Raw genomic sequence first — 56,403 nt, 5'->3', positions numbered from 1 at the left:
TACGTTATTCGATCACCTCATCCGCGCCTGCAACCAACACGGGGGGTGGCTCTAACCCGAGCGCCTTGGTCGTTTTCAGATTTATCAGGAGTTCCAATCGTGTTGAAAGCTGCACAGCGAGATTGGCCGGCTTCTGTCCGTTCAGTATTCGCCCGGCGTAGACGCCCGCACGATAATAGGAATCCTTAATGTCGCCGCCGTAGCTCATTGTGCCGCCAGCTGCCACGAAGTCTCGATACTGATAGATGGCCGGAAGCTTGTATTCGAGGGACTTTGCACCCAACGCCGTGGCGCGGCTCGTAAACAGCGGGTCCGTACCGATAACCATTCCCGCGATTGAGCCGGCAGCGTTCTTGAACGTCGCCTCGATCTCCCTGTCGGTGCTCGCGTGAAAGATAGTCAGCTTGAGACCCAGGACTTCGGCCGCCGCTGTCACTCCGCTCTCAACTGAAGGCGTTAGGGGATTCGTCGGATTCGTCAGTAGCCCAAGCGAGGTACTGCTCGGCAAAAGCTCGTGCAGCAGTTCTAACCGTCGGCGCTGTATCGACGTTAATATGTGCCGCGCCCGTGACATTTCCGCCCGGGCTATTGAGGCTGGTCACCAGCCCGGTCCTGACAGGGTCGCCGCCGATTGCAAACACGATGGGAATGGTCGAAGTCGCCGACTTTGCCGCCAACGCAGATGGTGTTGCTGCCGCCAAGATCAGGCTAACTCTTCGCTCAGTTAGCTTGGTCGCCAGCGCAGGGAGCCGATCATAATGATCATCTGCCCATGCGTATTCGAAGCCAACATTCCTCCCTTCGAAATAGCCCGTTTCGCCCAGCCCTTTCCGGAAGGCGGCTATCATTGGACCATAGTCACCAGCCGTTGAGCTTCCTAAGACACCGATAACCGGGAAGGCCTGCTGTGCGCGGGCGTTCATCTGCGGCAACGTGGCGGCGCTCCACAATACAAGCCTGATGAACTCTCGCCGCCGCATGTGTCCACCCTTCCAAGGACAGGCCTATTGATCGCGAGACTAGCACTCTGCGGCAGGCTAGTCGGGGCAATTAAGGAACCCCGGCGTTCAGTGCATCTCCGCCTGGCCAAGCGCATGAACGGCAAAGCATGCGCTGACTCGGGAAGTCCGAATTGGGTCAGAATGCGCCGTTCGAGCATTCGATGTCGATCCAATTTCGGCTGCAGTCGTCCGAAAGCTGACTCCAGTTCCGGAGGATCACCGGGGTGAAACTGGCTGGCCTCACTAATTGAGGAGGTCGCCATGACCGAAGTCTTGAGTACCATCGAGGACATCTCCAGGCGCGTCCCATGGAATAAGGGAAAGGTCGTCGGTGCAAAGCCGCCACTTCGACCAAAGCACGTCTGGTCCATCCGGACGAAACTGCAAGTCGAAGGTCGGGTCCGGGATCTTGCTCTCTTCAATCTCGCCATCGATAGCAAGCTCCGCGGCTGCGATGTCGTAGCACTCAAGGTCGATGACGTAGCGCCCGGCGGCTATGCTGCAGACCGAGCCACCGTCCGCCAAAAGAAGACTCGTCGACCGGTCAAGTTCGAACTGACCGAGACGACACGACAAGCGATCGACGACTACATGAAGGCGGCGGGCAAGAGGCCGGGAGACTATCTGTTCGTGGGCCGGCGGGGAGCCGGTTCTAGTTTAACCACTCGGCAGTACGCGCGGTTGTTGTCCGATTGGGTTGCCAGTATTGGGCTCGATCCGCACCCGTTCGGGACCCACTCACTGCGCCGAACGAAGGCGACTCTGATCTACCGGAGGACCGGCAACTTGCGGGCCGTGCAGCTCTTGTTGGGCCATACAAAAATCGAGAGCACCGTTAGATATCTGGGCATTGAGGTTGACGACGCGCTCGCCATAGCGGAACAGATTGACGTCTGAAATAAACGGGCAGAGCGGACATGCTCTGCCCGTTCCATTTTGGCGCCTTCGGGCCACTTCCGGACTCATGCGCAAAAAAGACCTGGCCTTGGTGACTATCGAACGGTCCTAGTTAGCAATAGCAGCCATCGTGATTAAGCGGTTCAAAGCGTCCGGAGAATCTGCTTTCCACCCTAAGCTCCTCTGCCTTCCTGTTTGCCGAGCGGCGCAACTTGAACGTACCACGTTTCATCGACCCAATTGCTCCCAGTCTCCTTCGAGCCTCTGCTCAAACACTTGCGCCGGCACCCCTTGGTGAACCTTGGCAAACTCCGTAAGAGGAAGCGAGGTGGTCACACCCACGACATTGGAATTAACGGCCTCCAAAGCCAGCATCTGGCCTGTCTCCAAGTCATGAATGAAGCTGGCATTCGCCACGCTTCCGGCTACGCAACCATTAGTGAGACAAATGACATAGGGTATTTGCATGGGCGATCTCTGGTCGACAGTCAATTTGATGCCGGGTTGCAGGAATGATCCGGGGGGCACGAAAATCTGCAGACGTCCAACAGGATCGCCCTCTCGTTCGATCAGATCGACTCTGAGCGCGATCTGACCCGTGTCCCATCTACCGTTGATGGTCGTGCGACAAACCATTTTCGACCCGGCCTCTTGGGTGGCCTTGAAACACACCTTGCGCCACGGCGCGTACGTTAGCGGGCGATCTGGCTGTCGTCCCCGAGTAGCGATCTCAGCCTCAGAAAAATTCTCGGTCGCCGGGACGTCACCAAACGGCACCAGTTGTTGCGCGTCGACCCCCATCACTGTGGTCGTCATGAACACCACAAATGATCCAGTAGCCAGGAATCGATACCGGGTTGATCGTTCCGATGAGTGCAGAACCCGAATGTCCATAAAGCAATTCCTTTTCATGGATGCTTGGCCAGGAATTCGCTGACAATGGGCGCCCAGAGTTGAACGGCATCGGCCGAGTCTATCAAAAAATGGCCGTCCCCTCCGAAATCGGATAACAGACGATATTCGACATTGCCGCCTGCGGCTCGAAACGCTTCCGCCATCCGCTTTGACAGATCAGGTCCAAAATAACTGTCGTTACGGGCGTAGATCCACAACATTGGAACGCGCGCCGTGCGGCCGAATTCGGCAACGGCATCGACCAGCTTATCAGGGGCACAGTTGTTGTTTGGTTTGCCATTGAAGTGGCCGCCGCGGCCGGCTGCGAACCCAATGATCGCCCGCACAGATTTCGGATTTTGACTGCCAAGCGCAATCGCCCCCCAACCACCCCCCGATTGGCCGACAATGATGACCTCATTGCGCTTGATAAATGACTGAGTTGACATGTAGTCGATGACCCACTTGTCAATCGACGCGACGGCCAGCCCCGCTTCACGAAACTCAGCATCCGAACATTTTCCCACGCCCGAGAAAAAAACCCCGAACAGACCGCGCTCGGGGATTTCGATCGCCGTAGCGCCATATCCAGGGCGTACCGGTGCGACCACCACGTGGCCCTGTCGCGCAAACCAAAGTGCGGCGTCACGGAATTCGATCATGGGAAAGTAGCTTCGCCCCGTCGCGTCAAGCGAAACTCCATGGTTCATCACGACAAGTGGAAATGGACCGCCCCCAATGGGTCGGATCAAATAGGCGAGCATCGGGACAGGCGAGGAGGGAATCGCCCACATCTCCTCGTGAACCTGCGGCGCGATCGAGGGAGCAGCCTGCTGCGCGAGCGCCGCGAGCGGCAAAACCGCAATGCCAGCAATTAGTGCAATGAGGTACCGCCGCCGCATTGGTACGTGCCCCTGCTGTCTATCACTACAGCGTAGAACCTTTAAGGGAGACATCCAAGCATCGAATGTCCGCGTTGGGTCACAAGCCGACGATGGCGGTCCGCTTGAGCTTGGTCGTCTTGCCTCCGGAAAGCAGACAGCGCGGCCTTCTGAGCAAAGGTCGCCTACGGGCCGATTTTGTTGCAAAGGTCGGTTGAGACAGGCGGGCAAGCGTGATTCCGTTGTGTTGACGCGAATCGCGACGAGGTCGATCCATGATGGGCCGTCTGAAGAGTGACCAAGGTCAACTGTTCTACGAGCTTCATCTCAGCGACGCGGTCCCCGAAGATCATCTGCTGCGGAAGATCGACACTGCTCTCGATCTGTCTTGGCTTCGCAGCGAACTTGCTCCTCATTATTCGTCCACGGGTCGCCCGTCGATCGATCCGGAGCTGATGATCCGGATGCTGATCGTGGGGTATGTCTTCGCGATCCGCTCGGAGCGGCTGATCCGTCGTGAAGTGCAGGTGAACCTCGCCTATCGCTGGTTCTGCAAACTCGGTATCGAGGATGCTGTGCCGGATCATTCGGCGTTCTCGCGTGCCCGCAATGAGCGTTTTCGCGCGGGGGATGTTTTTCGTCGCGTGTTTGAACGTGTCGTCGAGGCGTGCATTGCAGCCGGTCTGGTTGGTGGCGAAGGCTTTGCCGTTGATGCGAGCCTGATTGCGGCCGACGCCAACAAGCAGCGCTCGATTGCGGGTCAGGATTGGCGCAGGGTTCGTGTTCCGGCGAGGTCAAGCCGCGCGGTGAAGGAGTATCTAGCGACCTCGACGATACGGCGTGGGGCGCTGCCAGCGATGTTATTCCGAAGTTCGTTTCGCTCTCCGACCCCGCGGCCCAGTGGACCGGCGCTCACAAGGGGCCGGCATTCTTCGCTTACTCCGACAATTATCTCATCGACGTGAAGTTCGGCGTCATCCTCGATGTCGAAGCCTCCCGTGCCATTCGCCAGGCCGAGGTCGGCGCAGCAAGGGCCATGATCGAGCGAACAGAGGAGCGCTTCGGGCTCAAACCGGAAAGGCTTGTCGGGGATACCGCTTACGGGGCAGCTCCGATGCTGAACTGGTTGGTCGAGGAGAAAGGCATCGCGCCGCATATTCCTGCTTTCGACAAATCGAAGCGAGATGATGGCACCTTCTCGCGCAGCGACTTTCGATATGATCCGACCGCCGACGTCTACCACTGTCCGGGCACAAAGCAGCTCGGAACAAGTGGCACCGTGCACGAGGGAAAGACGCTTCTATATCGTGCAAGCAAGCTCGACTGCGATGTATGCCCCCTCAAGCCGCAGTGCTGCCCAAAGGAGCCGTCACGCAAGATCCCGCGCGATATCCATGAGCATGCCCGAGACGTCGCCCGATCGTTCGCTGGCACCGAGGGCTTTGAGCGGTCCCGCCGCGAGCGCAAGAAGGTCGAGATGCGGTTCGCGCACTTGAAGCGCATTCTGAGGCTTGGTCGGCTTCGCCTTCGTGGCCCACAAGGCGCCCAGGATGAGTTTGTTCTGGCTGCCATCGCTCAGAATCTGAGGCGTCTCGCTTCGCTGGTTGCGCGACCACCACCTGCTCAGACCCCGTGTATTGCGTAGCGTAGGAGTTGCGTTGAGAGCGTCAGGGTCGGCGGGCCAAAGCCGCTCGGCCCTTAGCGAATGGCCGACCGACATCCATCGGTTACAACCGACTTTTGCAAACAAAATCTGCCACAAGCGGAAGTACTCCATTTGAGTAGTAGGACTTCGTTTCTGAAACGATCCGACGACGGCTGGCGGCGTTGGGACAGGGTGGCTGTCGGATAACTCCCCGCTTGCTCTAATACAACTTTGCGCATTAAATACCGCGATAATACGCTGCTGCCGTGAAACCTTCTAATTCAACGATGCAGCGTTCGAGCAATCAATTCTGCTCTGATCTCGCGTGAAGCAAATCTCTATACGCGATAAGGATATTGATCGTCGGCTTCGGGTCCACGACCCGTAATACTCGTGGCCAGCAAATCGCGTCGGCTCTGCCCCCGAAACGAACTCCGAGAAAGGCCTGCTGAACTCGTCGCGATGGGCCCCAATTGGACATGCGCACTCGTTATCGATGAACGGTCGATCATCCAGTTCGCTCAACGGGCTTGCAAGATTCGCGCGCGCTATCTCGAAATATTTGAGCGACTGAGGGCAGAGTCCTCCTTGATCAGCCTGGGTCATTGTCTTCGCACTTTGTGAACGCGTCCAGTCTGAGGTAAACTAAGCCTTGGCATCGTCGAACGAGGCCCATAGTCGCTGATGGCCCGCAGTCGGACGGATCACTATGCCGGAGAAACAGCCGAGCGCGGATATGGAGGCTGCTCTCAAGCACTGGCTCGAAACCGTTAACCTCGGCCAGTACAGCGAGCTCTTTGTGCAGCATCGTATCGGTTTGGACGTCCTGCCCGATCTGACCGAACAGGATCTGGTCGAACTTGGGCTTCCGCTCGGAGATCGCAAGCGCTTGCAACGCGCGGTCGCTTCCCTGACCCGTTCGGCACAAGGTGCGGCCGGCGGTAGGAGCGTCGCAGAAAGCGTAGCGGCGAGCGCCGAGCGGCGCCAGCTGACCGTGATGTTCTGCGACATGGTCGGATCGACCTCGCTGTCCGAACAGTTCGATCCCGAAGACGTCCGCGACATGATCGCGAGCTTCAGGGAAAAGTGCGTCAGCGTGGTCAAGCGGTACGAAGGCTTCGCTGCCCGTTACCTCGGGGACGGCATTCTAGTCTATTTCGGCTATCCGAACGCGCATGAGGATGACGCCGAGCGGTCGGTGCGCGCGGCGCTCGAAATTGTACGGAGCCTGTCGTCTGCGAGAGCGAGTGACGCTCGCGGAGTCACCAGTCATGGGCCCAGTGTGCGCATCGGAATTGCGACCGGCCTTGTTGTCGTCGGAGATCTGGTTGGACAGGACACCGAGGAGCGCGATTCCGCAGTCGGCGAGACGCCAAATCTGGCTGCCCGTCTGCAGACCCTGGCGCCTCCAGACGGCGTCGTCATAGCGTCTTCGACGCAATCCCTGCTGAAAGGAAAGTTCGACTACCAGGACCTCGGATTTTACGCGCTAAAGGGGATATCCGCGAAGGCTCGGGCCTGGCTTGTGGTTCGGACCTCCCGCGCGGAAACGCGATTTGCCGCAGCCATGGGCTCCAGATTGACGCCGCTGGTCAACCGCACCGATGAGGTGGCGTTGCTGCTCACGCGCTGGCAGCAAGCGAAAGCCCGTGAGGGCCAGGTTGTGCTGCTGACGGGCGAGCCGGGAATTGGAAAGTCCCGGATCGTCCAGGAACTGCGGGAGCGGATCGCAAGCGATCAGCACGGACGGGTTTCGTTCCAGTGCTCTCCGTATTACAGCAGCACCGCGTTCCATCCCTTCATCGCGCAGCTCAAATTCGCACTCGGCCTTGACGGCGAAAGCGCGTCTGCGCGGTGGTTAACCAGCCTTGAAGCTGGTGTTGCCGCCTCGAATGGCGAGGCGGAAACAGTGGTGCCGATCCTTGCGGCGTTGCTTTCAATTCCCACCGGGAACCGCTACACGGTCCTGGATCTCTCGCCGCAACAGCAGAAGGATGCGACCATTGCCACGCTCGTCAACCATCTGCTCGCGCAAGCGCGCGAGCAACCGCTTCTGATCGATTTTGAGGACGCACATTGGATCGATCCCACCTCGCGGGACGTACTCGATCTCCTGGTGGAGAACGCTCGCAACACGTCGATCCTCATCGTAATCACCGGTCGTCCAGAGTTTCAGCCCGACTGGAAGGAGCGCGCGCATGCCGTGACTGCGAACCTGAAGCGTCTCGGTCGACAAGTCCGCACGACATTGGTCGAACGCGTGGCGGGAGACAGGCAGCTTCCCCGGGAGGTGGTTGAGGACATCATCGTCAAGACCGATGGCGTGCCACTCTTCCTTGAAGAGCTGACTAAGGCCGTTCTTGAGTCCGACGTCCTGACCGAGCAGCATGGACACTACGTCTTGTCCGGTCCATGGCATCAGCTCGCGATTCCGGCGACACTGAACGATTCCCTCATGGCCCGCCTTGATCGGATGGGGTCGTTCAAGAGAATCGCGCAGATCGGCGCCACCATCGGCCGCGAGTTCTCCTACGAGATCCTCCGCGAGGTTGCCGATGCGGCGGCGGGCCAGATCGAAGCCGCCCTGAACCATCTGGAGGCAGCCGGATTGATTGTCCGCTTCGGTTTCCTGCCGGAGGCGCTGTACTCATTCAGGCATGTGATGATCCAGAATGCGGCGCATGAAAGTCTGTTGCACAGGGAAAGACGAACGCTGCATGCGAAGATCGCGCGTGTGCTGGCCGAAAAATATCCGGAAAAGACCGAACGCGAGCCGGAACTTCTCGCCTACCACCTGACCGAATCAGGCCAGAGCGAGCCGGCCGCGAGTTTCTGGCTCAAGGCAGGCAAGCAGGCCGCCATGAAGGGCGCCACTCTGGAGGCGATCGGCCATCTGCGTCGTGGGCTCGCCGTTCTGCAAGGCTCACCCGGCATGCAGGGCCGAAACGAGTCCGAGCTGGAGCTTCGCATCGCCCTGGGGACCGCCCTGATCGCGGCCAAGGGATATGCCGTGCAGGAGGTCGAGGAAAATTATGTTCGAGCGCTCGAGCTCGGCCGGCATCTCGACGACAGGGCGAAGGTCTTTGCGGCGACGCGCGGACTTTGGGTGTGCCACTTCATCCGCGGCGATCTCGCGCGGGCGCATGAACTGAGCGCGGAGCTTCTGAAGTTCGCAAGGCGCGAGGCATTGGACCAAAAAACATCCGTGGCGCAACAGACCGGATATCTCATCGAGGCGCATCGGGCGATTGCGATGACCATGCTGTACCGGGGACGATTTGTGGCCGCCGAACATCATCTTCGGCGCTTTAGGAGCCTGTACAGTCCGGAGCCGCACGGCGCGCTGACGGCCACGCACGGCATCCATCCTGGCGTCGTCTCGCTGTCGTACCTCGGATATCTCTTGTGGTTTCTCGGCCGTCCTGACGCGGCGCGCCAGTATAGCCAGCAGGCCATTTCGGAGGCTGAAAACCTTCGCCACCCCTTCACGCTGTCGTTTGCTTTGACCTTCGGCGCTTACGTTTGCCAGCATCTTCGCGATGTCGAAGCAACCCGGGATTACGCCAACAGGGCGCTGATGCTCTCATCTGAACACGGCTTCCTGCATTGGAAGTATCAGACAACCATCCTGCGCGGATGGGCGATGACCGAGCTTGGGGATGTCGATGAGGGATTGAACCAGATGCGAACAGGCATCGACGGCTACGAGGCCATGAACGCCTGGCTCGCCAGTTGCTGGTTCAGGAGCCTGCTCGCGAAGGCTTTTGCAAGTGCCGGCTTGCCGGATGCTGCCTTGCGCGAGCTCGACAGCGCAGCGGCGATCGGCGGAAGAACGGGAGAGCATTTTTACGAAGCCGAGATCTATCGTCTGCAAGGTGAGATGACGCTCAATTACGCGAAATCATCGTCCGTCGAATCCGCCGAGCGATTATTTCTCGCCTCGATCGAGCTGGCGCGCAGGCAAAGCGCGCGGTCCTTCGAATTGCGGTCAGCTGTCAGCCTGGCGCGCCTATGGCGACATTCTGGCGAACCCGCGCGAGCGGCTGAGCTGCTGCTATCCGTCGTCCGAACGTTCACGGAAGGTCTGCTTACGTCTGATGTCAAGGAAGCGCTCGAGCTGGCGAATGAACTGGGGGCGGAAATGCCCGGAGACCATCAATGGAGCAGGCGTGTCTGAGGAAACCGAGGCGCCCCCGGCCGCCATCCGCGCGCTTACGCCTGACCGCCGTCACCACGCATCGCAAATGAATTGCAGCGTTCGCTTCGGCCCAAGTTTGGACATCCCGACTTTACTGAGTCAAGTCCGGCATGCCCTTAACAGGTGATCTGCTCGCGGCGACCAAGCCGTTCTGCTCCGGGTCAAAAGCGCCAGTCGAGGTTCGCGAGGGGACGGGTCCGATCTACCCCTAGCAGCGGACCCGGCACGGTATTCCCGGCTTCTTCGCCTTGGGGGCCACAAGCAGACATTTGAAGTGCGTCAACGTTAGCGCAGCCTCGCTGTCACAGCTTTGCTCGTGATCGCGGGTAAAAGCCATGAGCTTTATCGGTCAGGCGTGGCGGACATACCTGCGCCTGATGTTCTCGAAGGGCCCCGAGTGCAAGTGTCGGGGCCTTCTGCTTTAAGCCATGCCTCGATACCTCCACGCGAAGGGCCCGGCTTAGTCCACGCAAGAAGAACGTTATCCGCCGCTGAAGCCAGGCCGAGCGGAGCGCTTTACCTAAAAATACCTCGCCATTGCCCTGTCTAGACAAGCCAGGAACCAGAGAAGCCAGTTAGTGACGTTAAGATCGCCCCTTTGCGCGCGCTCCAAAGCGTCGTAGTACGCCTGTCTTCGGCTTTCCGGATTTCAGTGTGAACTTCCGACGCAGTTCACGCTTTTCCGAACTGACTTGCATCCGTGGGCCTAGTCCCCAAGCTTGGACGCCGATAGGCAATAAGGAGCGGCATTCGCGCTCGGGAGAACTCCGGGAAGCTATTTTTCCCCAAGAGTGAGTCTCAAGGCTTTCAGATGCTATGTTTGGTCACTGATTGAATGGCGGCGGACAGAGTTTCTGTCGCCGATTCGGGATCGAACTCTGGATCGAGAAGGTCATCCAGCGAAAACGGACAGGTCGACGGCAATTGAGGGACGACAACCCCACGCTTCTCCAAGGTACGAGTAGCTCCGTTGCATGCGACACGCCAGATTTTTTCGAGATCGATTCGTTGCCTCAGTCTGGGTGAAAACGCCAGGACAGCGTCGCCTTGGAACGTGACGATTTCATCGAACCAATGTGTTATGGCCTGACTGTCAGGCTCGATGGCTGATTTCAACAGGTGGATGAGGGTTTGTCGAAGTAAGCTGGGCATCGCCAGGATTTCGGCACGTCCCATGTCTTCAATCTCTTCGGCCAGATTTTCGGTGTCCAGACGTGCGTCTTCCGGCGGAGTTGCCCGCAGTAAGCCGGCTTGCTCCTGGGTCCAACCGAAGAAATCGGTGTCGTATTTACTGGCCTGTTTCGTGAGCATGGAAGCCTCTGAACACCCTCAAGATAACGACGGGCTTAGCATAATCCAAGGGGGCGGAAGCGTCGGCCATCAATGCTGCCGCACGTTGTTCGGGACCGCAATAGGCTTTCCGGCAATCTTGTGGAACCCAGCAATTAGCGGTCGGTCGCCTTTATTGGCCCCCTTGTAGACACCAAGTTGCTACTTCCATGCCGTAAACATTTGCCTTTCCCATCACCATCACATTAAACCCAGAAGCGCCCTTCTTCCGGGGAGGCTCCTCTTCGGCGCCCCGGGCCAAAAGACCATCGCGTGGGCGGCATTGCGGTGTGACGGGCACATCAGTTCGGGAAAACGTGAATCCAACCGCGGATGCACACTGAAATCCGAATAGCCAGAAATTCGAGGCCATCGTATCGCTTGGCACCGGCACCTCGCGCTTCAAGGACTTCTACAACGTCCGCGAACTATCGCGAAAGGTTCCGTTCGTAGGCGCGGCTGTAGCCGAAGCCTTCAGGGCCACGTTCAGCCAGCGCGGCACCGAACTGCCGACCGTCGTGCCCGAGTCCTTCCTATCTGCGTTCGCACAGATCGGAGAGACCGGCAGCCAAAAGGCCCATCAAAGCAACGGCTACGACTATCGTCAAAAGCGAGATCGGACGCCGCAATGCAAACGACACCAAGTTCATCGTAACGCCTCAGCCGGCTCTACCGCACCGGGACAACCAAGCGCGCCTCGACGGAACCAATGGAAACTAGCGGGACATTTCGGAGAAATGCGGCTCATATTCCGTCCATATGCTCAGCCCCCGAGACTCAACACCTCGAGCGGTGAGCAGAACTTGGACGGCGAGCCGTCTTGGAATGGCCGGGGGTCTGCGGGCCCCGACGCCAAACCACATAGTTCAGCGAGTCCTTCGAAGAAAGTGCGTAGGACTGATTCCACGTATTTGTGACGCTTAGGCCGTAAGGTCTTTCGAAAGCGTGATCTTTGTGTGCTGAAAGCACCACGCCGCGCTGAAACCGGGAGCAATGCGGTCGATCGCCGCTGATCGTGTGGCACAAATCGTCCTCTCTCGCGTAGAGCGATCGCTCTACAACGGACGACAGTGCAAATGACAGACACACTAACGCCCGGGATAGAGTTTTTTGACTTGTCCTATCGCTGCTGGGTCTGCGGGAATGACCCGCCGCCCAGGGGAGCGGCGGGTCTTCTTCTTGCGTTCCTAGCTTGCGCCTTTCAGCCCTCGGACTCGGCGGTTGTCCGACGGCTTACATTTCGGACGCGGCCTTTACGCGGCGCGCGCGGCGCGAAGGGTGCTTAATGTGCCATTCCAAAGCTCGATCCGCGCCTGGATGCTGTTGCACGCGGCGCGCTGAGCGCGTTCGTTCCTTTGCGGCGAGTCCGCGACCAGATTGTCCAGTAGTTCCCTCCCCATTGGACCATGACTGTCACCATCGAGCTCGATATGCCGCTCGATGTAGTAGATGAAATGACGCAAGCGATCCTTGTTGTCCTTCGTGCCAGGCAGCGTTTTCTGAAGCCTGCTGAACATCTCCGGAATGATATCCTCGCGGCCGTAAAAAAATGCCGATACGACCTCTTCCGTCGACCCCGATTGGGCCAGCGTCATCGTATGCGCGACAAAGGCTCGGACATGAGGCGGAACGCCGGCGCGCACCATACCCGCTTCGACCGAAGTACCGACTCGCGCCAACGAGCGAAATGTTTCGAATTGGCGGGTGCTGGCACCGACGTCCGCCATGGCGCGAAGGTAGAGATCGAGGTGGCTGACATAAGAGCCGTTCGGATCGACATCTGTCTCCTCGCCAATCACGATGTCATTGATCAAGCGCGCAGCCCGTGCATTGTCCGCAGGAAACCACGGCACTTTTGTGCATGTCAGGTCTTGCTGGAGCCGTTTCAGCAGCGACATGAAATCCCAGACGGCGAAGACATGATCTTCCATGAATCGCCTCAGATCCTCGACAGAAGCGACCTCCGCGTAAATTGGGTGGTCCAGCAGCCCCGCGCGAAGAGTAGCTAGGTGGTCACGAACCTGTTTCGACATGTTTGACCTCTATTCGGCATGTTTGACCTTGGCTCTGGGTTGAAGGGTGAGCCAGGTTTAGACGCGCTATTTCTTTTTGTGTCGTGCGAGAAACAAGAGTTTCACGAGTCAGTCGTGCGTGACACGGATTTCACTATCAGTGGTGCGTGATACGGATTTACTATGAGATGTTAGTGAGCGTCGTCCATGCGGCGGGAGATAAGACATCATGAAAACTGCTCAGCCGCATCGCTGCTTCTCAGTTTTGTTCGGGTTCGATTTTCTTGGACCGCAGCTTCTTGTTGGATGAGTCGAAATCAAGCTACATCTGTAACAGCAGCATCACTTGAACACGCAGTGCGAGACCGCGCACAACTTCTCCCTCACTTTGAATTTAATCAGGCGCGTGAGTCGCGCGGAGTTGAGCAGCGCGCTCGTCGACGTGATTGGCGAGTCTCCAAAGCGATTGCCACCTGCAAGGAGCGTCGTGGTTGGGAGCGATCTCTCTGACGGAGGATGGTTATGTTGCGTAAGACGGTTATCGCGTTACTGACAGTTGCGTCCGTCAGCCTGGTTTCGCCAGGCATCGCGTTGGCGCGTGGCGGAGGAGGAGGAGGTGGTGGTGGTGGTGGCCATGGAGGCGGCTTTGGTGGTGGCGGTTTCCACGGAGGCGGCAGCTTCGGAGGCGGCGGCTTCCATAATGGCGGCTACGGCGGCAGTGGATTCCGTGGCGGCGGCTTCGGAGGAAGTGCCTTCCATGGAGGCATAGCCGGCGGTTTCCGTGATGGCGGCTTCCGCGGCGGTGAATTTCATGGTCATGAATTCCGCGATCGCGATCGCGACTTCGGGCACCGCTTCGTATTTGGCGGAGGGTTCTACGGACCGTACGATTACTATGACAACTACAACTACGACTATCCCTATGCTTCCAGCGGTTCATACAACGACAACGGCAGTTGCTATGTGGTTCCGCGACGCGTGCACACTGCTCATGGTTGGCGCCAGCACCCCGTTCAGGTGTGCGGTTGAATGAGTGTCCACGCCAATGTGGTGTGAGCAGGGCCGGCATGGGCACCTTGCCGACGCCAGTCGGCCGTGATCTTTGATCCGAAGCCAAAGTGATCAAGGTCGAAGGAAAGCGAAATGAATTCAAGGTGTCGTCGAATGTCAAAAAGCTGACAGCAACCAAGAGCGGCCGAGTGTGACGACCGCTCTTGGATAGCCGATATTGAGCCGTTTGCCCTGATGCATCCAGCAACTCTCGCACGCCGGCCGATCCGTATTGAGGTTCCTGCATCGCTAGGCCGATAAGATCGTATTCGTGCGGATTGACCTCGTTAGCTCCTGAGGAGGACACTTGGCTTGGCAGCTTTCGTGAATCGATCTCGACGGGGTCGGCGCGGCCGCGGATGGGCAAGCGAACCCGAAACCCCTTTGTATTGATGAGGCCCGCCTCCAGAGCGGAGACCACTGCCAGGATGGTCGCCACCGCTACGGCGGCAACAAACCCGAGCATGAGTTGTTCAAAGCTCTCCGGATGCAAATGGATGAACTGGATCTCACCTCGGACTATACGATCAACGGCCTTTCGGGACTCACTGCAAATTGCGTCGGCCGACTAGCTCCGTGCGCTGAGCGTTGATCGTGTCGTCTGTGCGTGCGCCCGGTGTCGCCTTCTTTGCAAAATAAGCGCATGGAAAATTGAGACGCCGGCGAGTTCATCGACGCGCCCACGCACGCTGGCGCTCGGTGCCGCATCACGACGGTTGCCTTGGGACCCCGTCTCACTAGAGTAATAGTGCTGTTCGATGGCGTCAGGCAACCCTGATTGCAGCCCCCAGATCTCCATTCGATCCATTACGATTGATTAAACACCGGAATCAGCACTGCAGCTGGCTGTGACGACGTCGTGTCTCACCAATTCGTGTGTCGCGGGTTGTAACAACCTCAACCCGGCTGCGAACTCTAGGAGCCACAAACCTGGAGAGTCCCATGACATCGCGCATCCTTGTGCTCGGCGCTTTTATCCTTGGCTTCGTGCCTGCTGTAGCGGCGGCGGCGGAACGGCCCGTTGTCGTTGAGCTGTTTACCTCGCAAGGGTGCTCTTCCTGCCCGCCAGCGAATGCGTTTCTCAACGAAATGACCAAGAACCGTTCGGATGTTTTGCCGCTGGCCTTCCACGTCACCTATTGGGATCGGCTCGGTTGGAAAGATCCGTTCTCGATGGAGGCCGCCACTTTGCGCCAGAATCGATACGGTCATCGATTCGGCGACGGTTCCTATACGCCCGAAATGGTGGTGGATGGAGCGGTTGGCCTCGTAGGGTCGCGCCGCGATGACGTTAACGCGGCGATAGAACAGGCCAAACGCGAGCAGACGACAGCCACCGATGTCGTCATCAGCAAAGACGCCGGAAACATCATGATTAAGGTGGGCTCCGGCAGCGGAAGCGGCAAGATCTTGCTCATTGGCTTTGATCACGAACACACCACGAGGATCGGACGCGGCGAAAACGGAGGCAGGACGCTTGCCGAAGCAAACGTTGTCCGGTCCATCCGACGCGTGGCCGATTGGTCGGGCAGCCCCCTCCATTTCCGCGAACGCTTTCCGGAAGGTGAGGATGTCGCCGTCGTCATCGAAACTGCGGACGGTCGCATTGTGGGCGCAGCCCGATTGACAGGAGCCTCGACCTGAGCAGATGCGCGAGGAAAAAAACCTTTTATGCCGGTAACAACGGCAAGAAGGAAACGTATGGGAAGCGAGCGGCGTCCGCCGCTTTCCACTCACGCCGTTAAAGGATGACGCTCCATGACCACTCGTTCTCGTCTCGCATTCAGTCTTTCAGCTGCCGCCCTGTCCCTCAACCTTGCCTTTGCGCCGGCCGCTTTCGCCCAGGACAAGATGGGCAAGGACGACGACATGAAGAAGGAATCGATGCCCCACGACAGCATGAAGAAGGACTCGATGTCGAAGGACAGCATGTCCAAGGACAACATGTCAAAAGACAGCATGTCGAAAGACGCAATGAAGAAAGACGATGGGATGAAAAAGCATTAACCCCCTGTCCTTCGTTTTCAGAAGGTCGTGGCCGCTCCTGCTGGCCGCGACTTTCTCTCGCCTGTCGCGTTTGTTAAAGCCGATGAATGTACTATTCTCCGCAGTCATTTGTGGCGGACGCGTTTACCGTCTTTGGCCGCTCCACAACATTGTGCGGGACAAAATGGAAAGATGCGGCTTGCGCGTCGAGGCGAAGTGGTACGCACCTTGGGAACATAATCTGTTCTCTCCTTCGCTTGACGGGCACGCAACTAAAGCTCATTCTAAATCAATCGATCTAGAATGTTCGCCAAAAGCCAGCCGCGCTGCCCGGCTGTTGTGGAGGAACTCGATTGACGTCGGTTGACCCGCCGCTGCTCCGTTCGCTGACGGGCACTGCCGTCAGGTTACCGATGAAGCGTGCGCTCGGGACCAGCGCCAAAAGCATTGATGAAGCCTGCTTGGTGCTTGTCGATTTGCTGACCGTGGATGGCGTTGTAGGCCACGCTTACCGGCATCTCGCGCGCATTGCGCAAGCCGTATCTACACCGATCCAGATCGGCGAAAACTTCACGGGACTTCCGCCGTGGCCGCCGCGCTCGAGGCCGATGCTTCCGATTTCGTGATGCTCGATCTCGATCGGATTGGCGGAGTCACGGGCTGGCAACGTGCTGCGGGGCTCGCAGCCGCCTATGGCCGGGAAGTCTCTTCGCACCTTTTCCCGGAAGTGAGCGCGCACCTCATGGCGGCGACGCCAGGGCGGCATTGGCTTGAATATGTCGACTGGGCCAATCCCATTCTACAAGTGCCGCTCGTGGTGAAGGATGGCATGGCGGTCATCCCCGATCGTCCCGGCAACGGGCTCGCATGGGATAACGAAGCCGTGGCCAAATATCGGCTCGCGTAGCTATGGACCGTGAGACCGCGACAGATCCGGATAGGTGGCTAAAGGGCCTGGCTGAGCGCCAGTGGCGCGACTACCAGCGCATTGAGCCCGGGACCTTTTTTGGCGAACCAGGAGCATCCGTCACGCTCGCAGAGGCTTATGACATCCAAGCCGAGGTGGCGACCCTGCGTTGCGCAGAAGGAGATGCTGTCGCGGGCTATAAAATCGGGTGCATTGGACCCGGCGTGGTCAAGGAATTTGGCATGAGCGGACCGATCCATGCCCGCGTGTTCAGGAGTGAACTCCGTCATTTCGGAGTCACGCTTTCGCACCGCGCTTTTGCCAATCTTGCGATCGAAGGCGAGATGGCGATTCGCGTCGGTGCAAATGGCGCTATTGTCGCAGCCTTTCCCGTCATTGAACTTCATCACTTGGTGTTTCGCGGGTCCCGCAGAACGCTCGCCGAGCTCGTCGCGAACAACGGAATTAGCGCCGGTGCGGTTATCCCGCATCACCACGCCGGAACGCCTCTCTCGCGCTGGGCGGATGCGCGTACGCTGTCGGTCGCAGTCAATGGCGACGTGATGGATTCCGGCGCTTTGTGGGCGATGGAAGGCGGCCCCGACGAAGCCCTCGAGTGGCTGCAGAAAAACCTCGGCCGGTGGCAGGAAGCCGTCGGGCCAGGCGACCTCATACTCGCAGGCACCCCTCTTGGCCTTTACCCCGTCAAGCCGGGCGACCATGTCACCGTTGCAGTCGACGGCACGACACATGTCGAATGCTTCATCAGCTGAGGGGGGTCATCACAACCTTCTGGAAGTATTTCCGCTGGCGCATTAGGCCGTACCAGCGGCGCAAATGTGGAAGCTCGGGGTGAGGCGTGTCCAGTTCGTACCAACGATGGACGGCCACCGCAGCGGGAATATCTCCCATGGTGAAGCTATCACCCGCCAGGTAGGCGCGACCGGAAAGCAGCCTTTCCAGAATCTCAACGGCGGCTAGTGAAAGCCCCTCCGCTCGTGCGATGACCACCGGGTCACGCTTCTCCGTCGGCGTCCGGATGAGCTGGATAAAAAGGGGGCGCAAGGCAGGCCAAAAGATTGTCCCCTGCCAATCCATCCATCGTTCTGCATCGAAGCGCGTTTTAAGATCGTCCGGACAGAGATGCCCCTCCGTGTCTTTATGTGCGAGATACCGGACGATGACGTTGGATTCCCAAAGGTGGAAACCGTCGTCCTCGATCGTGGGCACGAGCCCGTTGGGGTTGAGAGATCGATAGCTCGAGCCGCCAACCACACCAAATTCGTTGCCCGCATCGATTCGTTCGAACGCAATGCCCAGCTCTTCGCAGCACCAGAGCACCTTCTGAACATTGATCGAGTTGGCGCGTCCCCAAATCTTCAGCATACGGTTTCCCAGGAAAGGCTAGCTGGGCAGCTTGTCCGCCAGCACCGACGGTTGCCGGATTTCGGGTGCCTTGGCCAAAAGTTCGGAGGCGTTCGCCATGAGCGCGGCTGCGACCGCTCCGTTGAGATGCGCCGCGCGACCTGCTTCTTCGTTGAAGGCATCAAAAATGGCGAAGGTCACGTTATCAAAGCGTACCGCGAACCAGGCGACGGTACCGGTCTCCGCCATGATGAGATCCCGCGCGCCAGCAAGGAAACGCGCGACATCCTCCTCGCGGCCGGGCTTGGCGGTTAGTTCGACGTAGATCGCAACGCGTGTCATGAACTTTCTTCCTTTTTGGGAGATTTTGAAGGTCTTTTCACAGTGCGGAATGGTGGCGTACGGCCTCGGCCAAGGCCGGCTTCAGATCGAGGAATCGTTTGTCAAGGGCTGCAGGATCCTCACGGTTCAAAGCGATCATTTTGCTCCGCGTCTCGCCGCCACGAATAACCTCGAAGGCGTCGTTCTGGATTCCATCCAGAACCGCCTCCGCGACCGCGCTTGCCGATTCTCGGACAAATCCCAATTCCGGGCCCGCGCGGTTGGAGTTCATCATCGGTGTATCCGTCGCCCCAGGATACACTGTCAGGACGTGGACACCTTCACCTTTCATTTCGCGGCGCAGCGATTCACCAAACTTGGCAAGGCCGGCCTTCACCCCGGCATAGGACGCATAGAACGGGGCCGCAACTAGCGCGATGCCTGACGTGACATTGACGACAAGGGCGTCGCCGCTTGCACGGAGGGCCGGCAGAGCGGATCGCGTCAGAAAGATGGGTGCAACGAGGTCGACCTCGATCATGGCACGGATTTCGGCTTCGCTCGTATCCTCCAGGCGCCCTGCCCTCACCCCGCCTGCGTTATTGATGAGGACATCCAGCCCGCCGAGTTTCTCAAGCGCAAACGCCAAAGTCGCTTTGCGTCCTTCTTCTGTGCCGACATCGGCGGCGACCGCTTCGATAAAGCCGGATGGCCGAAGTTTTTCTTTCGCTTGTTGGAGAACATCCGCTCGCCGTCCCGTGATGACGAGCCTCGCCCCCTTAGCCAGCATGGCTTCGGCGATCGCGTAACCGATGCCGCTTGAACCGCCAGTGATAAGCACGCGCTTGCCTTGTAAGTTCATTGTTGCGTCCTCCGACGAGCCTTGGATCAGCGCGCGATTTTTGGATAATTGGACGGAAAGAGTGCCCGCCGTGTCTCCTCGTCCACTTCCTTCTTGAAGGCATGCCCTCTGCCAACCGCGCGCGCCTTTGCGACGGCTGGTCGCGCGTCGATGGCTTTGAACCAGCGTTCGAGGTTGGGAAAGGGGGAGAGCGGTGCGGCATCGCCGGGCAGGACACGTGGCGCCCGGTCGAACCAGCCCCAGCCGGAGATATCGGCTATGGTGAAGCTGTTGCCGACGATAAATTCACGGTCTTTCAGGTGCGTATCAAGCACCTCATAATGACGCTCGACCTCGCGGCGATAACGGTTGATGGCATATTCTAGCTTCTCAGGCGCCGCATGCTGAAAATGGACCGCCTGGCCGGAGAATGGCCCAACGCCGGTCGCGATGAAGAAGATCCACGAGAGAAGTTCGCCTCGATCCTCCGGTGCGCCAAGGAGGTGTCCTGTCTTTTCGGCGAGATACAAAAGAATGGCGCCGGAATCGAAGACCCTCATCTCTTTGCCGCCAGGCCCTTCGGTGTCCACGATCGCCGGCACCTTGCCGTTTGGATTGATGGACCGGAACGCTGCGGTGTGCTGTTCGCCTTTGCTGGTATCGATGGGACATAACTCGTAAGCCAACCCGGTTTCCTCGAGCATGAGTGCGATTTTGGCGGGGTTCGGCGTCGGGTGGTAGTAGAAGCGGATCATCGTTTGTCTCCCTTCGGTCTTATGGATTGGCTGTTGGTGGCGGCGAAGATAACCCCAAGCGCAATGATGCAGATGGCGGCCGCGGAAATCAGCGGAGGCAGTTCGCCGAGGACTGGGAAAGCAAGCGTGGTAGCGGTTACCGGCACCAAGGCGATGATGGCAGACGCGGCGCGTGCTCCGAGTGACACGACAGCCCGATTGAAGGCATAGATGGCGACGGCGCTCATCAGGACGCCTTGATAGAAGGACTGAAACAGCAACTCGCCACCCGAGGCCTTGCCGAGATTCGCGAGACCCAGTCCGATATAGAACGGCAAAAGACCGCCGACCAAAAGCAAATCAATGCTGCCGCCTGAAGCGGCTTGAGCGACGTTCGTCGCAGCCACAGGGTATAAAGGGCCCACAAAACGGCGGCGCCGATCAGCGCGGGCGATCCTGTGGTATCGATGGCCCCCGTCACATATCCGTAAACCAGCGCAAGGAGGCCTCCAACAATCAACGCGTAGCCGACGAGCCGCTGCAATGACGGGACTTCTCCCAGAAATGCCCAGGCGATGAAGCCGGCAAATACCGGCATTAACGTCGGCGTCACGGCGGAGGTGAGCGTCGCGTTCGTCAGTTGAAGGCCCAAAGCGACCAGAAGAATGAAAGGAGCGCCCCAAAGCCCTGCCAGCAACAGGCCTTCGATCCAGACCCGTGGCGGAAGGCGTGACGGGCCAACGAGCAAAGCCGGCGTCAGAAACAGCGCGCCCTCGCCAAAGCGCAACGCAATCACATCCCATATCCGGAGTTCATGGCGCAAGCCAAGGCGCGTTACGACGAACCATCCAGAGAGGATCGCGACCGAAACCCCTGCCCAGATCACGCCGCGTGTGACCTGCCATCGATCGTAAGGCGCCGCCGTTTCGTCAGGGAGAGATGGTGAACTCATAACACCATTTTAGATCACACGATCCAAAACGGATCAAGCATGGAGACGCGCCCAGATGCGTCGTTGCTTTTCCAACTCGATATATTGCAAAAGGCTTGGCTACCCACGCCGCGAAGGGGCGGCAAAATGCATCGTCACCAGCTAGCACAGCGAATCTGCCTTGCCTGACGATCCACCCGAGTTCCAGCCCAACGAACTGACGCGCGAAAATCTCGTAAGCAACGTGATGCGCGATCTGGTTGCCCGCGAGGCGCTTTCGGGCGTCGCGCTGTCGGAAACTGAGTTCCAATCGTCCTTGCAGCGAACCATGCGGTTTGCGGCCGGCGATGTGTGGATCTTCGCCTATGGCTCGCTTATCTGGAATCCGCTTTTTCCCTTCGTTGAGCGGCACGTGGCACGTGTGTTTGGCTACCGGCGCTCTTTTTTGCCTTCGCTCCATCGTCGGCCGCGGCTCGGTTCAAAAGCCCGACTTGATGCTGGGCCTGGATACGGGCGGGATGGCCGTTGCGGTCGCCTTCCAGATACCGCCGGAGGTCGGTTGATCAGGAAATGGCGCTTCTTTGGCGACGCGAGATGACGGTCGGATCATATGTCGCCAAATGGCTACGTGCCAAAACCACCGACGACGACATTTGTGTACTCGCCTTCGTCGCCAACAGGCGCGCTGCCAGTTACGTTCACGGTCTTTCCGAAGCGGAAGGGGCGAGCATGATCGCCGGCGCGTCCGGCTTTCTCGGCAGCAATCTTGAATATCTCGTCCGCACGCATTGCCGGGCTTTCGGAGCACGGCATCAGGGACACCCTCTTGGCGCGGCTCACGCGGCTGGGCACGGAAGCAACCGCGCCGCCATCAGATGCAGCCAGGCGCGATCGCTGTCAGTTCCTGCGCTGCGCGCCGGTCCGAGTAATTGGACTAAACGGCTCGCCCACTCTTTATCGGCTGTTGGCCGACCTTGAGGACACACGAGCGCCGCTTTCAGGCCGAAGCGGCTGCCGGGATCCGGTAAAGACGCCCGGTGCGATCGAAATCCTCCGCGGTCCAGGGGGCTCCGATGCCGGCGATCATCCAGCGGAGAATAGCGTAGAGGTCGCGGTCAAGCGTCTCCTCCGCCACGGGCTCCAGCGCATCGACAATCGCGTGAATTTCAACGCCGGACGGAAACGGCTCGCCGCTCCGCCCAAGGAAAATTAGCGCGTAACCCAGCCCGGACGGCGCTTGGACAAATCCTGGCTCCGCAAGACCTTTGCGATCCAGATCAAACGTTCGGACGAAGAAATCGCGAAACTCCGGGTAATGCGCCACCCGATCTTCGGCTAAGGCGAAAGACAAACGCTTTTCGCGAAGATCCGGCTTTTCGACGACAATTACGTCGGTCATTGAGAACGCTCCCTTTCGTCGAGGCGGTTCAGGAAATGGCGGATAAGATCTGCGATCTCTGGGCCGGAATCCTCCTGCAAAAAGTGCCGCCCGGTGACCAGAAACGGACCTTCGGCATGAGGGAGCAGTTGCTTGAATCGATGGGAGAAGGTGGCGGCATCAAAGACATCATCCTCACGGCCCCAGATGATCATAGCCGGAAGCTTGCATTGCGACAGTTTCTGTTCCAGCCACCGGAAGCGGGGCAGGGCCCGCGCATTCTCGTCCAACGGAATCCAGCGCGGCCACACCCAGGTCAGCAGGCGCGAGGCCGGTTCCGGAAGCGCGGATTCGTAAACGGCTTGAGCGCTCCGTCCGAATTTCTCCCGGTCGACCACGGACAGGTATACGCCGCGTCCCGCCAGCGCGCGATGCTTGCCGAGAAGATAGGGGCCGACCAGCGGCGCATGCATCATCCGCCACGGAAAAATGCGCGTGTGAAACTCGGCCGGCGGCAGAGGCCACGCCCATGTGCTCATAATCGTAAGGGCTCGCACGCGCGCAGGATTGCTCATGGCAAAAGAGAGCCCGGTCGGGCCACCCCAGTCATGGCAAACAAGCATGATACGCGTGAGATCAAGCTGGCGCATAAGCGCGGTCAGGTTAGCGGCGTGCCCATCCAGCGAATGCGCCTGTTCCCGGGTTGGCTTCTCGGAAAGGCCAAAGCCAATCATATCTGGCACAATGACGCGACGGCCCGAACGCACCAGCGGATCGATCATCTCACGATAAAGAAAGCCCCAGGTCGGGTTTCCGTGAAGGAGGACGACCGGGTCCCCCTCTCCTTCATCGATATAGTGCATCCGCCAACCATTCGCGTCGGCATAACGCGGCTTATAAGGCCATTGGGCGCGAACGGCCTCCGGCAGTGTATTCTCGAGCGAAAGATCCACGATTCCCCCCCCCCCCGCGCGTCGCGTGCCCGTTCCCTTGGGCTTCACCGCCATCCATACTAGAACAGACGCACTAGAATGGCCAGCCGGCAGAAGCGAAATCGAACTTCACGTACGTAGGGCCGAGATTGTCAACACATCCCGCGGGGTGCTAAGAATATGTTGTCGGTTCAATTGTTTAACTTGGAGACAGGCAGTACATGGCACGGCCGCGGGAATTCGATGAAGCTGCTGTTTTGGATGCGGCCATCGAACGGTTTTGGATGCGCGGTTACGAGGCTACCTCCGTGCGCGATCTGGCGGACGACATGGAGATTGCGGGCGCAAGCCTCTACAACGCCTTTGGTGACAAGCGCGGCTTATATGCAAAAGCGCTCAATCGGTATCTTGATCAAACGTTCCGAGAGCGGATCCAGCGGATCGAGCCCGCGATGCCACCGCGGGAGGCCATTGAGGCTTTCTTGAGAGAAATTATCAAGCGCTCGCTTGGCGATAAACAACGCCGTGGCTGCATGTTGGTGAACTCGGCCATCGAGAGCGCGCCTTTCGATCCCGATTTTTTCAAGATAGTCGCCACCTTTTTGGATGAAGTGGAGGCTTTTTTTCTTCGTTGCGTCTCCAAGGGTCAGAAGGACGGAACCATAACGCGCGCGCAATCCGCAGGGGATCTCTCCAAGTCTCTTCTTGGAATCCTTCTGGGCATCCGGGTGCTTGCGCGCGTTCGGCCGGATCGCGCGCTTTTGGAAGGACTTATACGTCCCGTATTTGGCTTGCTGGATGAAACAAGTCGCCCAGGCCGCAAGGCCGCTTCCCGATAGTCCCGCACGCGTTCTTCTGAACCTGCGTCCCTCGAATGCGAGGACGAATCGCGTCCGGCTCCGCGCCCAGTGCATTGCAAAGCAAACCGTTGCCTTTATTATAGTGCGCGTTCTAGAATCCTGGCTTTTCCAGCTGTGTAGCAGAAGCGGCGACGCGCATGACGTGGCGTTACGGTGAGCTGCGTTGCCGAACGCGATGTAACAAACGGCTTTCTCCTTCGTAGAGAGTTTGAATGACCGCAGCGTCCAGGGACGCCGATTGGACGGAGTTGATGCGGGCGGCGCTGACGGGCGATGCGGCCGCATACCGTCAGTTTTGCTGGCCGTGACCCCTTACATCCGGGCTGTCGCCCGCAAGCGCTGCGCAACACATGCAAGCGAAGCCGAGGACGTGGTGCAGGAGGTGCTATTAGCGATTCACTTGAAGCGCGGCACCTGGGATCTATCTCGATCCATTGCCCCCTGGATCGGCGCTATCATTCGAAACAAAATCATCGATGCATTCCGCCGGCGCGGACGACGCCGCATCGACGTACCGATCGAGGATGTCATGGACATTTTGCCAGCGTCAGAACAGAAGCCGGAAATTTCAGCGCGCGAAATCGACACGCTGCTTGGGTAACTCAAGCTTCCCCAGCGCGAGATCGTCCAATCCATTTCCCTAGACGGCAAGAGCATCCAGGAGACAGCCGCGCGCCTGCGCATGTCGGAAGGCGCGGTCCGGGTCGGCCTCCATCGCGCGCTAAAAACGCTTAGTACACTCTATCGCCGGGGTGCAGATGAAGACTGATCAGTTCGTTGAGCTTCTTTCGGGCGACACTGCGCTGCCCCGAACCCTGCAATCGGTTCTTACCCTGGCTGGCGCCGGCGGTGCCGCGATTGCGGCCGCTCTGTTTTTTGCTGTTATCGGATTCCGTCCGGACATCGCGGAAGCGTTCGGCAGTCCCCGTTTCCTGTTCAAATTCGTGATCACGCTGTGGTTGGCGGTAACGGCCTGCGTCGCCGCAGCCCGCCTTGGACGTCCCGATGGTCAGATGGCGCGCAAGGCGTTCCCGTTGGTCAAAACCGGGTGGGTTTCCGGGGTCTTCGCAACCGAACAGTTCCAAAAAAAACGGCCCCAGCGATGGGCCGGGGCCGAGGACGAACTCTGTCGTCGCGTCAAGCGCCCGTGATCAGCAGCGCTCGTGGGACCCACTTCGTGAGTGTTGGTACCGGTCGCAACTCTTTTGGCAACCCGGACACATGCATGGCTCCCATTAACTATTTCTTTAGCTGCGAGCCCGGGAACCCGGATGGTCACCCGATCAGAAGCAATGCCAAACTGGCAAGAAGAGCAATGAACGACACCGTCGTAGCGCTTGCGAACGCAATCTCCACGCCGTCTATCCGATCATGATCCAGCCACATCGAACCAGCCCTCTGATTGCTGTGGCAATTAACAACCGGAAGGTGTCCTAGTTCCACTTTGCCAGTGTCCTAAAGGCCAGCACCGCCATTGCTAGGAAACAATCCTTCTCGCATTTTACGACTTATGCAGCAAGCCACCGAAGTTCATTTAGTCCGCGTAACGACTGATGAGGGAGAGGTCCAAATCTGGCTCGCCGCGACACCACGCGAAGAAGCCCTCGACCGAGTGCTAGACGCGATCCCGGAAGGATGGACCGTTGGCCTGGTTCACCGACCGTTAAGTGCTGAGCACACCGCAGCGCTGGACATGACGGTCGGAGAAGTGCGCAGGCACTTGGTGTCCTAAAGAAACGGCCCCAGCACCCTTGGAGGTGATGCTGAGGCCGTTCCTCAGTCCAGCCTTGCCGAGCCGCCGATGCAATAATTAGGCGCCCTCTGGGCTCAGTAAATTGTCCTTAATGAAACCGCGCTGCCCAGTGGGGGAATGATCGAATCAAAGCGTGAGCCAGTCAATTAACTTGCGTGAATCAAACGTAAATAAATTGCCTCTTTTTTCCCGAATGCTTAACGGGTGTCCTAATTCCCCTTCACGAGTGTCCTAACTAGGACAGCACCCAATTAGGACAGCAAGTGCGCCAGAACCATGTTGTTGAACAACTACTGGTCCCGATCGGCACCGGCACGGACAAATCCTAGCGGCTTCTCGCACGGCAGCTTTCGCGCGATCATGGGAAATGGGATCCAAGTCACGCGAGTACATGTTCGGAGCAACCGTTCGACATCTGGCCGAACGGGCAGTTGAGGCGCGGAAGGACACAGACTCGCTCGCCTGCCAGGCATGGAACGCCCGCATGCTCGCCTTCCAAGGTCCAGCCCAACCATCCCCTTGGTGACGCGCTCAACGCCAGCTACCGCTATCTCGAGGTGAAGTGCCTCGGCTGCGACACTCACCTCGACATTGTCCGGCAGCCGAAATCGACGCCGATCCACGAGCTCGAGCGGTACATGCGCTGTAGGCAGTGCTCTCGATCGAATGGCTACCCTTTCAAACGGAGCCATCTCGTAGCATTGCGGACGAACAAGATCTCGGCCATGAACGCGCCGCCGATCCACGGCAGATCAACAAACGGTAAGTTCGTCTTGATCAGATCGCGGCGGATCACCTCGCCGTCCGGGTGCGCCGCCTGCCACTTCTCGACAAAGAGCGACGTAAGCTTGCGGGAAGTCGAGTGCTCGTAACGAGGGCTGGCATCGATGGCGAGAAGTGTGGTCATTTCGGAACTCCATGCAGAGAAGGTCTACGGCTGCCCGTAAGCTCGCGCATCGAGACGGTGAAAAACACTGGCGAAGTTTCGATCAACTCCGCCCATATATCCGAACATAGGTCCACTGACGCTCGATCAAATCCAAGTGTTCCTTGCCGTCGTTGACGAGGGAAGCTTCACGAAAGCGGCGACCGACGCTTGATCAAACAGAACCATTGATGGCCCGTGAGCATAGACTGCATCAGCCAAGAGGTCTGATACCGCTTGCGCGTTCACCATCGCCTCCAGTTCGAAACCTTCATGGAAGCCGATCAAATTCGCGTTGGCAGTTCAAGGATTCGAAGAGGGATTTGTACGACTGTTGTACGAAGTTGCGCTGTCGCCGCACGGAAATGAACGCTGAAAACGCGCATAACCCTTATTTTTCAGGCGTAATTTGAATTGGAGCGGGCGAAGGGAATCGAACCCTCGTATGCAGCTTGGGAAGCTGCCGTTCTACCATTGAACTACGCCCGCGATCTCAATTGCTTGAGGTCGCCCCTGCGGGTGCGACCCCCGGACCATAGCCCGGGCCGAGGCAGCGGATCAAGCGTGCATTGACACCGATCGCCGCGCCGCCACCCACTACCAGCCCATCCTCACAAGCACATCATTGATCACAAAGGGCGCAGCGGCGGATGCGTCGCAGCTTCCGCCGCGTGCATAGATACAGGCATCGCTGAAGCCGACGCGGGCGCAGCTTTGCCGTGAAAAATCCGCCGGCAGATCGCCTGCGGCCTCGGGCCGCGCAAGGATACGGTTGAAGGCCGGCTTGGTCGCCCGCAGCAGCAGCGGCGGCAGGATCAGCTCGGCGACCGGATCGGCGGACTGCAGCGCATAGAGCGGCACCGGGCCGACCAATCGTTCCCGCCCCGGCAACTGCTGGAACCGAACGTCGTAAAGCGCAAGGCCGCACATCTGCGGATCGCTGCGCAGCTCAGCCGCGAGCCGCGCAGCACCGACGCCGCGCGTCCAGTACTCGCGCATATCTTCGCTTGCGCCGGCTAGCGCCACTGACAGCAGCGCCCAGCCGCCGAGGACGATCGGCAATGCCCGGCGGCGCCATATGTCTTTCGCACGCAGCCATTGGACCCAATCGGCCGATCCCAGCGCCGCGACGATGGTGAACAGCACCACCGACAGGAAGATGAAGCGGTATTCCTTGTGCGCGATCAGGCTGTGGAAGACGAGATTGACCAGCGCCACGGTCGCGAGCAGCGGTGCGTGCCGCCAGCCGCGCCAGATCGCAGCGAGCGGGAGCAGGATCGCCACCGACCACACGGTCAGGAAGTCGATGAGATAGGCCGACGGCGGTGACACGCCGAATTCGATGGCGCGATCGTGGACAAGGTTTTCCCTGATATTGGCGATCAGCCAGGCGAACGGCACGCTGCCATGCGCCAGGTCGATCGCGGCGGCGAGCAGCAGCGCCACGAGCCCGCCGGCGACCAGCGGAACCAGGTTTCGCCGGCGTGTCCAGCACGCCCCGAGGGCCAGCACGGCGATGGCCGGCGCAAACTGGAAGCGGCAGACAAAGGCGAAGGCGAGCAAGGCACCGCCAATCGCGAGACGCCGCTGTGACGGACGATCGGTGACCAGCAGCGCCGCCGGCACGATGAGCGCTGTCGCCAGCGGCTCGCCCAATGTGTGTGGCGCGAGCATGATCAGTTCGAACCAAGCCGCAGCCGCGAAGGCCGTGACGACGGCATGGGTTCGCGAGACCCGCGCGCCAAGCAGCCAAGCACTGACCACGATCGACAGCGACGCGCATGCGGCGATCAGACGCGGCACCAGGAACGCACCTGCGCCACCAGGCGCAATCGCATCGCCGAGGGCAACCGGCGCGGCCATCAATGTCGGCAGGAACCAGCCGCGAATGCCGTCGCGCCATTCCCATGTCAAAATGCCGTCATGGCCGAGCATCCGCCACGCCGGCTCGAGATACTGAAAGGTCTCGTCGGGATAGATCACGTTGGGCCAGACGGCGGCCGCAAGGCGCAACACCAACGCCAACAGCAGCAAGGCGAAGAGCGGGTGAACACGCCCGCGCGCGCGCCCGACCATGCCTGCGCTGCCGGGCGCGGCTTCGGCGCTCGTGCTCGTCATCGTTCCGCCGATCGTCTTTTGCAGCAGCATGCCGGCGACCAGATAGCGGGCAAAGCCTTTAAGATGCGTGACCGGAGGATGCGTGACTGGACGTTGGCGGGGTCACACAGAACCGGCCGCGACATGCTTAACTAAACGTCAAGATTCCGGATGCGCCGGACCGCGGCGCTGTTATGATCGCATGGGAGGGTTGGTGGCGTCATGGCGGGGCGTGGGTACACCATTTTCGACACGGCAATCGGCCGATGCGGCATCGCATGGGGCGAAGCCGGAGTCGCCGGCGTCCAGCTTCCCGAGCTCCGCGAAATCGAAACCCGCAAACGCCTGTTCCAGCACTACCCCGACGCGCGCGAGCTGCGGCCCTCCGAGGAGATCGAGGTCGCGATCGAGGGCATTGCAGCGATCTTGCGCGGCGGCAATGCCGATCTCACGGGTGTTGCGCTCGACATGAGCGGCATCCCGGCCTTCAGCCAGCGCGTCTACCAGACCGTCCGCCGCATTCCCTGCGGCGAGACCCGGACCTATGACGAGGTAGCGGGCACCCTGCGCGCGTCCGGCGCGATCTATTCGGTGGCGCCGGCCCTCGGCCGCAATCCCTTCATGATCATCGTGCCCTGCCACCGCGTGCTCGAGGCGGGCTACTATGCCGACCGGATTTCACCGAACGGCGGCAGCGTCTCCAAGCGGCGGCTGCTCTCGATCGAAGGCGCCCAGCCGATCACCAGCAAGACCCTGTTCGACGTGCTGCTGCCCGTTGCACGGCCCCACCCGCAAGCCTAAATCTGGGTATGACCCGGACCACACTGCTGCAGCGCGATCGCATCACGGTGAACGAGTTTCGCTGCACGGCGGAGCCCGGCTACAAACCGTTCGTCGAACAATTCGCCTGCCACTCCGTGTCCTATGTGCGCAGCGGCAGCTTCGGCTGCCATTGCCGCGGCCGCTTCCATGAGCTGGTGGCAGGCTCGATCCTGGTCGGCCATCCCGGCGATGAATACACCTGCACGCACGACCATGTGGTCGGCGACGAATGCCTGTCGTTCTTCCTGGACCCGGAGCTGGTCGAGACGATCGGCGACCGCATGTCGGTCTGGCAGGTCGGCTCGGTACCGCCGCTGCCCGAACTGATGGTGATCGGGGAGCTCGCCCAAACGGCGGCAGCTGGCAACAGCGACGTCGGCCTCGACGAGGTCGGCCACCTTCTCGCCAGCCGTCTTGTCGAGCTGGTATCCGATCGCAAGGCGAAGCACCTCACCGCCGGCCTGCGCGACCGCCGCCGCGCTGTCGAAGCGGCGCTGTGGATCGACGCCAATTCACACCATCAGATCGATCTCGACGATGCCGCGGAGCAGGCCGGCCTAAGCACCTTCCATTTCCTGCGGCTGTTCTCCGCGGTGCTCGGCGTGACCCCGCATCAATATCTGGTGCGCTCGCGGCTGCGCCATGCGGCGCGACGGCTGGTGGATGACGACAGCCCGGTCACCGACATCGCCTATGACGTCGGCTTCGGCGATCTCTCCAATTTCGTGCGCAGCTTCCACCGCGCCGCCGGCGCCTCGCCGCTGAAGTTCCGCCAGGCCTCCCGCGGCGACCGCAAGATTCTCCAAGAACGCCTTGCGCTGCAATAGCTAGGTTGCTCCGGTCCGCGCGTCCATCGACGCGCCCAGCGACTGGAGACCCCATCATGTACGACCACATCGGATTGCGCGTCGCCGACCTCGACGCCAGCGTGCGCTTCTACCCCCCGCGGTGCTGGCGCCGCTCGGCTTCGTGCTCTGCTCGCGCGACGACTGCGGCGCAGGCTTCGGCCCGAAAGGCGAACCGGCGCTCTGGCTGCATCTGCACAAGGGCAAGACGCAAGGCGGCGCCCACATCGCGTTCCGCGCCCCGAGCCATGACGCGATCAAGAAATTCCACACCGAGGGCTTGAAGGCCGGCGGCAAGGACAACGGTGAGGCTGGCCATCGCAAGGACTACAGCCCGACCTACTACGCGGCGTTCCTGCTCGACCCCGACGGCAACAATGTCGAGGCGGTGTCTACCTAGACGCATTCCCTGCATTCCCCCGTCATTGCGAGCGGAGCGAGGCAATCCATGTTTCGGCCTGCTGCGATATGGATTGCTTCCGCCTTCGCCAAGGCTTCGGCGGACAAGTCGTCGCTTCGCTCCTCGCAATGACGCCCCCTCCTGAAAGGATCAACACCATGGCTTCAATTCACAAGGACATCCCGATCGACGCGCCGGCCGATCATGTCTGGGACGCACTGCGCGATTTCGGCGCGCTGCATACGCGGCTGGTGCCGGGCTTCGTGACCGACACGCAACTCGTCGGCGATGTCCGCACCGTCACCTTCGCCAACGGCACCGTGGCGCACGAAACGCTGGTCGATTGCGACGACAAGCGACAACGGCTGGTCTATGCGATCACCAGCGAGCGGTTGAAGCAGCATTCCGCCTCGGTGCAGGTGTTTGCCGAGGGCGATGCGCGCTGCCGGGTCGTATGGATCGCCGACGTGCTGCCGCACGAGGTAGCGCCCTATATGGACGCGCAGATGGACCTCGGCGCGGCCGCGATGCAGGCCGCACAGGCCAAATCGGCCAGGGACAAGAACGCGGCGTGACCCGCTAGGTCATGCGACTGGCCGCGCATTTCGAACTATGACCGTCACCCTGAGGAGGTCGCGAAGCGACCGTCTCGAAGGGGCGACAGCCTCGCTGTTTCTACGAGCGCCCGCCGAAACACCAGGGCCGTCGATCCTTCGAGACGCGCTGCGCGCTCCTCAGGATGACGGGTCCAATAGCCTATGACAACGCCGGCTGCGCCCCGGCGACCGGTGCAGATCTTCCCCAGCGCGTCAGGATCACGCTGAGGCAGGAGAGCACGCCGAGCACGCCCATCGAAGCGGCGGCGAGTGCGAAGAAGTTTTGCGCACTCGCCTCATGGGTCGACAGCCACCAGCCGCCGGCGCCGATGAAGATCAGCCGCGCGGTCTGCGCCAGCACCGGACCCAGCACCTTCGCAGCACCTTGCGAGGAGAAATACATCGACATTGCGAGGCCGATGAAAGCGTACATCGGCGCGGCGGTCGACAGGTACTGATGGCTGGTCGCCCTCACATGCGGATCATTGGTGAACAGATTGACCCAGAGGTCGGGGAAGACGGCGATGAAGCTGCCGACCACACCGACCGCGAGGAACGACAGCGTGCCCGCGGTCCAGGCGATGCGCCGCGCCCGCGCGACGCGTTCGGCCCCGACGGCCATGCCGATCATCGGCACCGAGGCGATACCGACCGCGAAGGCGACCGAGGTCAGCATGAATTCGAGCCGCGCGCCGATGCCGTAGCCGGCGAGCACCGCGGTGCCGAACTGCGCCAGCATGTGGGTGAAGATCGAGATCGTCAAAACCGATTGCAGCGGCGAGAAGCAGGAGACCGCGCCGACTTTGAGGATGTCGATGAACATCGCCCATTGCACGCGCAACCCCCTGAGTTTCGGCTTCACACGGGCGCGGCCCGAGAACAGATACCAGCCCATCACGCTGATGCTGATCGAATAGGCGATCAGCGACCCCGCCGCGACGCCGCGCATGCCGAATTGCGGCACCGGCCCGAGGCCGAGCCCAAGCGTGCCGCCGAGAATGATCTGGCACACCGCCGAGGACAGGATCATGGTCGACGGCAGCTTCATGTTGCCGGTGCCGCGCAGGATGCCGGCCATCGTGTTCATCAACCAGGGCAAGATCGCGCCACCAAAGAATATCTGCGAATAGGCGATCGCCTGCGCCAGCACATTGCCGCGGCCGCCGAGCAATTCGAGCAGGCGCGGACCGAAGGTCAGCATGCCCAGCATGAAGGTAAGACCAAACGTCAATCCGATCAGCAGCGCATGCATTGCAAGTGTCGATGCCCGCTCGATCTCGCCGGCGCCGAGCGCGCGCGCGATCGCGGATGCGACACCGCCGCCCATCGCGCCACCGGACATCGTCATGGTCAGAATCACGCAGGGAAACAGCAGCGCCATCGCCGCCAGCGACTCGACGCCGAGCCGGCCGATATAGGAGGTTTCCGCGATCACCACGCAGGTGCCGGCGGAAAGCGCGATCACGTTCGGCCACGCCAGCCACAACAGCGTGCGCAAAATCGGCCCGTCGAGCAGCGCGTTGCGCGCCGGCCTGGTCACCGGCGGCAGCGGCCGTTCTTGTTCGTCGACAGGTATTTCGGCGAGGCCGAGATCGGACATTTCTACTCCCACGCGCGATCTGGGGAGCCGCGCCATGGTGTTTCCCTACCATGGCGAACGCGGATTCCACGTGCGCGGGACGCAAGGGGGGCCTGCGCGATTGCAGGTGAACCCGGATGAACCTTGGCGCTAGCCGACCGACCAGACGAACGGCGCGCCGGCGGCGCCATTCGGCTTCAGATGCACCGGAATATGCCGTCCGCAGCCGGCTGCCAGCCCTTCAAGCAGACCCGTCAGAACGCTGGCGCAGGCCGGGTGATAATCGGCCACGTCGGCCATCAGCTTCCAGCCCTGCTGGCGGATCTCGAACTGGCCCTCGGACTCGCTGATGTCAGCGACATCATCCTGCGACTCGAAGAGCACGCGCAGGAATGCGGCAAATTCCGCGGCACGGCCACGGCGGCCGCCGAGCGCCTGGGCGACCTCGTCGAAATACTGCATGCCAATCAGCCTGCCGGTGAGGTGCAGGAGATAGCTCGCATCCGCTGGCCCGAACACTTGCACGATGACGGGCGCGGCCGTCTTCACATATTCCATCGCGTAGTTGCGATAGGCCTTTTCCAGCCGCGGCTTCGGCCAGCTGTCGACCGGCAATGCCGGCGCGGTTCTGGAATCGAACAGCGGCGCCTCCAGATGGCGCGCAAACACCAGTCGCTGGTCGAGCTCGAGCGGATGATCGTATTCGCAATAATAGCCCTCGAGCCCGTCCTGCCCGTCGACGCTCTGCTTGGTACAGACGAAGCCGAGCCGGAGATCGCCAAGGGCTACGCCATTGTTGGCGTGCCAGCCGCGCAGCATCGCGCGCGAGACCTCGCCGGGCACGCCGCAGATCGCCGTGCCCTTCCAGATCCAGCGCGGCGGCGGATAGCGGATCCAGGCCTTGCGATCGGACTCGTACATGTACTCGACATGCACGCCGCCGATCCAGTTGGAGAGATAGTGATATCGCGCGGCCGCGACCGCGGGCGGCAGGCCGTCGAGGCCGAGCTTCTTCAAGCCGGGCAGGAAGCGCTCCTGCTGCTGACGGCGAAATACGCGGAAGACGAACTCGGCGGCGTCGGCGGTGCCGCGCCGCGTGACCACGGTGAGGATCAGCCCGGTGAAGAAGGCGTGATAGAGATCGGCGACGCTGCGCCACTTCCGCCACTGCGCTTCCTGCTGCGCTGAATCTCTTGCGGCGCTCATGTTCACTCCCGGCTTGTTGTTTGCCGGACTGTGTCATCGCCGGAGAGATGGCGCAACCAACACACACTGTCATCGCCCGACTTGATCGGGCGATCCAGTATTCCAGAGACAGTGGTTGTGGATGGAGGGGCCGCGGCGTACTGGATTCCCCACTTTCGCGGGGAATGACGGCGGAGAATGACGCGAAATCCGGGCTGCGGAATTACACGCGAAAATGCTTGGAGAGCTTCAGGCCCTGCGCCTGGTAGTTCGAGCCGATGCGCTGGCCATAGAGCGCGTCGGGGCGCTCGAGCATGCGCTCATAGACGAGGCGGCCGACGATCTGGCCATGCTCGAGAATGAACGGCACCTCGCGCGAGCGCACTTCCAGCACGGCGCGCGCGCCCTTGCCGCCGGCACCGGCATAGCCGAAGCCGGGATCGAAGAAGCCGGCATAGTGGACACGGAATTCGCCGACCAGCGGATCGAACGGCACCATCTCCGCGGCGTAGTCCGGCGGCACCTGCACGGCTTCTTTCGAAGCCAGGATATAGAACTCGCCGGGATCGAGGATGAGGCTGCCGTCGGGCCGCGCCTTGATCGGCTCCCAGAATTCCTCGACCGAATAGCCGCCGCGGCGATCGATATCGACCACGCCGGTGTGGCGCTTGGCGCGATAGCCGACGAAGCCGCCCGAGTTCTCGCCGGAGAGGTCGACCGAGAGCGCGACGCCATGGGTGAGATCGGCATTGTCGGCATCGACCAGCCGCTCGGCGGCATGCAGCGCGTCGAGCTCGTCGGCGGTCAAGGTCGCCTCGCCGATCCGGAAACGGACCTGGCTGAGCCGCGAGCCCTCGCGCAGCAGCACGGGAAACGTCTTCGGGCTGATCTCGGCATAGAGCGGACCGTGATAGCCGGCACCGATCATGTCGAAGCGGCGGGTGCCGTCGGCGATCACGCGGGTGAAGACATCGAGCCGTCCGGTCGAGCTCTTCGGGTTGGCCGCGGCCACGATCTCCGGCGGCAGCGCCAGGCTTTCCAGCAGCGGCACGATGTAGACGCAGTTGGTCTCCAGCACCGCGCCGTCGGAGAGATCGATCTCGTGCAGCTTCAGCTGGTCGATCCGCTCCGCGACCGTGGCATCGGGCCCTGGCAGAAAGCTGGCGCGGACGCGGTAGGCGATGTCGCCGAGGCGAAGATCGAGGCTTGCCGGCTGGATCTGGCTTTCGACAAAGTCGTAGGCGGGCAGAATGAGGCCGGCCTCCGCCATCTCCGCGATCATGCGGTCGGGCAGAATTCCGTTGGATTCGTCTTCCAGCGTGAACGACACGATGCGGTCCCTTGGCGATCCCTCGAGATGGCCCAAAATCATACTCTGAGCGGCCACCAAGCCCCAAATTATGGGCTTTTACGGGTTATCCGATGACCGTCTTGACGGAAAGGGCGCGAGGGAATATCAGCTGCACTTATCCCGTGGTGATTTGAGCCGGCCGGCTTGCAGCCACGTTAAATAAGTCGCTAAACAGGCCGGGGACAGTGTGATCCCGGCTTGTGGAGGTTGCTCCAGGCCGGTTTTTTTGTGGCCATTTTCCGAGGGAAATGGCCACTTCGGAGGTCACATGTCTGAATCCAAGTCTTCTGAGTCGAAGTCTACCGCCCACTACCGTCCTGAAACCCGCCTCGTCCATGGCGGCACGCTCCGCTCGCAATTCGGGGAGACGTCGGAGGGGCTGTTTCTCACCCAGGGCTACGTCTACGACACCGCCGAGCAATGCGAGGCGCGCTTCAAGGGCCAGGATCCCGGCTTCATCTATTCGCGCTACTCCAATCCGACCATCGCGATGTTCGAGCGCCGCATGATCGAGCTCGAGGGCGCCGAAGCAGCGCGCTCGACCGCGACCGGCATGGCCGCGGTAACGACCGCGATCCTCGCGCCGCTGAAGGCCGGCGATCATTTGGTGGCGTCAAAGGCGCTGTTCGGCTCCTGCCTCTACGTCGTGCAGGACCTGCTGCCGCGCTACGGCATCGAGACGACGCTGGTCGACGGCCTCGATCTCGACCAGTGGCAGCGCGCATTGCGGCCGAACACCAAGACCTTCTTCCTGGAGAGCCCGACCAATCCGACGCTCGACGTGCTCGACATCGGCGCGATCGCAGAGATCGCGCATAGCGGCGGCGCACGGCTGATCGTCGACAACGTGTTCGCGACGCCGATCTGGCAGAGCCCGCTGTCGCTCGGCGCCGACGTCGTGGTCTATTCCGCGACCAAGCATATCGACGGCCAGGGCCGCTGCCTCGGCGGCGTCATTCTGTCGTCGGAGGCCTTCATCGCCGAGCATATCCATAATTTCATGCGCCAGACCGGCCCGTCGCTGTCGCCGTTCAACGCCTGGGTACTGTTGAAGGGGCTGGAGACGCTCGGCATCCGGGTCCGCGCGCAGACCGAGAACGCGGCGAAGATCGCCGAGGCGCTGGCGAACCATCCGAAGATCACGCGGCTGGTCTATCCCGGCCGCCCCGATCATCCGCAGGCCGAGACCGTGAAGAAGCAGATGGGCGCCGGCTCGACGCTGGTCGGCTTCGAGGTGAAGGACGGCAAGGCCGGCGCCTTCCGCTGCCTCAACGCACTGAAGATTTCGCGCATCTCCAACAATCTCGGCGATGCCAAGAGCCTGGTCACGCATCCCGCGACCACGACGCATCAGCGCCTGGCGCCGGAGGCTCGCGCCGAACTCGGCATCAGCGAAGGCTTTATTCGCTTCTCGGCCGGGCTCGAGCACCCCGACGACCTGATCGAGGATTTCGAGCGCGCGCTCGACCAGGTCTGAGGCGAACACGCGTCGTGGCCGGGCTAACCGGGCCACGACGGCTTCTCTTGAGAACTACGTCGCAGCCGTCGTCACGCCGCCGTCGACCACGATGGTCTGGCCGGTCATGAAGGTCGAGGCATCGGAGGCGAGATAGGCCACCGCGCCCGTGATCTCGTCGGGCTCGCCGATGCGGCGGAGCGGCGTCGACGCGGTGCGGCGCTTCAGATTGTCCGGATCCTCCCACAGCGCGCGGGCGAAATCGGTCTTCACAAGACCCGGCGCCACGCAATTGACGCGCACGCCCTTCGGGCCCCATTCGCCGGCAAGGCTGCGGCACAGCGCGAAGTCCGCCGCCTTGGAGATGCCGTAGGCGCCGATCACGGTCGAGCCGCGCAGGCCGCCGATCGAGGAGATGATCACGACCGAGCCCTTGCCGCGTTCGGCCATCTGCGGGATCGCCAGCGCGGAAAGCCAGATGTTGCTCTTGACGTTCGAGCCCATGATCTTGTCGAAGGCCTCGTCCGTGATGTCGAGCAGCGGGCCGTAATAGGGATTGACCGCAGCGTTGCAGACCAGGATGTCGATCTTGCCGTAATGCTTGATCGTGCCCGAGATCAGCCCCTCGACCTCCGCGCGGCGCGCGATGTTGCAGGGGATGACGAGCGCGTCGCCGCCGGCCTTCTTGATGCCGTCGGCGACTTCCTGGCAGGCATCCGCCTTGCGCGAGGAGATCACGACCTTGGCGCCGAGTTTCGCCAGCAGTTCGGCCGAGGAGCGGCCGATGCCGCGGCTCGAGCCGGTGACGACCGCAACCTGGCCGGTGAGATCGAACGGGGTGTTCTTCATTGTTGTTGCCTCCCTTGCCCCGTCATTCCGGGGCTCGCGAAGCGAGAACCCGGAATCCATCGAGCCGCATGGTTCGTGGTGGAATGGATTCCGGGCTCAGCCCTTCGGGCTGCCCCGGAATGACGGATGAGACCTACGCCAGCAGGCCGCCGCCCTCGCTGACGCGACGGAGGTGGTAGTCGGTGTCGCCGAGCGTGTTCTCGATCATGGTCAGCCGCTTGAAGTAGTGGCCGATCTTGGCTTCCATGGTCATGCCGATGCCGCCGTGAAGCTGGATCGACTGCTGGCCGACGAACTTCAGGGACTTGCCGACCTGCACCTTGGCGGCCGCGACCGCGGATGAACGCTCCTTGGCATCGCTGAAGTCCGACGCCATGGTCGCGAACATCGACATGCTGCGGGCCTGCTCCAACGCCACGAACATGTCGGCAGCGCGGTGCTGCAAGCTCTGGAACGAGCCGATCGCAACGCCGAACTGCTTGCGGGTCTTGATGTACTCGACGGTCTCCTTCAGCGACTCGTCCATCGCGCCGACGGCTTCCGCGCACAGCGCAATGCGGGCTTCGTCTGCCACGCGCTCGATCAGAGGCAGGCCGTTCTCGGGATCGCCGATCGCAGCATCCGCACCGACCTCGACATTGGTGAAGGTGATGTCAGCTGCATGCAGGCCGTCCTGAGTCGGATAGCCCTTCTTGGTGACGCCCTTGGCGTCCGCCGGAACCAGGAACACGCCGATGCCGGCCTTGTCGCGCTGGCCACCCTTGGTGCGTGCGGTCACGATCAGCGTATCGGCGTTCTCGCCGTTGAGCACGACGAACTTCTCGCCGTCGATCACCCAGCCGTCGCCCTTCTTCTTGGCCGTCGTCACGACGTCAAAGAGGTCGTAGCGCGAGTTCTTCTCGAGCTGCGCGAAGCCGAAGGTCTTGCTGCCGTCGATGATGCCGGGAATGAACTTGGCCTTCTGCTCGGCCGAGCCGCCATGGCGCAGGAAGCCGCCGGCGACCACGACAGTGGCGAGATAGGGCTCGACCACCAGCGCCTTGCCGAGCGCTTCCATCACGATCATGGTCTCGACCGCGCCGGCGCCGAAGCCGCCATCCGTCTCCGCGAAGGGCAAACCAAGCAGGCCCTGCTCGGCGAGCTTGCCCCAGAGCGCTTGGCTCCAGCCGCCCTTCTCCTTCATGTACTTCTTGCGCGCATCGAAGTCGTAGGCATCCGCCAGCAAACCGTCGACGCTTTCCTTGAGAAGCCGCTGCTCCTCGGACAGATCAAAATCCATGTTCGTTCCCTATCGTCAAAAATGCTGATGCTCTTACGCGGTGTCATTCCGGGATGGCCCGAAGGGCCGGGCCCGAAATCCATACTCACGATGGTGGTTATGGATTCCGGGCTCATCGCTTCGCGATGCCCCGGAATGACACCGATGACAGAGCCGGGGCCTCTCCCCGCGAAGAACGGGAGAGGGAGAAGATCAAAGCCCCAGCACCGCCTTGCTGATGATGTTGCGCTGGATCTCGTTAGAGCCGCCGTAGATCGAAACCTTGCGGTTGTTAAAGTAGCTCGGCGCGATCTGCGCAGTCCAATCCATGCTCTCGTTCGAGCCGGCATCGCCGTGCTCGTCGTAGGGCGCGGCGAACGGGCCGATGATCTCCATCAGAAGTTCGGTCGTGGTCTGCTGGATTTCCGAGCCCTTGATCTTGAGCACCGAGGAGGCCGGATTGGGCTTGCCCTTGCCGTGCTTGCCTTCGTCGGCGACGACGCGGAGCTGGGTCAGCTCGAGCGCCTTCAGCTCGATCTCGCAGGCCGTGAGCTTTTCGCGGAACGCCGGATCCTCGATGACCGGACGGCCGCCGGACTCGACCTTGGAGGCCAGCGCGCGGATACGGCGCAGCCGCTCCTTCGACACGCCGACCCGGGCGATGCCGGTGCGCTCATTGCCGAGCAGGAATTTGGCGTAATCCCAGCCCTTGTTCTCCTCGCCGATCAGGTTCTCGACAGGAACTTCGACGTCGTCGAAGAACACCTCGTTGACCTCGTGGCCGCCGTCGATGGTCTGGATCGGGCGCACGGTGACGCCCTTCGACTTCATGCTGAACACGATGAAGGAGATGCCCATCTGCTTCTTCGCGTTGTTGTCGGTGCGGCAGAGGCAGAAGATCATGTCGGCGTGCTGGGCGAGCGTGGTCCAGGTCTTCTGGCCGTTGATGATCCACTTGTCGCCACGGCGTTCGGCCTTGGTCTTCAGCGAGGCAAGGTCCGAACCCGAGCCCGGCTCCGAGAAGCCCTGGCACCACCAGTCGTCGACATTGGCGATGCGCGGCAGATATTCCTTCTTCTGCTTCTCATTGCCGAAGGTATAGATGACAGGGCCGACCATGCTGACGCCGAAGGCGAGCGGCTGCGGCGCGGGATAGGACTGCAGCTCTTCGTTGAAGATGTAATGCTGCACGGTGGTCCAGCCGGTGCCGCCGTATTCCTTCGGCCAGTGGGTGACACCCCACCCCTTCTTGTTGAGGATGCGCCACCAGGTGACCATCTCGTCCTTCGACAGATGGCGGCCTTCCTGCAGCTTGCGCCGGGTCTCCGGCGGCACGTTGTTCTTGAAGAACTCCCGTACCTCCTCGCGAAACGCTATCTCTTCCTTGGTGAAAGCGAGATCCATCGGATCCTCCTTTGAAAGTTCAATGCCTCGTCACACTCTCGATGTCGTCCCGGCCTTGTGCGCGATTGCGCACTGGAGCCGGGACCCATAACCACCGGCCGTCGGGATTGGCAAAGCCGGCTGCCGCTTGTGCCTCTTACACAGGCCGCGGCGTATGGGTCCCTGCTTTCGCCGGGACGACGGATTCATTGCACCATATCGTCCATCATGAGCGCGATCCTGATGCGGTTTGTTGCGGTTTGGTTGGAGATGTCTTGGGCTGCTGCTGGCGCAATTCGTGCCGCGACAGCTTGCCTACCGGGGTGCGCGGCAGCTCGGCGACGAACTCGACGGCGGCCGGCAGTTCGTGCTTGCCGACCTTGCCGGCGAGGAATGCGCGCAGCTCGTCGATCGAGAACACTTTCTCGCCGTCGCGCAGCTTGATGAAGGCCTTTGCCGCCTCGCCGCGATAGTCGTCGGGGATACCGATCACGATCACTTCCTGCACGGCGGGATGCGTGTAGATCGCCTGCTCGATCATCTGCGGATAGACGTTGAAGCCGCCGGAGATGATCATGTCCTTCTTGCGGTCGACCAGATAGAAATAGCCGTCTGCATCCACGTAGCCGATGTCGCCGGTCAGGAAGCGGTCGCCGACGAAGGCCTCCGCGGTCTCCGCCGGCCTGTTCCAGTAGCCTTTGGTGACGTTCGGGCCGCGGATGCGGATTTCGCCGACCTCGCCGACCGGCATCACCTTGGTGGAATCCTCCAGCGACACCACGTCCATCTCGATGCCGGGCAGCATCAGCCCGATCGAGCCCGGCTTCTCCGGCCCTTCCTTGGGATGGCCGGTGCCGGGCGAGCAGGTCTCCGTCATGCCCCAGCCGCTCTTCAGCTTCATGCCGACGCGGCGCTCGAAGATCTTTGCGACCTCGACCGGCAGCGGCGCGCCGCCGGAGCCGGCGACCACCAGCGAGGACAGATCGCGCTTGTCGAGGTCGGGAAGCGAGGCGATCGCGATCCACATCGTCGGCACGCCGGGGAACACCGTCGCGCGCTTGACCTCGATGTCGCGCATCACAGCTTCGACGTCGAAGCGCTGATGCAGCGAGATCAGATGGCCGCGCCGGATCACCGACAACAGCACGACGGTCAGCGCATAGATATGGAACAGCGGCAGCACGCAGATGACGCGCTCGATCGCGTTGCGTTCGAGCCGCCCCGGCTTGCCCCAGACATCATAGATCGACACCGCCGCGGTGAGATTGCCGTGGCTGAGCATCGCCCCCTTGGGCAGGCCGGTGGTGCCACCGGTATATTGCAGCAGCGCGACGTCCTCGACGTCGACAGCGGGCCATTGCGACGGCTTGACCGCGCCGTCGATGAACTGGCGGTGCGTGATGATTGCGGGATTGTCGGGCAACGCGGCTTGCTGTGTGCCGACCTTGCCCCAATGATCGTCCTCGCAGACGATCAGACGGTCGAGCAGCCCCTTGGCGAGGAATTTCAGCGCGGTCGGCAACAGCGCCGACAGGTTGCTGGTGACCAGCACCCGTGCGCCTGAATCGGAGAGCTTGTGGGACAGTGCGATCTCGCCGTCGAGCGGCGACAGATGCACGACGCGCGCTCCGGCCTTCAGCGCGCCGAAGAAGTTGATCGGATGGTCGGGCGAGTTGCCGAGAAACAGCGCGACCGAGGTGCCCTTGCCGTAACCAGCCCGCATGAAGGCGGCCGCTGCGGTCTCAACCAGCGCCTCAAGCTCGCTGTAGCTGATCTGCCGGTCGCGGAATTCGAGCACCGGACGCGCGCCGAACTCGGCGGCCGCATTCGAGAGCAGGTCCGGCAGCGTGCCGCGCGTGATCTCGTCGCTCCACTGCACGCCGTTGGGATAATATTGTTCGCCGGGATAGGTCATGGATGCCTTCGCAGGGACTCTATGAAGTCATTCCGGGATGGCCCGAAGGGCCGGACCCGGAATCCATCAATCCACACGCGCTGAGGCGCGATGGGTTCCGGGTTCATTGCTTTTGCGATGCCCCGGAACGACATGTGATCAGGCCTTCGGCCAATCACGCCGCCTTCGACGCGGCGGCGAGCGAGGCGAAGGTCTTGCCTTCGTCGGCGAGCTTCTTGAGCAGCGGCGCCGGCTCGAGCGAAGGATCGTTGGTCTCCCTGGCGTAGAAGGCCAGGCGATCGGCGATGTGCTTGAGGCCCACGGTGTCGGCCCAGAACATCGGGCCGCCGCGATAGATCGGCCAGCCATAGCCATAGAGCCAGACCACGTCGATATCAGACGGACGCGCCGCGATACCCTCGGCGAGGATCTTCGCGCCTTCGTTGATCATCGGGTACATCATGCGCTCGAGGATCTCGTCGTCGCTGACGACGCGCTTCTTGCGGCCGAGGCGCGCCAGCGTCTCGTCGATCAGCTTCTCGACCTCCGGATCGGGCAACGCCGCGCGCGAGCCCTGCTCATACTTGTAGTAGCCCTTGCCGGTCTTCTGGCCGAAGCGGCCGGCTTCGCACAGCGCGTCCGCGATCTCCGACTTGATGCCGCGATCCTTGCGCGAGCGCCAGCCGATATCGAGACCGGCGAGATCGCCCATCGCGAACGGGCCCATCGGCATGCCGAACTTGGTGACAACCGCGTCGACCTGCTGCGGCAGCGCGCCTTCGAACAACAGCTTCTCGGACTGCTTGCCGCGCTGCGCCAGCATGCGGTTGCCGACGAAGCCGTCGCAGACGCCGACCACGGCCGGCACCTTGGCGATCTTGCGGGCGATCGAGACGGCGGTGACCAGCGCATCCGGCGCGGTCTTGTCGGCGCGCACGATCTCGCACAGCTTCATGACGTTGGCGGGCGAGAAGAAGTGCATGCCGAGCACGTCCTGCGGGCGCTTGGTCGACTGCGCGATCTCGTCGATGTTGAGGTAGGAGGTGTTGGAGGCCAGCACCGCGCCCGGCTTGGCGTACTGATCGAGCTTGCCGAACACTTCCTTCTTGACCGCCATGGTTTCGAACACCGCCTCGATCACCAGATCGGCGTCGCCGATGTTCTCGATGCCGACGACGCCGTTGATCAGCGCCATGCGCTTGGCGGGCGCGTCCGCCGGGATGCCACCGCGCGCGGCGGTCGCCTCGTAGTTCTTCTGCATGATGCCCATGCCGCGCTTGAGCTGCTCCTCGCCGGTCTCGATCAGGGTGACCGGGATGCCGGCATTGGCGAACGACATCGCGATGCCGCCGCCCATCGTGCCGGCGCCAAGGATGGCGACGCGCGCCACGTTACGGCCCTTGGTGCCCTCGGGAACACCGGAGATCTTGGCGGCTTCACGCCCGGCGAAGAAGGCGTAACGCTGCGCCTTGGACTGTTCGCCGTTCATCAGCTTAAGGAAGCCCTCGCGCTCCTTCTTCAGGCCTTCGTCGAACGGCAGGTCGATCGCGGCACCGACGGCGTCGGCGGCGGCGAACGGCGCCTCGAGGCCGCGCGACTTCTTGGTCAGCGCAGCGACCGCATTGGTGAAGATCGAACGGTCGGCCTTGGCCGCGGCGAGCTTGCTGTCGTCATCGCGCAGCTTGCGCAGCGGACGCTTCTCGGCGACCACCTTGCGCGCAAATGCCTCACCGCCCGACGCCGGCCCCTCGACGATCTCGTCGATCAGGCCGGCCTTCAGCGCCGCGTCCGCGCCGATCGGATCACCGCCGACGATCATCTTGACCGCGAGCTCGGGACCGACCGCACGCGGCAGGCGCTGGGTGCCGCCGGCGCCCGGCAGCAGGCCGAGCTTCACCTCGGGCAGGCCGAGCTTGGCGTCCTTGGTGGCGACGCGATAGTGGCAGGCCAGCGCGACCTCGAGGCCACCGCCGAGGGCGGTGCCGTGGATCGCGGCAACGATCGGCTTCGGCGAGCTCTCCATCAGGCTCAGCACTTCGGCGAGCCCGGGCGGCTTCGGCGGCTTGCCGAATTCGGTGATGTCGGCGCCGGCGATGAAGGTACGGCCGGCGCAGGTCAGCACGATGCCCTGGACCTGCGCGTCATCGATCGCGCTCTTGATGCAATCGAAGATACCGCCGCGCACGGCAGCGCTCAGCGCGTTCACGGGCGGACTGTTAACCGTGACGACGGCAATGTTGTCATGACGTTCGAGCTTGACGACTTCACTCACCGGGACTCTCCCTGGATGCTTGTTCTTGAAACTTGCGTTGAGTAGCTGCACGACTGGCGCCGAGCGGCTAGATTAGACCAATTTCGCACTGCGAAATTTAATTCCACATCTTGACACGGAGGGTTATTTTGAAGCACGAGCCTTGTCAACGAGCATGACAAGGGTGGGGAATGAAGCGCGCCGGCAAGAAAGCAGCGACCGATCGCAATTTCGTCGTCGCGCTTTCCCGCGGACTGGATGTCCTGCGTGCATTTCAACCCAATGACGGGCTGCTCGGCAATCAGGAGATTGCAGCCCGCACCAAGTTGCCGAAGCCAACCATTTCCCGGCTGACCTACACGCTGACCAAGCTGGGATACCTTACACCTGTACCGAAATTCGAAAAGTATCAGCTCGCGCCGTCGGCAATGGCGCTCGGCTACGCCGCGCTCGCCAATCTCGGCGTTCGGCATTTGTCCGAGCCGTATCGAGAAGAAGTGATGCGCGCGACCGGCGGCGCGGTCGCGGTCGGCGGCCGCGACCGTCACAGCATGATCTATTTCGGCCAGAGCCGGAACGGCCTGGCGCTCGGCGTGCAGCTCGACGTCGGCTCGCGGGTGCCGATCGCGACCACCGCGATGGGCCGTGCCTACATTTGGGCATTGCCACCCGAAGAGCGTGCGGCTTTATTACGCGAGCTGCGGGATCACTATGGCAGCCGCTGGGCCAAGATGCGCGACGGCATCGAACGCTCCGGCGAGACGGTGGCGAAGTACGGCTTCACCATGTCTACCGGCGACTGGCAGGACGACGTCGCCGCGGTTGGCGTTGCATTGAGACTGAACGACGGAACCGGTCCTTACGCCTTCAATTGCGGCGCGCCGGCATTCCGCTTCACGGAAGATAGATTACTCAACGACATTGGACCTCGCCTTGTCGCGATGGTAAGGAACATCGAGCAGGCGCTCGGTGGAATAGCGCCGCAATCCAAAAAGAACAAAGCAAAAAGTCTAGAGTAGGAGGGAAAGTTGCACGTTTGGCCGAGGGGATCAGATAGCCTCCATCGCGTCCGGCGAAATCCATCGCAGGGCCGCTCGCACCGCTCAGAGATGGCGGGCGAGACGAGATGACGCAGGCACAGCTCGCGCAGGGGAATGATCCCCTGCTCGCGGTTCGCGACGTCAGCGTCGTGTTCGGCGGCATCATCGCACTGAATGGCGTGTCGTTCGACATGCGCCACGGGCAGATCCTCGGCCTGATCGGACCGAACGGCGCCGGCAAGACGACGCTGTTCAATTGCCTGTCGCGGCTCTACCAGCCGTCGTCCGGCGACATCCTGATGGAAGGCAAGAGCATCCTGTCGCGGCCGCCGCACCGGATTGCCGAGATCGGCATCGGCCGCACCTTCCAGAACGTCGCGCTGTTCCCCAACCTGTCCGTGATCGACAATGTGCGCGTCGGCGCGCATGCCCGCACCTCGAGCGACATCGTCAGCGACTCGCTGCGTCTTGCCTGGGTTCGCCGCGGCGAGAGCGACATGAACAAGAAGGTGCACGGCATCCTCAACTATCTCGATCTCGAGGACGTCGCCCACACCGTGGTCTCGGGACTTCCGTTCGGCACCCAGAAGCGCGTCGAACTGGCGCGTGCCCTGGCCGCGGATCCGAAGATCCTGCTGCTCGACGAGCCGGCCGGCGGCCTCAATCACGAGGAAGTCTACGTGCTCGGCGATTTGATCCGCAAAATCCGCGATGACCGTAAAATTACGGTGTTGCTGGTCGAACATCACATGGGTCTCGTGATGTCGATCGCCGACCACGTCGTCGCGCTCAATTTCGGCCGCAAGCTGGCCGAAGGCACGCCGGCCCAGGTCCAGGCCGACCCCGACGTCATCAAGGCCTATCTGGGGAGCAAGGACCAATGACCGCGATGCTCAACGTCAAGGACCTGCGCGCCTATTACGGTCAGGTCCAGGCCCTGCACGGCCTCAGCTTCTCGCTCAACGAGGGTTCGTTGACCACCCTGCTCGGCGCCAATGGCGCCGGCAAGACCACTACACTGCGGGCGATCTGCAACATGGTGCGTTCGACCGGCGCCATCGAGTTCGAGGGCAAGCCGATCGGCACCCGTTCCACCGAGAACGTGGTCCGCCTCGGCATCGCCCATGTGCCGCAGGGCCGCGGCACCTTCACCAACATGACAGTGGAGGAGAATCTGCAGTTAGGGGCCATCAGCCGTTCCGACAAGAACGCCATCGGCGCCGACATCGAGCGGATGTACGAACATTTCCCGGTGCTGAAGCAGCGCTACACCCAGCAGGCCGGCACGCTGTCCGGCGGCGAGCAGCAGATGCTCGCGGTGGCGCGCGCGCTGATGCTGCGGCCGCGCCTGATGCTGCTCGACGAGCCGTCATTCGGCCTCGCGCCGCTGATCGTGCGCGACCTGTTCCGCATCCTCGGCAAGATCAATCGCGAGGAAAAGGTGACCATCCTGGTGGTAGAGCAGAATGCGCAGCTTGCGCTCGAGCTCGCCGACCAGGCCCATGTGATCGAAACCGGACGGATCGTGATGTCGGGCAATGCCAAGGACATCGCGAACAACGAAGACGTCCGCAAATCCTATCTCGGCTACTGAGGAGCTGGCACAATGGAGCTTTTTGCCAACCAGGTCCTGGCCGGCATCGCCACGGGCGCGATCTATGCCTGCATGGCGCTCGCGGTCGTGATGATCTACCAGGCCATCGACCATCTGAATTTCGCCCAGGGCGAAATGGCGATGTTCTCGACCTTCGTGTCCTGGCAGCTGATGCAATGGGGTGTGCCATATTGGGGCGCCTTCGTGCTCACCGTCGCGTTTTCGTTTGCCGCCGGCATCGTCATCGAGCGGTTGCTGTTCAAGCCGCTGGCCAAGGCGCCGATCCTGACCAATGTCGCCGGCTTCATCGCGCTCTACGCGATCATCAACTCGGTCGCCGGACTGATCTGGGACTTCACCATCAAGCAGTATCCGACGCCGTTCGGCTCCTCACCGTTCCTCGGCAGCCAGCTGATCTCGACCCATCAGGCCGGCATGATCGGCATCACCCTGTTGATGCTGGTCCTGCTGTTCTTCTTCTTCCGCTTCACCCGGGTCGGCCTTGCGATGCGCGCCGCCGCATCGCTGCCGGAATCGGCCCGCCTGGTCGGCATCAACACCTCGTGGATGATCGCGCTGGGCTGGGGCATGGCCGCGGCGATCGGCTCGATCGCCGGCATGATGATCGCGCCGGTGGTGTTCCTCGAGCCGAACATGATGCTCGGCGTGCTGATCTACGGATTCGCCGCGGCTGTGCTCGGCGGTCTCAGCTCGCCGTTCGGTGCCGTGATGGGCGGCTTCCTGGTCGGCATCTTCGAGAACCTGGTCGGCACCTATATCCCCGGCGTCGGCAATGAGCTGAAACTTCCGATCGCGCTTGCGCTGATCATCGTCGTCCTGGTCGTCAAACCGGCAGGCCTGTTCGGCCGCGCCATCGTGAAGCGAGTCTGATCATGAGCGCCGCTGAAGAAGTCGAAGTTGTCACCGAAGGCCAGGCTGTCGAGGCCGTTCCCAAGCGCGCCATGACGCTCGGCTACGGCACCTCGCTTATCGTGCTCGCCGTGCTCATCCTGATCCCGCTGTTCGTGAAGAACTTCATCATCTTCCAGATGACGATGCTTCTGATCTACGCCCTTGCGGTGATGGCGCTCAACATCCTGACCGGCGGAAGCGGCCAGTTCTCGCTCGGCCAGAGCGCGTTCTACGCCGTCGGCGCCTATACGTCGGCGATCCTGATGGAGCATGCGGGCATGAACTATGCCCTCACGCTGCCGGTCGCGGGCATCGTCTGCTTCGGCTTCGGCTTCCTGTTCGGCCAGCCGGCGCTGCGGCTATCCGGCGTCTATCTGGCGTTGGCGACCTTTGCGCTTGCCACCGCGATGCCGCAGCTCCTCAAGCTCGGCTATTTCGAGCACTGGACCGGCGGCGTGCAGGGCCTGGTCGTGACCAAGCCCGACGCGCCGTTCGGCCTGCCGATGGGGCAGGACATGTGGCTGTATTATTTCACCCTGGCGGTCTCGATCGGAATCTACCTCGCCTCGGTGAACCTGCTGCGGTCGCGCTCCGGCCGCGCCTTCATGGCGATCCGCGACAACGAGATCGCGGCCTCCGCGATGGGCGTCGACGTCGCGCTGTACAAGACGCTGGCGTTCGGCGTCTCGGCCGGCATCACCGGCGTTGCCGGCGGTCTCGGCGCCATCGCGGTGCAGTTCGTGGCGCCCGACGGCTACACCATCCAGCTCGCGATCTCGCTGTTCCTCGGCATGGTGGTCGGCGGCGTCGGCTGGCTGCCCGGCTCGATCGTAGGTTCCGCCTTCATCATCTTCGTGCCCAACATCGCCGAAGGCATCTCGAAGGGCCTTTCGGGTGCGGTGTTCGGCGTGTTGCTGTTCCTCGTCATCTTCCTCGTGCCGCACGGCGCCAGGCAGGTTGCGATCGTTGCCCAGCAACTGGCCGCAAAGCTCAAGAAAAACTAAGAATCTTTAGAACCAAACCAGGAGACGTTATGCTTTCTACCGTTCGGATCGCCGCGATTTCCGCGGCGATCGTCGCTGTTGCCGCGACGTCCACTGCCGCATTCGCCCAAAAGAAATACGACACCGGCGCAAGCGATACCGAGATCAAGGTCGGCAACATCATCCCCTATTCGGGACCGGCCTCCGCCTACGGCGTGATCGGCAAGACCGAAGAAGCCTACTTCAAGATGATCAACGACCGCGGCGGCATCAACGGCCGCAAGGTCAATTTCGTCAGCTATGACGACGCCTATTCGCCGCCGAAGGCGGTCGAGCAGGTGCGCAAGCTGGTCGAGAGCGACGAAGTGCTGCTGGTCTTCAACCCGCTCGGCACGCCGTCCAACACCGCGATCCAGAAATACCTGAATTCCAAGAAGATCCCGCAGCTGTTCGTCGCCACCGGCGCCACCAAGTGGAACGATCCGAAGAACTTCCCGTGGACCATGGGCTGGCAGCCGAGCTACCAGAGCGAAGCGCAGATCTATGCCAAGTGGCTGATGAAGGAGAAGCCGGACGCCAAGGTCGCGATCCTCTATCAGAACGACGACTTCGGCAAAGACTACCTCAAGGGCACCAAGGACGGTTTTGGCGCCAAGGCAGCCTCCAGCATCATCATGGAGGAGAGCTATGAGGTGTCCGAGCCGTCGATCGACGGCCACATCGTCAAGATCAAGGCCGCCAATCCGGACGTGCTGCTGATCTACACCACGCCGAAGTTCGGCGCGCAGACCATCAAGAAGACCGCCGAGCTCGGCTGGAAGCCGCTGCAGATCATCACCAACGTGTCGGCCTCGGTCGGCAGCGTGATGCAGCCGGCCGGCTTCGACAACGCCCAGGGCGTGCTGTCGGCGGCCTATGCCAAGGACGGCGCCGACTCGCAGTGGAACAACGACCCCGGCATGAAGAAGTGGTCCGAGTTTCTCGACAAGTACATGCCGGGCGCCGACAAGACCGACGGCGGCTATGTCTACGGCTATGGCGCCGCGCAGACGCTCGCCAAGGTGCTGGAAATGTGCGGCGACGACCTCACCCGCGCCAACGTCATGAAGCAGGCGGCGAGCCTGAAGGACTTTACGCCGGATACCCTGCTGCCCGGCGTCAAGATCAACACCTCCGCCACCGACTTCGCCCCGATCGCCCAGCTGCAGATGCAGCGCTTCAAGGGTCAGAAGTGGGAACTGTTCGGTGACATCATTTCCGGCGACGTCCCCTCTGAGTGACGTTGCACTGCGGGAATAAAACAACAGCCTCCGCGATAACAGTCGCGGGGGCTTTTTGTTGACGCCCCGCGCCGATCGTATTGAATACTCCAAACTAAGAACTCGAGGTGGGGAAACCATGACTGCCGCACGCCCGTCCCTGACGGCGCTCTTGTCCGCATTGGCTCTGATCCTGACGAGCTGCAATGTCGCGCTGGCGCAGAAGAAATACGACACCGGGGCCAGCGACACCGAGATCAAGATCGGCAACACCGCGCCCTACAGCGGCCCCGCCTCAGCCTATGGCGTGATCGGCAGGACCGAGGCGGCCTACTTCAAGATGATCAACGAGTCCGGCGGCATCCACGGCCGCAAGATCACGTTCATCTCCTATGACGACAGCTACTCGCCGGCCAAGACGGTGGAGCAAACCCGCAAGCTGGTCGAGGACGACGAGGTCCTGCTGGTGTTCGGCTCGGTTGGTACAGCAACCAACGCTTCGATCCGGAAGTACATGAACGAGAAGCAGGTGCCACAACTGTTCGTCGGTTCCGGCGGATCCAAGTGGAACGACCCCAAGAACTATCCCTGGACCATGGGCTGGCAGCCGTCCTACCAGGACGAGGCGCGGGTCTACGCAAAATACATCATGAAGCACAAACCCGACGCCAAGGTTGCCGTGCTTTACCAGAACGACGATTTCGGCAAGGACTACCTCAAGGGCCTGAAGGACGCCTTCGGCGACAAGGCCTCGATGATCGTCGCCGAAGAAGCTTACGAGACGTCGGAGCCTGCGATCGACAATCACATCGTCAAGCTGAAAGCCGCCGGCGCCGACACCTTCATCAGCATCACGTCACCGAAATTCGCGGCGCAGGCAATCAAGAAGGCCGCCGAAATCGCGTGGACGCCTTTGCAGTTCGTCGCCAATGTCTCAGCCTCGGTCGGCGGCGTCATGCAGCCGGCCGGCTTCGAGAACTCGCAGGGCGTCCTGTCGGCGTCCTATCTCAAGGACGGCGCCGATCCGCAATGGGACAAGGATCCCGGCATGGAGAAATTCCTTGCCTTCCTCAAGAAGGATTATCCCGACGCCAACAAGCTCGACGGCGCCACCTCCTTCGGCTACGCCGCCGCACAGACCATGGCGCAGGTGCTGGAGATGTGCGGTGACGATCTCACGCGCGCCAACATCATGAAGCAGGCCGCGAGCCTGAAGGATTATGTCCCCGGTACGCTGCTGCCGGGCATCAGCATCAACACCTCGGCCACCGACTTCGCACCGATCAAGCAGTTGCAGCTGATGCGCTTCAAGGGCGAGAAGTGGGAGCTGTTCGGCGACATCATCTCGAGCGGGCTCAGCAACTAGGACGACGCACGATCTCCACGCAATCGCTTTGCGTGTGTTGCGAGGCGATTCCGCGGCACCGGCTTTCCTCGCAACGCGTTCGACTAAATGACGCGCTCCGCGGCAGCGCCGCGGGGGGGCTTTCTGTTGCTGGCACCTGACGAAAGGTATTCAATGCCGAAAGGAGCCGCAAAGTGCTCCCACTCCAAAAATCGTGACACATTCACCGTGATCCAAGGGAGATCAAAATGCCTGCTATCCGTTTGCGGTTGGGGGCCTTTTCGGCTGTCCTCGCATTGCTCGCAGCGACCACGAGTCCCTCCGTCGCGCAGAAGAAATACGACATCGGTGCCTCCGACAGCGAAATCAAGATCGGCAACATCATGCCCTACAGCGGAGCGGCTTCCGCCTATGGCGTGATCGGCAAGACCGAGGAGGCCTATTTCCGCAAGATCAATGCCGAGGGTGGCATCAACGGCCGCAAGGTTACCTTCATCAGCTATGACGACGCCTACACACCACCGAAGACCGTCGAGCAGGCGCGCAAGCTCGTCGAGAGCGACGAGGTGCTGCTGATCTTCAATTCGCTCGGCACGCCGCCGAACTCGGCGATCCAGAAATACATGAACCAGAAGAAGGTGCCGCAGCTGTTCGTCGCCACCGGCGCCACCAAGTGGAACGACCCGAGGGAATTTCCCTGGACGATGGGCTGGCAGCCCAACTACCAGAGCGAGTCCATCATCTACGCAAAGTACATCCTGAAGAACAAGCCGGACGCCAAGATCGCGGTGCTCTACCAGAACGACGATTACGGCAAGGACTATCTGAAGGGGTTCAAGGACGGGCTCGGCGCCAAGGCCGCATCGATGATCGTCGCCGAGGACAGCTACGAGGTGACCGAGCCGACCATTGACTCCCACATCGTCAGGCTCAAGGCCTCCGGCGCCGACGTGTTCTTCAACATCACGACTCCGAAATTCGCGGCGCAGGCGATCAAGAAGAACGCCGAGCTCAACTGGCATCCGCTGCATTTCCTCAACAACGTCTCCGGATCGATCGGCAGTGTGATCAAGCCCGCGGGCTTCGAGAACGCCCAGGACATCATTTCGTCGCAATATTTCAAGGACCCGACCGACCCGCAGTGGAAGACCGACAAGGCAATGATCGCCTGGAACGAGTTCCTCGATAAATACTATCCGGAAGCGAACCGCGCCGATGCCTCCGTGATGTACGCCTACATCGTCTCGCAGGGCCTGGTGCATGTGCTCAAGGCGTGCGGCGACGACCTGACCCGCGAGAACGTCATGAAGCAGGCGGCCAGCATTCGCGATTACGAACCCGGCGGCCTGTTGCCGGGTGTCAAGGTCAACACCTCGGCGACCGATTTCGCGCCGCTCTCGCAACTGCAACTGATCCGCTTCAAGGGCCAGACCTGGGAGCGCTTTGGCGACATTTTGAGCGGCGACGTCGGCGGTTAACCCGGAATTGTCGACTAAAGACGAGAGCCCCTGCGGCGTTGTCGCAGGGGCTTTTCATTGAGGCGACCTGGGTAAGATGGTATTTTCACCGAATAACAAGAGAGCCCTCGAAACAGGGGGCCGCGACACGTTCGTCTGACAACAGGGAGAGAGACATAGATGTCCGCTACCACAAGACTTGCGGTCCTCGGGGCCGCGCTCGCGCTCGTCGCGACATCCAGCAGCGCTGCGCTTGCCCAGAAGAAATACGACACCGGCGCCAGCGACACCGAGATCAAGATCGGCAACATCATGCCCTACAGCGGACCCGCCTCCGCCTACGGCATCATCGGCCGCACCGAGGCCGCCTATTTCAAGAAGATCAACGATGCCGGTGGCATCAACGGCCGCAAGATCAACTTCATCTCCTACGATGACGCCTACTCGCCGCCGAAGGCCGTGGAGCAGGCCCGCAAGCTGGTCGAAAGCGACGAGGTGCTGCTGATCTTCAACTCGCTCGGCACGCCGTCGAACTCGGCGATCCAGAAGTACATGAATTCCAAGAAGGTGCCGCAGCTGTTCGTCGCCACCGGCGCCACCAAGTGGAACGATCCGAAGGACTTTCCCTGGACCATGGGCTGGCAGCCCAACTACCAGAGCGAGACCCAGATCTACGCAAAGTACATCCTGAAGAACATGCCGAACGCCAAGATCGCGGTGCTGTTCCAGAATGACGATTACGGCAAGGACTATCTGAAGGGTCTGAAGGACGGCCTCGGCCAGAAGGCCGCCAGCATGATCGTGGCCGAAGAGAGCTTCGAGACCTCCGAGCCGACCATCGACAACCACATCGTCAAGCTGAAGGCCAGCAACGCCGACGTGTTCATCGACATCGCGACGCCGAAATTCGCGGCGCAGGCGATCAAGAAAGTCACCGAGGTCGGCTGGAAGCCCACCCACTTCCTCAACAACGTGTCGGCCTCGGTCGGCAGCGTGATCAGGCCCGCCGGCTACGAGAACGCGCAGGGCATCATCTCTGCCGCCTATCTGAAGGACCCCTCGGACAAGCAATGGGACAATGATCCCGGCATGAAGGAATTCTACGCCTTCATGGCCAAGGACTTCTCCGAAGGCGACAAGCTCGACGGCGGCACCGTGACCGGCTACGGCGTGGCCCAGACCCTGGTCCAGGTGCTCAAGCAGTGCGGCGACAACCTCACGCGCGAGAACATCATGAAGCAGGCGGCGAGCCTGCAGGACTTCCGCACCGAAGTGCTGCTGCCCGGCATCAAGATCAACACCGCCGCGAACGATTTCGCCCCGATCAGCCAGTTGCAGCTGATGAAGTTCAAGGGCGAGAAATGGGAACTGTTCGGCGACATCATCAGTGCCGACGTCGGCGGCTGATTTCCTGCCGACGACCGACTGACAACGGCCCCCTGCGATACCGTCGCAGGGGGCTTTTCATTCACCATGGGCCGACCGGCTCGGGCGATGCCTGCTTACACTTTGCCCGGCAATGCGCTAGGAAAACCCGCAAGAACCGAAGAGAACCCGGCGCCCTCGCGCGCCGGCAACAACAAGGAGTTTTCGGGAAATGCCGAAGCCGATCCGTCACCGTGTCGCAACCGCCCTGCTCGGCCTCGCCGTCGCCGCCGTGACCGGCAATGCCGCGTGGGCGCAGAAGAAATACGACACCGGTGCGACCGACACCGAGATCAAGATCGGCAACATCGTGCCCTATAGCGGCCCGGCGTCGGCCTATGGCGTGGTCGGCAAGGCGATGGCCGCGGTGTTCAAGAAGGTCAACGACGATGGCGGCATCAACGGCCGCAAGATCAATTTCATTTCCTATGACGACGCCTATTCGCCGCCGAAGGCGGTCGAGCAGGCCCGCAAGCTGGTCGAGAGCGACGAGGTGCTGTTCCTGTTCGGTACGCTCGGCACCGCCTCCAACACCGCGATCCAGAAATATCTCAACGCCAAGAAGGTGCCGCAGCTGTTCGTCGCCACCGGCGCGACCAAGTGGAACGATCCGAAAGCGTTCCCGTGGACCATGGGCTGGCTGCCGAGCTACCAGAGCGAGTCGCGGATCTACGCGAAATATCTGCTCAAGGAGAAGCCCGCCGCCAAGGTCGCGGTGCTCTACCAGAACGACGACATGGGCAAGGACTACCTCAAGGGCCTGGAAGACGGCTTCGCCAGCGATCCGGCGCGGATCGCCGCCAAGGAGAGTTACGAAGTCGCCGAACCCACCATCGATTCCCATGTCGTGCGGCTGAAATCCGCCAATCCCGACGTCATCATCTTCTTCACCACGCCGAAATTCGGCGCCCAGGCGATCAAGAAGCTCGGTGAGATGAACTGGAAGCCGGTGACCATCGTCTCCAACGTCTCGGCCTCCACCGCGACGGTGATGCGTCCCGCCGGGCTCGACAATGCGCAGGGCGTGATCTCGGCGGCCTACGCCAAGGACGCCAGCGACCCGCAGTGGAAGGACGACGCCGGCATGAAGGCGTTCGACGAACTGCTCGCCAAGTACATGCCCGACACCAACCGCGTCGATGCCTCGGCCATGACCGGCTACAACATGGCAACCACCATGGTCGAGGTGCTGCGCCGCTGCGGCGACGACCTCACCCGTGCCAACGTCATGAAGCAGGCGGCGAGCCTGAAGCAGTTTGCGCAGGGCGGCCTGCTGCCCGGCGTGACGCTGTCGACCGGGCCCGCCGACTTCCAGCCGATCGAGCAATTGCAGCTGATGCAGTTCAAGGGCGAGCGCTGGCAGTTGTTCGGCGACGTCATCAGCGGCGAAGTCGCCGGAAACTGACCGCGTAACGAAAGCACAGCCATGACCGACCGTCGTCCCTTCCTGCGTTCGATCTTCGATGCTGCGGTGGCGGCTGCGCATCCCGATGTCGTGCTGGCATCGCGGCTTCGGCCGGCGCCGAAGGGACGCGTGATCTGCCTCGCCGCCGGCAAGGGCGCCGGCGCCATGGCCGCGGCG

General features: G+C 61.4%; 52 protein-coding genes, 1 tRNA gene, 5 pseudogenes and 1 riboswitch. Of the genes and pseudogenes, 31 read left to right on the top strand and 27 right to left on the bottom strand.

All coding sequences use genetic code 11. The annotated features are described in order from the left end of the window. Positions 1 to 4 precede the first annotated feature (4 nt). Both H8B02_RS47965 and H8B02_RS47960 read right to left on the bottom strand, forming a co-directional pair. On the bottom strand, positions 5 to 508 hold the full coding sequence (locus H8B02_RS47965; RefSeq protein ID WP_283842158.1) for an ABC transporter substrate binding protein: 504 nt from the start codon (positions 506 to 508) through the stop codon (positions 5 to 7). Continuing rightward, positions 444 to 980 (bottom strand): ABC transporter substrate binding protein, encoded by a 537-nt coding sequence (locus H8B02_RS47960; RefSeq protein WP_283842157.1) that lies wholly within the window; start codon positions 978 to 980, stop codon positions 444 to 446. The genes H8B02_RS47965 and H8B02_RS47960 overlap by 65 nt, the downstream gene beginning before the upstream one ends. Before the next feature lie 282 nt (positions 981 to 1,262). Here H8B02_RS47960 and H8B02_RS08030 point away from each other — a divergent pair, with 282 nt between their 5' ends. After that, positions 1,263 to 1,898, top strand: coding sequence for a tyrosine-type recombinase/integrase (locus H8B02_RS08030; RefSeq protein ID WP_229165713.1), 636 nt, complete (start codon positions 1,263 to 1,265; stop codon positions 1,896 to 1,898). Positions 1,899 to 2,126: 228 nt separating this feature from the next. Here the strand turns inward: H8B02_RS08030 and H8B02_RS08025 are convergent, their stop codons facing one another. After that, positions 2,127 to 2,714 (bottom strand): invasion associated locus B family protein, encoded by a 588-nt coding sequence (locus H8B02_RS08025; RefSeq protein ID WP_229165718.1) that lies wholly within the window; start codon positions 2,712 to 2,714, stop codon positions 2,127 to 2,129. Between the two features lie 92 nt (positions 2,715 to 2,806). Further along, positions 2,807 to 3,694 (bottom strand): dienelactone hydrolase family protein, encoded by an 888-nt coding sequence (locus tag H8B02_RS08020; RefSeq protein WP_229165712.1) that lies wholly within the window; start codon positions 3,692 to 3,694, stop codon positions 2,807 to 2,809. 254 nt (positions 3,695 to 3,948) lie between these two features. Here H8B02_RS08020 and H8B02_RS08015 point away from each other — a divergent pair. Continuing rightward, a pseudogene (locus tag H8B02_RS08015) lies at positions 3,949 to 5,318 on the top strand (transposase). Between the two features lie 709 nt (positions 5,319 to 6,027). After that, complete coding sequence (locus tag H8B02_RS08010; RefSeq protein WP_229165711.1) at positions 6,028 to 9,495, top strand: ATP-binding protein; 3,468 nt, start codon at positions 6,028 to 6,030, stop codon at positions 9,493 to 9,495. Between the two features lie 828 nt (positions 9,496 to 10,323). Here the strand turns inward: H8B02_RS08010 and H8B02_RS08005 are convergent. The 4 genes and pseudogenes from H8B02_RS08005 to H8B02_RS07990 form a co-directional block, all read right to left on the bottom strand. After that, positions 10,324 to 10,827 (bottom strand): DUF29 domain-containing protein, encoded by a 504-nt coding sequence (locus H8B02_RS08005; protein WP_229165710.1) that lies wholly within the window; start codon positions 10,825 to 10,827, stop codon positions 10,324 to 10,326. 1,271 nt (positions 10,828 to 12,098) lie between these two features. After that, a complete protein-coding gene (locus H8B02_RS08000; RefSeq protein ID WP_229165709.1) occupies positions 12,099 to 12,878 on the bottom strand; it encodes a DUF3050 domain-containing protein in 780 nt (259 codons plus the stop codon). 525 nt (positions 12,879 to 13,403) lie between these two features. Continuing rightward, a complete protein-coding gene (locus tag H8B02_RS07995; RefSeq protein ID WP_229165719.1) occupies positions 13,404 to 13,709 on the bottom strand; it encodes a hypothetical protein in 306 nt (101 codons plus the stop codon). A gap of 394 nt (positions 13,710 to 14,103) precedes the next feature. Then, positions 14,104 to 14,313, bottom strand: a pseudogene (locus H8B02_RS07990) (hypothetical protein); the annotation flags it as partial. A 536-nt stretch (positions 14,314 to 14,849) separates the two neighbouring features. On the opposite strand from H8B02_RS07990, the gene H8B02_RS07985 reads away from it, so the two are divergent. The 5 genes from H8B02_RS07985 to H8B02_RS07965 all read left to right on the top strand — a co-directional run bounded on the left by H8B02_RS07985 (position 14,850) and on the right by H8B02_RS07965 (position 17,573). Continuing rightward, positions 14,850 to 15,551 carry a DUF1223 domain-containing protein gene (locus H8B02_RS07985; protein WP_229165708.1) on the top strand — a complete coding sequence of 234 codons (702 nt, stop codon included), beginning with the start codon at positions 14,850 to 14,852 and terminating at the stop codon, positions 15,549 to 15,551. Positions 15,552 to 15,665: 114 nt separating this feature from the next. Then, complete coding sequence (locus tag H8B02_RS07980) at positions 15,666 to 15,914, top strand: pentapeptide MXKDX repeat protein (protein WP_229165707.1); 249 nt, start codon at positions 15,666 to 15,668, stop codon at positions 15,912 to 15,914. Positions 15,915 to 16,246: 332 nt separating this feature from the next. Next, on the top strand, positions 16,247 to 16,519 hold the full coding sequence (locus H8B02_RS07975) for a hypothetical protein (protein WP_229165706.1): 273 nt from the start codon (positions 16,247 to 16,249) through the stop codon (positions 16,517 to 16,519). After that, complete coding sequence (locus H8B02_RS07970) at positions 16,480 to 16,800, top strand: enolase C-terminal domain-like protein (protein ID WP_229165705.1); 321 nt, start codon at positions 16,480 to 16,482, stop codon at positions 16,798 to 16,800. Before H8B02_RS07975 ends, H8B02_RS07970 begins: the two co-directional genes overlap by 40 nt. 2 nt (positions 16,801 to 16,802) lie before the next feature. Continuing rightward, positions 16,803 to 17,573, top strand: coding sequence for a 2-keto-4-pentenoate hydratase (locus tag H8B02_RS07965; protein ID WP_229165704.1), 771 nt, complete (start codon positions 16,803 to 16,805; stop codon positions 17,571 to 17,573). Here the strand turns inward: H8B02_RS07965 and H8B02_RS07960 are convergent. The 6 genes from H8B02_RS07960 to H8B02_RS07935 are packed head-to-tail and all read right to left on the bottom strand — an operon-like array spanning position 17,566 to position 21,013. Further along, a complete protein-coding gene (locus tag H8B02_RS07960; RefSeq protein WP_229165703.1) occupies positions 17,566 to 18,186 on the bottom strand; it encodes a glutathione S-transferase family protein in 621 nt (206 codons plus the stop codon). The genes H8B02_RS07965 and H8B02_RS07960 overlap by 8 nt on opposite strands. Positions 18,187 to 18,204: 18 nt before the next feature. Next, entirely contained in the window at positions 18,205 to 18,507 is a 303-nt protein-coding gene (locus tag H8B02_RS07955; protein ID WP_229165702.1) for a putative quinol monooxygenase, read from the bottom strand. Between the two features lie 37 nt (positions 18,508 to 18,544). Continuing rightward, a complete protein-coding gene (locus H8B02_RS07950) occupies positions 18,545 to 19,348 on the bottom strand; it encodes an SDR family NAD(P)-dependent oxidoreductase (RefSeq protein WP_229165701.1) in 804 nt (267 codons plus the stop codon). Between the two features lie 26 nt (positions 19,349 to 19,374). Next, positions 19,375 to 20,082, bottom strand: a complete 708-nt coding sequence (locus H8B02_RS07945) for a glutathione S-transferase family protein (protein WP_229165700.1) — start codon at positions 20,080 to 20,082, stop codon at positions 19,375 to 19,377. Then, positions 20,079 to 20,399: an EamA family transporter gene (locus H8B02_RS07940; RefSeq protein WP_229165699.1), complete on the bottom strand. Its 321-nt coding sequence runs from the start codon at positions 20,397 to 20,399 to the stop codon at positions 20,079 to 20,081. The genes H8B02_RS07945 and H8B02_RS07940 overlap by 4 nt, the downstream gene beginning before the upstream one ends. Further along, positions 20,309 to 21,013: a DMT family transporter gene (locus H8B02_RS07935; protein WP_229165698.1), complete on the bottom strand. Its 705-nt coding sequence runs from the start codon at positions 21,011 to 21,013 to the stop codon at positions 20,309 to 20,311. The genes H8B02_RS07940 and H8B02_RS07935 overlap by 91 nt, the downstream gene beginning before the upstream one ends. Positions 21,014 to 21,173: 160 nt before the next feature. Here H8B02_RS07935 and H8B02_RS07930 point away from each other — a divergent pair, with 160 nt between their 5' ends. Both H8B02_RS07930 and H8B02_RS48845 read left to right on the top strand, forming a co-directional pair. Beyond that, positions 21,174 to 21,590: a gamma-glutamylcyclotransferase gene (locus H8B02_RS07930; RefSeq protein WP_229165697.1), complete on the top strand. Its 417-nt coding sequence runs from the start codon at positions 21,174 to 21,176 to the stop codon at positions 21,588 to 21,590. Next, positions 21,563 to 21,970: a gamma-glutamylcyclotransferase gene (locus H8B02_RS48845; protein ID WP_376711615.1), complete on the top strand. Its 408-nt coding sequence runs from the start codon at positions 21,563 to 21,565 to the stop codon at positions 21,968 to 21,970. Before H8B02_RS07930 ends, H8B02_RS48845 begins: the two co-directional genes overlap by 28 nt. A 19-nt stretch (positions 21,971 to 21,989) precedes the next feature. On the opposite strand, the gene H8B02_RS07920 is transcribed toward H8B02_RS48845, so the two are convergent. Continuing rightward, entirely contained in the window at positions 21,990 to 22,391 is a 402-nt protein-coding gene (locus tag H8B02_RS07920) for a hypothetical protein (RefSeq protein ID WP_229165695.1), read from the bottom strand. Further along, the gene (locus tag H8B02_RS07915) at positions 22,388 to 23,323 is read right to left on the bottom strand and encodes an alpha/beta fold hydrolase (protein WP_229165694.1); all 936 of its coding nucleotides are present in this window, start codon (positions 23,321 to 23,323) and stop codon (positions 22,388 to 22,390) included. Before H8B02_RS07915 ends, H8B02_RS07920 begins: the two co-directional genes overlap by 4 nt. A 200-nt stretch (positions 23,324 to 23,523) precedes the next feature. On the opposite strand from H8B02_RS07915, the gene H8B02_RS07910 reads away from it, so the two are divergent. The 5 genes and pseudogenes from H8B02_RS07910 to H8B02_RS07895 all read left to right on the top strand — a co-directional run. Next, the gene (locus H8B02_RS07910) at positions 23,524 to 24,141 is read left to right on the top strand and encodes a TetR/AcrR family transcriptional regulator (protein ID WP_229165693.1); all 618 of its coding nucleotides are present in this window, start codon (positions 23,524 to 23,526) and stop codon (positions 24,139 to 24,141) included. Positions 24,142 to 24,400: 259 nt separating this feature from the next. Further along, positions 24,401 to 24,763, top strand: a complete 363-nt coding sequence (locus H8B02_RS07905; RefSeq protein WP_376711614.1) for a sigma factor — start codon at positions 24,401 to 24,403, stop codon at positions 24,761 to 24,763. Positions 24,764 to 24,784: 21 nt separating this feature from the next. Beyond that, positions 24,785 to 24,931 (top strand): sigma factor-like helix-turn-helix DNA-binding protein, encoded by a 147-nt coding sequence (locus H8B02_RS48840; RefSeq protein ID WP_376711617.1) that lies wholly within the window; start codon positions 24,785 to 24,787, stop codon positions 24,929 to 24,931. Further along, a complete protein-coding gene (locus H8B02_RS07900; RefSeq protein WP_229165692.1) occupies positions 24,921 to 25,313 on the top strand; it encodes an NrsF family protein in 393 nt (130 codons plus the stop codon). The genes H8B02_RS48840 and H8B02_RS07900 overlap by 11 nt, the downstream gene beginning before the upstream one ends. A gap of 969 nt (positions 25,314 to 26,282) precedes the next feature. After that, a pseudogene (locus tag H8B02_RS07895) lies at positions 26,283 to 26,652 on the top strand (hypothetical protein); the annotation flags it as partial. Here the strand turns inward: H8B02_RS07895 and H8B02_RS07890 are convergent. The 3 genes from H8B02_RS07890 to H8B02_RS07880 form a co-directional block, all read right to left on the bottom strand. Then, positions 26,586 to 26,822, bottom strand: a complete 237-nt coding sequence (locus H8B02_RS07890) for an NAD(P)H-dependent oxidoreductase (RefSeq protein ID WP_229165691.1) — start codon at positions 26,820 to 26,822, stop codon at positions 26,586 to 26,588. The pseudogene H8B02_RS07895 and the gene H8B02_RS07890 overlap by 67 nt on opposite strands. Positions 26,823 to 27,255: 433 nt before the next feature. After that, positions 27,256 to 27,329, bottom strand: a tRNA-Gly gene (locus H8B02_RS07885). Positions 27,330 to 27,437: 108 nt separating this feature from the next. After that, positions 27,438 to 28,988 (bottom strand): glycosyltransferase family protein, encoded by a 1,551-nt coding sequence (locus H8B02_RS07880; RefSeq protein ID WP_229165690.1) that lies wholly within the window; start codon positions 28,986 to 28,988, stop codon positions 27,438 to 27,440. Positions 28,989 to 29,159: 171 nt separating this feature from the next. Between H8B02_RS07880 and H8B02_RS07875 the strand changes: the two genes are divergently transcribed. The 4 genes and pseudogenes from H8B02_RS07875 (at position 29,160) to H8B02_RS07860 (ending at position 31,579) form a co-directional block, all read left to right on the top strand. Next, on the top strand, positions 29,160 to 29,738 hold the full coding sequence (locus tag H8B02_RS07875; RefSeq protein ID WP_229165689.1) for a methylated-DNA--[protein]-cysteine S-methyltransferase: 579 nt from the start codon (positions 29,160 to 29,162) through the stop codon (positions 29,736 to 29,738). Between the two features lie 8 nt (positions 29,739 to 29,746). Continuing rightward, positions 29,747 to 30,586 (top strand): helix-turn-helix transcriptional regulator, encoded by an 840-nt coding sequence (locus tag H8B02_RS07870; RefSeq protein WP_229165688.1) that lies wholly within the window; start codon positions 29,747 to 29,749, stop codon positions 30,584 to 30,586. A 56-nt stretch (positions 30,587 to 30,642) separates the two neighbouring features. Further along, positions 30,643 to 31,004, top strand: a pseudogene (locus H8B02_RS07865) (VOC family protein). 158 nt (positions 31,005 to 31,162) lie between these two features. Beyond that, positions 31,163 to 31,579: an SRPBCC family protein gene (locus H8B02_RS07860; RefSeq protein ID WP_229165687.1), complete on the top strand. Its 417-nt coding sequence runs from the start codon at positions 31,163 to 31,165 to the stop codon at positions 31,577 to 31,579. A gap of 181 nt (positions 31,580 to 31,760) precedes the next feature. Here H8B02_RS07860 and H8B02_RS07855 read toward each other — a convergent pair whose 3' ends face one another. The 3 genes from H8B02_RS07855 to H8B02_RS07845 form a co-directional block, all read right to left on the bottom strand. Continuing rightward, entirely contained in the window at positions 31,761 to 33,200 is a 1,440-nt protein-coding gene (locus H8B02_RS07855) for an MATE family efflux transporter (RefSeq protein WP_229165686.1), read from the bottom strand. A gap of 129 nt (positions 33,201 to 33,329) precedes the next feature. Then, a complete protein-coding gene (locus tag H8B02_RS07850) occupies positions 33,330 to 34,385 on the bottom strand; it encodes a hypothetical protein (protein ID WP_229165685.1) in 1,056 nt (351 codons plus the stop codon). Between the two features lie 202 nt (positions 34,386 to 34,587). Beyond that, on the bottom strand, positions 34,588 to 35,694 hold the full coding sequence (locus H8B02_RS07845) for a 2'-deoxycytidine 5'-triphosphate deaminase (RefSeq protein ID WP_229165684.1): 1,107 nt from the start codon (positions 35,692 to 35,694) through the stop codon (positions 34,588 to 34,590). Positions 35,695 to 35,827: 133 nt separating this feature from the next. Further along, a riboswitch (SAM riboswitch) is annotated at positions 35,828 to 35,907 on the top strand. A 76-nt stretch (positions 35,908 to 35,983) separates the two neighbouring features. Between H8B02_RS07845 and H8B02_RS07840 the strand changes: the two genes are divergently transcribed. After that, the gene (locus H8B02_RS07840; protein ID WP_229165683.1) at positions 35,984 to 37,192 is read left to right on the top strand and encodes an O-succinylhomoserine sulfhydrylase; all 1,209 of its coding nucleotides are present in this window, start codon (positions 35,984 to 35,986) and stop codon (positions 37,190 to 37,192) included. Between the two features lie 54 nt (positions 37,193 to 37,246). Here H8B02_RS07840 and H8B02_RS07835 read toward each other — a convergent pair whose 3' ends face one another. From H8B02_RS07835 to H8B02_RS07815, 5 genes are all read right to left on the bottom strand, one after another. Then, positions 37,247 to 38,020 carry an SDR family NAD(P)-dependent oxidoreductase gene (locus tag H8B02_RS07835; protein ID WP_229165682.1) on the bottom strand — a complete coding sequence of 258 codons (774 nt, stop codon included), beginning with the start codon at positions 38,018 to 38,020 and terminating at the stop codon, positions 37,247 to 37,249. Positions 38,021 to 38,153: 133 nt separating this feature from the next. Continuing rightward, on the bottom strand, positions 38,154 to 39,299 hold the full coding sequence (pimD, locus tag H8B02_RS07830; protein WP_229165681.1) for a pimeloyl-CoA dehydrogenase small subunit: 1,146 nt from the start codon (positions 39,297 to 39,299) through the stop codon (positions 38,154 to 38,156). 192 nt (positions 39,300 to 39,491) lie between these two features. Further along, positions 39,492 to 40,682, bottom strand: coding sequence for a pimeloyl-CoA dehydrogenase large subunit (gene pimC, locus H8B02_RS07825; RefSeq protein ID WP_097676743.1), 1,191 nt, complete (start codon positions 40,680 to 40,682; stop codon positions 39,492 to 39,494). A 205-nt stretch (positions 40,683 to 40,887) separates the two neighbouring features. After that, positions 40,888 to 42,576 (bottom strand): dicarboxylate--CoA ligase PimA, encoded by a 1,689-nt coding sequence (gene pimA / locus H8B02_RS07820; RefSeq protein ID WP_229165680.1) that lies wholly within the window; start codon positions 42,574 to 42,576, stop codon positions 40,888 to 40,890. Positions 42,577 to 42,730: 154 nt separating this feature from the next. Further along, positions 42,731 to 44,827 (bottom strand): 3-hydroxyacyl-CoA dehydrogenase NAD-binding domain-containing protein, encoded by a 2,097-nt coding sequence (locus tag H8B02_RS07815; RefSeq protein ID WP_229165679.1) that lies wholly within the window; start codon positions 44,825 to 44,827, stop codon positions 42,731 to 42,733. A gap of 170 nt (positions 44,828 to 44,997) precedes the next feature. Between H8B02_RS07815 and H8B02_RS07810 the strand changes: the two are divergent. The 11 genes and pseudogenes from H8B02_RS07810 to H8B02_RS07760 form a co-directional block, all read left to right on the top strand. Then, a pseudogene (locus H8B02_RS07810) lies at positions 44,998 to 45,863 on the top strand (IclR family transcriptional regulator). Between the two features lie 69 nt (positions 45,864 to 45,932). Next, positions 45,933 to 46,730: an ABC transporter ATP-binding protein gene (locus tag H8B02_RS07805; RefSeq protein WP_229165678.1), complete on the top strand. Its 798-nt coding sequence runs from the start codon at positions 45,933 to 45,935 to the stop codon at positions 46,728 to 46,730. Then, positions 46,727 to 47,440: an ABC transporter ATP-binding protein gene (locus tag H8B02_RS07800; RefSeq protein ID WP_229165677.1), complete on the top strand. Its 714-nt coding sequence runs from the start codon at positions 46,727 to 46,729 to the stop codon at positions 47,438 to 47,440. The genes H8B02_RS07805 and H8B02_RS07800 overlap by 4 nt, the downstream gene beginning before the upstream one ends. A gap of 12 nt (positions 47,441 to 47,452) precedes the next feature. Continuing rightward, positions 47,453 to 48,331 carry a branched-chain amino acid ABC transporter permease gene (locus H8B02_RS07795; RefSeq protein WP_229165676.1) on the top strand — a complete coding sequence of 293 codons (879 nt, stop codon included), beginning with the start codon at positions 47,453 to 47,455 and terminating at the stop codon, positions 48,329 to 48,331. A 2-nt stretch (positions 48,332 to 48,333) separates the two neighbouring features. After that, complete coding sequence (locus H8B02_RS07790) at positions 48,334 to 49,356, top strand: branched-chain amino acid ABC transporter permease (protein WP_229165675.1); 1,023 nt, start codon at positions 48,334 to 48,336, stop codon at positions 49,354 to 49,356. 29 nt (positions 49,357 to 49,385) lie between these two features. After that, on the top strand, positions 49,386 to 50,615 hold the full coding sequence (locus H8B02_RS07785) for an ABC transporter substrate-binding protein (RefSeq protein ID WP_092119463.1): 1,230 nt from the start codon (positions 49,386 to 49,388) through the stop codon (positions 50,613 to 50,615). A gap of 118 nt (positions 50,616 to 50,733) precedes the next feature. Further along, positions 50,734 to 51,960, top strand: a complete 1,227-nt coding sequence (locus H8B02_RS07780) for an ABC transporter substrate-binding protein (protein WP_229165674.1) — start codon at positions 50,734 to 50,736, stop codon at positions 51,958 to 51,960. Positions 51,961 to 52,187: 227 nt separating this feature from the next. Then, on the top strand, positions 52,188 to 53,417 hold the full coding sequence (locus H8B02_RS07775; protein ID WP_229165673.1) for an ABC transporter substrate-binding protein: 1,230 nt from the start codon (positions 52,188 to 52,190) through the stop codon (positions 53,415 to 53,417). Between the two features lie 159 nt (positions 53,418 to 53,576). Further along, positions 53,577 to 54,803: an ABC transporter substrate-binding protein gene (locus H8B02_RS07770; RefSeq protein ID WP_229165672.1), complete on the top strand. Its 1,227-nt coding sequence runs from the start codon at positions 53,577 to 53,579 to the stop codon at positions 54,801 to 54,803. Positions 54,804 to 54,993: 190 nt separating this feature from the next. Next, the gene (locus H8B02_RS07765) at positions 54,994 to 56,226 is read left to right on the top strand and encodes an ABC transporter substrate-binding protein (RefSeq protein ID WP_229165671.1); all 1,233 of its coding nucleotides are present in this window, start codon (positions 54,994 to 54,996) and stop codon (positions 56,224 to 56,226) included. 21 nt (positions 56,227 to 56,247) lie between these two features. Continuing rightward, on the top strand, positions 56,248 to 56,403 hold a 156-nt coding region (locus H8B02_RS07760; RefSeq protein ID WP_229165717.1), incomplete at its 3' end, for a DUF4147 domain-containing protein.

Origin of the sequence: Bradyrhizobium altum (assembly GCF_020889705.1) — a bacterium.
Classification (GTDB): Bacteria; Pseudomonadota; Alphaproteobacteria; order Rhizobiales; family Xanthobacteraceae; genus Bradyrhizobium; species Bradyrhizobium altum.
The sequence above is the reverse complement of the archived record's forward strand: the minus strand, read 5'-3'. Positions and strand labels throughout refer to the sequence as shown.

What these genes read in the sequence shown, in the direction of transcription:
- H8B02_RS47960 (WP_283842157.1), bottom strand. Translation starts at nt 980, where the DNA reads ATGCGGCGGCGAGAGTTCATCAGGCTTGTATTGTGGAGCGCCGCCACG.
- H8B02_RS07775 (WP_229165673.1), top strand. Translation starts at nt 52,188, where the DNA reads ATGCCTGCTATCCGTTTGCGGTTGGGGGCCTTTTCGGCTGTCCTCGCA.
- H8B02_RS07890 (WP_229165691.1), bottom strand. Translation starts at nt 26,822, where the DNA reads ATGACCACACTTCTCGCCATCGATGCCAGCCCTCGTTACGAGCACTCG.
- H8B02_RS48845 (WP_376711615.1), top strand. Translation starts at nt 21,563, where the DNA reads ATGGCGCTTCTTTGGCGACGCGAGATGACGGTCGGATCATATGTCGCC.
- H8B02_RS08000 (WP_229165709.1), bottom strand. Translation starts at nt 12,878, where the DNA reads ATGTCGAAACAGGTTCGTGACCACCTAGCTACTCTTCGCGCGGGGCTG.
- H8B02_RS07790 (WP_229165675.1), top strand. Translation starts at nt 48,334, where the DNA reads ATGAGCGCCGCTGAAGAAGTCGAAGTTGTCACCGAAGGCCAGGCTGTC.
- H8B02_RS07795 (WP_229165676.1), top strand. Translation starts at nt 47,453, where the DNA reads ATGGAGCTTTTTGCCAACCAGGTCCTGGCCGGCATCGCCACGGGCGCG.
- H8B02_RS07960 (WP_229165703.1), bottom strand. Translation starts at nt 18,186, where the DNA reads ATGCTGAAGATTTGGGGACGCGCCAACTCGATCAATGTTCAGAAGGTG.
- H8B02_RS07945 (WP_229165700.1), bottom strand. Translation starts at nt 20,082, where the DNA reads ATGATCCGCTTCTACTACCACCCGACGCCGAACCCCGCCAAAATCGCA.
- H8B02_RS08030 (WP_229165713.1), top strand. Translation starts at nt 1,263, where the DNA reads ATGACCGAAGTCTTGAGTACCATCGAGGACATCTCCAGGCGCGTCCCA.
- H8B02_RS07910 (WP_229165693.1), top strand. Translation starts at nt 23,524, where the DNA reads ATGGCACGGCCGCGGGAATTCGATGAAGCTGCTGTTTTGGATGCGGCC.
- H8B02_RS07800 (WP_229165677.1), top strand. Translation starts at nt 46,727, where the DNA reads ATGACCGCGATGCTCAACGTCAAGGACCTGCGCGCCTATTACGGTCAG.
- H8B02_RS07950 (WP_229165701.1), bottom strand. Translation starts at nt 19,348, where the DNA reads ATGAACTTACAAGGCAAGCGCGTGCTTATCACTGGCGGTTCAAGCGGC.
- H8B02_RS07980 (WP_229165707.1), top strand. Translation starts at nt 15,666, where the DNA reads ATGACCACTCGTTCTCGTCTCGCATTCAGTCTTTCAGCTGCCGCCCTG.
- H8B02_RS07785 (WP_092119463.1), top strand. Translation starts at nt 49,386, where the DNA reads ATGCTTTCTACCGTTCGGATCGCCGCGATTTCCGCGGCGATCGTCGCT.
- H8B02_RS07870 (WP_229165688.1), top strand. Translation starts at nt 29,747, where the DNA reads ATGACCCGGACCACACTGCTGCAGCGCGATCGCATCACGGTGAACGAG.
- H8B02_RS07770 (WP_229165672.1), top strand. Translation starts at nt 53,577, where the DNA reads ATGTCCGCTACCACAAGACTTGCGGTCCTCGGGGCCGCGCTCGCGCTC.
- H8B02_RS07860 (WP_229165687.1), top strand. Translation starts at nt 31,163, where the DNA reads ATGGCTTCAATTCACAAGGACATCCCGATCGACGCGCCGGCCGATCAT.
- H8B02_RS07935 (WP_229165698.1), bottom strand. Translation starts at nt 21,013, where the DNA reads ATGAGTTCACCATCTCTCCCTGACGAAACGGCGGCGCCTTACGATCGA.
- pimA (WP_229165680.1), bottom strand. Translation starts at nt 42,576, where the DNA reads ATGACCTATCCCGGCGAACAATATTATCCCAACGGCGTGCAGTGGAGC.
- H8B02_RS07780 (WP_229165674.1), top strand. Translation starts at nt 50,734, where the DNA reads ATGACTGCCGCACGCCCGTCCCTGACGGCGCTCTTGTCCGCATTGGCT.
- H8B02_RS07920 (WP_229165695.1), bottom strand. Translation starts at nt 22,391, where the DNA reads ATGACCGACGTAATTGTCGTCGAAAAGCCGGATCTTCGCGAAAAGCGT.
- H8B02_RS07880 (WP_229165690.1), bottom strand. Translation starts at nt 28,988, where the DNA reads ATGCTGCTGCAAAAGACGATCGGCGGAACGATGACGAGCACGAGCGCC.
- H8B02_RS07855 (WP_229165686.1), bottom strand. Translation starts at nt 33,200, where the DNA reads ATGTCCGATCTCGGCCTCGCCGAAATACCTGTCGACGAACAAGAACGG.
- H8B02_RS07850 (WP_229165685.1), bottom strand. Translation starts at nt 34,385, where the DNA reads ATGAGCGCCGCAAGAGATTCAGCGCAGCAGGAAGCGCAGTGGCGGAAG.
- H8B02_RS07985 (WP_229165708.1), top strand. Translation starts at nt 14,850, where the DNA reads ATGACATCGCGCATCCTTGTGCTCGGCGCTTTTATCCTTGGCTTCGTG.
- H8B02_RS08010 (WP_229165711.1), top strand. Translation starts at nt 6,028, where the DNA reads ATGCCGGAGAAACAGCCGAGCGCGGATATGGAGGCTGCTCTCAAGCAC.
- H8B02_RS07955 (WP_229165702.1), bottom strand. Translation starts at nt 18,507, where the DNA reads ATGACACGCGTTGCGATCTACGTCGAACTAACCGCCAAGCCCGGCCGC.
- H8B02_RS07765 (WP_229165671.1), top strand. Translation starts at nt 54,994, where the DNA reads ATGCCGAAGCCGATCCGTCACCGTGTCGCAACCGCCCTGCTCGGCCTC.
- H8B02_RS07805 (WP_229165678.1), top strand. Translation starts at nt 45,933, where the DNA reads ATGACGCAGGCACAGCTCGCGCAGGGGAATGATCCCCTGCTCGCGGTT.
- H8B02_RS08025 (WP_229165718.1), bottom strand. Translation starts at nt 2,714, where the DNA reads ATGACGACCACAGTGATGGGGGTCGACGCGCAACAACTGGTGCCGTTT.
- H8B02_RS07900 (WP_229165692.1), top strand. Translation starts at nt 24,921, where the DNA reads ATGAAGACTGATCAGTTCGTTGAGCTTCTTTCGGGCGACACTGCGCTG.
- H8B02_RS07840 (WP_229165683.1), top strand. Translation starts at nt 35,984, where the DNA reads ATGTCTGAATCCAAGTCTTCTGAGTCGAAGTCTACCGCCCACTACCGT.
- H8B02_RS08020 (WP_229165712.1), bottom strand. Translation starts at nt 3,694, where the DNA reads ATGCGGCGGCGGTACCTCATTGCACTAATTGCTGGCATTGCGGTTTTG.
- H8B02_RS08005 (WP_229165710.1), bottom strand. Translation starts at nt 10,827, where the DNA reads ATGCTCACGAAACAGGCCAGTAAATACGACACCGATTTCTTCGGTTGG.
- H8B02_RS07875 (WP_229165689.1), top strand. Translation starts at nt 29,160, where the DNA reads ATGGCGGGGCGTGGGTACACCATTTTCGACACGGCAATCGGCCGATGC.
- pimD (WP_229165681.1), bottom strand. Translation starts at nt 39,299, where the DNA reads ATGGATTTTGATCTGTCCGAGGAGCAGCGGCTTCTCAAGGAAAGCGTC.
- pimC (WP_097676743.1), bottom strand. Translation starts at nt 40,682, where the DNA reads ATGGATCTCGCTTTCACCAAGGAAGAGATAGCGTTTCGCGAGGAGGTA.
- H8B02_RS07965 (WP_229165704.1), top strand. Translation starts at nt 16,803, where the DNA reads ATGGACCGTGAGACCGCGACAGATCCGGATAGGTGGCTAAAGGGCCTG.
- H8B02_RS07835 (WP_229165682.1), bottom strand. Translation starts at nt 38,020, where the DNA reads ATGAAGAACACCCCGTTCGATCTCACCGGCCAGGTTGCGGTCGTCACC.